This window comes from Mesorhizobium norvegicum (assembly GCF_004919685.1).
Classification (GTDB): domain Bacteria; phylum Pseudomonadota; class Alphaproteobacteria; order Rhizobiales; family Rhizobiaceae; genus Mesorhizobium; species Mesorhizobium norvegicum.
Map to the genome: position 1 here is coordinate 55,443 of NZ_SMYZ01000001.1, position 55,964 is coordinate 111,406.

Genomic DNA, 55,964 nt, shown 5'->3' on the forward strand with positions numbered 1-55,964 from the left:
GCTTCCGGCTTCCGGTCTGCCCGAATTGATTGCCAGCGTCAGCGCTTCGGTCCGCAAGCTCGCTGGTGCAGTTGTCGCGGAAACCCCAAACCTGGTTCCGGCAGTCAATCCGAAGAAGTCGGTGTTTCCCGACTACATCATCTGCCTTGACGACGGGAAGAAGTTCAAGTCGCTCAAGCGGCACCTGCGGACCGACTATGGCCTGAGCCCGGACGACTACCGGGCCAAGTGGGGCTTGCCGCCGGACTATCCGATGGTTGCGCCAAACTACTCGGCGACACGGTCGGCGCTGGCAAAGTCGACAGGACTTGGCCGCAAGCCGGCAGCAGCGCCGGCCACTGTGGCCAAGGCGACGAAGCGCAAGGCGACTGCCTGAGCGCTGCCTGCCGGTAGGCGAGCCACTGTTCGACTGCTTTGACGGCGCCCTCGCGGGCGTCGTTTCGAGACCTTGTGCGGCCAACTGGCCCACAAGGTCTTGCGAAGCGTTGATGTCCGGTGCAAAAGCGCGGCCATGCTGATCATCAACGACCTATCGCTCCGCATGGCCGGACGTTTGCTTCTCGACCATGCCTCGCTGACCTTGCCGGCCGGCACCAAGGCCGGCCTTGTCGGCCGCAACGGCACCGGCAAGACGACGCTGTTCAAGGCCATTACCGGCGATTTCCCGTCCGAGACAGGCTCGATCAGCCTGCCGAAGAGCACCCGCATCGGCCAGGTGGCGCAGGAAGCGCCAGGCACCGAGGACCCGCTGATCGAGATCGTGCTCAAGGCCGATCTCGAACGCACGGCGCTGCTCGAAGAAGAAAAGACGGCGACCGATCCGCACCGCATCGCTGACATCCATATGCGGCTGGCCGATATCGACGCGCACTCGGCCGAATCCCGCGCCGCCACCATTCTCGCCGGCCTCGGCTTCGACGACGCGGCGCAGCGCCGTCCGGCCTCGTCCTTCTCCGGCGGCTGGCGCATGCGCGTGGCGCTCGCTGCGGTGCTGTTTGCCGAGCCCGACCTGCTGCTGCTCGACGAGCCGACCAACTATCTCGATCTCGAAGGCACGCTGTGGCTGGAAAACTATGTGTCGAAATACCCGCACACAGTGCTTTTGATCTCGCACGATCGTGACCTGCTCAACCGCGCCGTCAACTCGATCGTTCATCTCGACCAGAAGAAGCTGACCTTCTGGCGCGGCGGCTACGACCAGTTCGAGCGTCAATACACCGAGCAGAAGGAATTGCAGGAGAAGGGCCGCGTCAAGCAGGAAGCCGCCCGCAAGCACATGGAATCCTTCGTCGAGCGCTTCCGCGCCAAGGCCTCCAAGGCGAGACAGGCACAGTCGCGCATCAAGGCACTGGAAAAGATGAAGCCGATCGCGGCCATCGTGAACGATTCAGTGCGGCCGTTCTCGTTCCCCGAACCGGTAAAGACGGTGGCCTCGCCGATCGTGGCGCTGAACAACGTCAATGTCGGCTACACCGACGGGCAGCCTATCCTCAAGAAGATGACGTTGCGCATCGACGCCGACGACCGCATCGCGCTGCTCGGCGCCAACGGCAACGGCAAGTCGACCTTCGCCAAATTGCTGTCCGGCCGGCTCAAGCAGGAGAGCGGCACCATGACGGTGGCGCCCGGGTTGAAGGTGGCGATCTTTGCCCAGCATCAGCTCGATGATCTCCGGCCGGAGGAGAACGCCTATGAGCATGTCCGCCGATTGATGCCGGAGGCCCCGGAATCGAAGGTGCGCGGCCGCGTCGCCCAGTTCGGCCTCACGACCGAGAAGATGAACACCGCCGCCAAGGATCTGTCGGGCGGCGAGAAGGCGCGGCTGTTGATGGGCCTGTCGGCCTTCGAAGGCCCGAACCTGTTCATCCTCGACGAACCGACCAACCATCTCGACATCGACAGCCGCGAATCGCTGATCCATGCGCTGAACGAATTTCCCGGCGCCGTCATCCTGATCTCGCACGATCGCCATTTGCTCGAGGCGACGGCCGACCGGCTGTGGCTGGTCAAGGACGGCGCGGTCAACCCGTATGATGGCGACCTCGAAGACTACAAGACGCTGGTCACCGGCGTGTCCGGCGACCGCCGCGGCAAGCGCGAGGCTGATAAGGCGTCCAAGGCCGATCGCCGTCGTGATGCGGCGGCACGCCGCACCGCCTTCGAGCCGCTGGCCAAGGAGATCCGCGCCACCGAAGCGCTGATGGACCGCATCCGCAAGCGCATCGACGGCATCGAGGATGAACTGTCCAATCCGGCGGTCTATGAGAAGGATCCGTCGACAGCGACGCGGCTGGCCAAGGAGCGCTCGCAACTGACCCAGACGCTGGCCGGCCACGAGGAAAAGTGGCTGACCATGTCGGCCGAATATGAGGAAGGCACGGCGGAGTGAGTGCGTAATCTCCCCCACGAGGGGGGAGATTAGCTAATCATCTGGCCCTACACGCGCCCTTTGAAACCCGCTAGACAAACCCCATGAACCAGCATGCCAAGCTCAGAATCGGTCATTCGGCCTGTCCTCATGATTGCCCGTCGACCTGCGCGCTTGAGGTCGAGTTGCTTGACGGCAACCGCATCGGCCGCGTCCATGGCGCCAAGAGCAATACGTACACCGCCGGTGTCGTCTGCGCCAAGGTCGCGCGTTATGCCGATCGCGTCCATCATCCCGACCGTTTGCTGAAGCCGCTGATCCGCACTGGTGCCAAGGGCGACGGCGCCTGGAAGGAAGCGAGCTGGGAAGCAGCGCTCGACCTCGTCGCCGAAAAGTTCATCGCGGCCGAGGCGAAGTACGGCTCGGAGACGGTCTGGCCCTATTATTATGCCGGCACGATGGGGCTGGTGCAGCGTGACGGCATCGACCGGCTGCGCCACGCGAAAAAGTATTCCGGCTTTTTCGGTTCGATCTGCACCAATCTCGCCTGGACCGGCTGGATGATGGGGGCCGGCGCTCTGCGCGGGCCGGACCCGCGCGAGATGGCGAAATCCGATTGCGTGGTGATCTGGGGCACCAATGCGGTGGTCACGCAGGTCAACGTCATGACCCACGCCATCAAGGCGCGCAAGGAGCGCGGTGCCAAGATCGTCGTCATCGACGTCTACGAGAACGCGACGATGAAGCAGGCCGATCTCGGCCTGGTGCTGAGGCCGGGTACCGACGGCGCGCTGGCCTGCGCGGTCATGCATGTGCTGTTCAAGGAAGGCATGGCGGACCGCGCCTATCTCGAAAAATACACCGACGACCCGAAAGGGCTTGAAGCACATCTCGTGACGCGCACGCCGGAATGGGCGGCTGGGATCACCGGCTTGACGGTCGCCGAGATCGAGGCCTTCGCCCGGCTGGTCGGCACGACGAAAAAGACCTATTTCCGCCTCGGCTATGGTTTCGCGCGCCAGCGCAATGGCGCCGTCAACATGCATGCCGCATCTTGCATCGCGGCTGTCACCGGCAGCTGGCAATATGAGGGTGGTGGCGCCTTCCATTCCAATTCCGGCATCTTCAAGCTCAACCAGGATGTGTTGGAAGGCACGAAGATGCGCGATCCTTCGATCCGTTATCTCGACCATTCGCGCATCGGCCCGGTGCTGACGGGAGCCAGCGACGCGCTCTATGGCGGCCCGCCGGTGACGGCGATGCTGATCCAGAACACAAACCCGGTGAATGTCGCGCCGGAACAGCGGCTGGTGACGCAGGGCTTCCTGCGTGACGACCTGTTCTCTTGCGTGCATGAGCAGTTCATGACCGACACGGCCAAGCTTGCCGATGTCGTGCTGCCGGCGACAATGTTCCTGGAACATGACGATGTCTACAAGGGCGGCGGCAACCAGCACATCACGCTTGGCCCCAAGCTGATCGAGCCGCCGGAAGGGCCGCGCACCAACCATTTCGTCATCGAGGAATTGGCTGAGCGCCTCGGCGTCGCCGATCGACCGGGTTTTGGCCTGACCGAGCAGCAGCATATCGACATCATCCTGGGCAAGCGCGGGCTGGGCAGCTTCGACAGCTTGAAGGAAGACAAGTGGGTCGACCTGCAACCGGATTTCGACACCGCGCATTTCATCAGAGGATTTGGCCATGCGGATGGAAAATTCCGCTTCCGCGCCGATTGGACCGGGCAGGCGGCGCCCAACCGGCCACCGAAAAGCATGGGTCTGTTCGGCCCGGTGGCGCGGCTGCCGGAATTCCCCGACCATGTCGACCTGATCGAGGTCGCCGACGAGGCGCATCCGTTCCGGCTGACGACCTCGCCGGCACGCAACTTCCTCAATTCGACCTTTTCCGAGACGCCGGTGTCGAAGGCCAGGGAAGGCCGGCCGGAACTCTTGCTGCATCCCGACGATGCCGCAGCACTTGGGCTGGCCGACGGCGATCGTGTCGAGGTCGGCAACACGCGCGGCGAAGTCGTGCTGCATGCAAAGCTGTTTGACGGGATCAAGCGCGGCGTCGTCATCGCCGAAGGCATTTGGCCAAACAGCGCGCATGAGCGCGGCGAAGGCATCAACGTGCTGACCGGCGCCGATGCGCCGGCGCCCTATGGCGGCGCTGCCTTCCACGACAACAAGGTCTGGCTGCGCGCGGCTGGGTGAGGTCGGCGAGAACTCAGATCATACCGGCAGGGTTTCGGCTGCCTTCTTTCGGTTTCGCCGGAGGCGGATGTCGTCAGCGATCTGCTCAGCCTCGATCGAGATTTCGCGCAGCAATCCGGTGACCGGATTGTGAAAGCCGATGAGATAAAGACCGAGGTCTGAAGCGCTCGCATTCACGCCGCTGCGGCCTGGCTGGACGCCGGGCTCCAGCAATCTGGCATAGCCTGGTCGGAAGCCGGTGGCGAAGATGATCGCATCGAACTCGCCCTGCTTGCCATCGGTGAAACGGGCGCCTTGTTCGGTGATCTCGGCAATATCGGGTGCGACCTTGATCGCGCCTTCGCGGATCTTGCCGACGGTGCCGATATCGATCGTCGGAATGCGCGACGCCACGGCGATCTGCTGCAGCATTCCTTGCTGCGGCCGCCTGAGCCCGTATGTCTCCAGCCTGCCCAGCGCCAGGTCGAGGATGATGGGGAACAAGGCATCGTTGATGCGTTGCGGCATCAGGCGCGCCGCCATGCCGATCATCTGGATGGGCACGCCAAGCAGCTCTCGCGGCACAATATGAACGCCGCCGCGCACCGAAATCGTCGGTCGCGCGCCGCCTTCCACCAGATCGAGCGCAATCTCGGCGCCGGTGTTGCCCATGCCGACGATCAACACCGACTGGCCGGCAAAAGGCATGGCGTTGCGATAGTCGGCGCTATGCAGTCTTTTGCCCTTGAAGGCATCGGCGCCGGGAAATCCGGGCATCAGCGGCTCCGCGTTGTTGCCCGACGCAATCACCACCTGTGAAGCGTGCAGGGGGCCTGTCGTCGTGTCCACGAGCCAGCTTCTGCCCCGCCGGTTGATCGCCCGCACCGTTTCCCCAAATCGGGGCCGCAGATCGAAACGTTGCGCATAGGCATCGAGATAGTCGGCGAAGAGATCGCGCGGCACATAGCGCGGATAATCCCTGGGAAAGGGCGCGAAGGGCAACGAGGAATAGCGTTTGGTCGTGTGCAAATGGACGCGCTCATAGTGGCGTCGCCAGGCGGGTGCGGATTGCTGCTCTTTTTCGAGGAGGACGAAGTCCTGCCCGCCCTGTCGCAGGCACGCGGCAATGGCCAGGCCCGCCGGCCCGGCACCGATGATCGCAACTGGTGTGGTGTCGTCCAAGCGCGCCTCCGCCGACAAATTCGCTTCCGGAGAATGGCAAAAGCATGGCAGCCGGAACCTGCCGTGCCAGCAACGCTCAGCCGGGCAGGGGCACCGTCAGTCCGACCTTGACCCGGTCCATGGCAACGAAAGTTCGGAACTTCCTGACATTGTTGCTGTCGAAGAACAGTTTTCGCGTCAGCGCCTCGTAGGCGCCCATGTCGGCCACGGTGATGACCAGGATGAAGTCGGCCTCGCCGGTGACATAGTAGCATTGCTGGACTTCAGGGGTCGCCGAGAATTGCCGCTTGGCGGCGTCGATCAGTTCGGCGCGTTCGCTCTCGAGTTCCACCTCGACGAAGATGGTGATGGGCTGGCCGACAGCCGCCGGCTCGATGACCGCGACATTGCCGGCAATGACGCCGGTCTGCTCCATCCGCTTGATGCGGCGCTGCACCGCCGGCGCCGAGAGGTTCACCGCTTCGCCGATCAGCCGCTGCGGCGTCGTGTTGTCGCGCTGCAGGATGGCAAGGATGGCGAGATCGAAACTGTCGAGCGAGGGTGGCGATACAGGCAATGGAGATATCCCTGGCGAAACAAACTTGCATTTGGGAGGCCATATTACAGCGCTCTTTGCGCCCATCCTGCAATATATTCTCGCTGAATGCCAAGGAGGCCGCCAGTGTTCTTGCTCAACCGCAATACTTTGCATCGCCTGCCACTCGATCCGGCCGATGCCGATACCCTTGGCGTGGCCGGCGCCGACATGGTCGAGCGTTTTCTTGCCCATCGCGACGATCACCTGATGACGCCGCTGCATGCGCTGCCGGCGCTCGCCGCCGAACTCGGACTTGGCGCCATCCATATCAAGGATGAAGGCTTTCGCCTCGGCCTCGGCAGCTTCAAGGCGCTTGGCGGCGCCTATGCCGTCTTCCGCCTTGTGCTGGAGGAAGCAGGCAGCCGGCTGGGCCGGCCCGTCGAAGTGGCCGATCTCGATCAGCCTGATGTGCGGGCCGTCGCCGCGGCGATGACATTTGCCTGTGCGACCGACGGCAATCATGGCCGCTCCGTCGCGCAAGGCGCGCAACTCGTCGGCGCGCGGGCCGCGGTCTTCGTCCACGCCGGCGTCAGCGAGGAGCGCATAGCGGCGATCGCCCGCTATGGCGCCGAGATGATCCGCGTCGACGGCAATTATGACGATTCGGTCAGGCAAGCTGCCCAGGTTTCGGCCGAGAAGGGCTGGACCGTTGTCTCCGACACCTCGTGGCCCGGCTATGAACGGATTCCTGGCCTGGTCATGCAGGGCTATACGGCGATCGTGCGCGAAGCCTTGCGTCAGCTCCCTCGGACGCCAACCCATGTCTTCGTGCAGGCCGGTGTCGGTGGCATCGCGGCCGCGCTGGCCGGCCATCTGGCCATCGTGCTCGGTGACGCCAGGCCGACCTTCACCGTGGTCGAGCCAGCGCGTGCCGCTTGTGTTTTTGCAGCCGCCCAGGTCGGGCGCCCGGTCAAGGTCGCGCACGGCCAGCCGACGGTGATGGCCATGCTCGAATGCTACGAGGCCTCGCCGGTCGCCTGGCGGGTGCTGGCTCGCGCCGCCGACGCCTTCATGACGGTGGATGAGGCCGACGCCGTCGCGGTGATGCGGCGGCTGGCGCGGCCGGCCGGCGGCGATCCTGTGATTGTTGCGGGCGAAAGCGGCGGCGTTGGCCTTGCCGGCCTGATCCGGACGGTGGCCGACAACAAGGCCGACCTTGGGCTCGACCGCAAATCGCGCGTGCTGGTGATCAACACCGAAGGCGCCACCGACCCGCATCGTTATGCCGAACTGGTTGGAATGAGCCCGGCCGATGTGCTGGCCGGCAAGATGACAGCCGAGGCAACGGCATGATCGCCATCGATGCAAAGCGCCTGCTCGGCCGTATCCGCGAACTTGGCGCTGTTGGCCGCAATAGTGAGGGCAGGCTTATCCGGCTGGCCGCCTCCGACACCGACAGGCAGGGCCGCGACCTCTTCGTCGGCTGGCTGCGGCAGGCCGGGCTCGACGTCGCCATCGACCGTGTCGGCAACATTTTCGGCATCTGGCAAAGCCCGGAAACTATGGGGCAGGCGCCGCTGCTTATCGGCTCGCACATCGACACCGTCATCGATGCCGGCATTTATGACGGCTGCTACGGTGTGCTTGCCGGGCTGGAGGTGATCAAGGCGTCAGGCCTTTCGCCGTCGCGCCCGATCGCGGTTGCCGCGTTCACCAATGAAGAGGGCGTGCGCTATACTCCGGACATGATGGGCTCGCTGGTCCATGCCGGCGGCATCGATGCCGAAACGGTGCTGGCGGCTGTCGGCACCGATGGCAGCGTGCTGGGGCGGGAACTCGCCCGCATCGGCTATGCCGGCGACCTGGAACCCGGCTTCCTCACGCCGCATGCCTATCTCGAACTGCATATCGAACAGGGGCCGGTGCTGGAGCGCGAAGGCTTGCCGATCGGTGCGGTGGAGAATCTGCAAGGCATCTCCTGGCAACGCGTCACCATCGACGGCGTCGCCAACCATGCCGGCACCACGCCGATGTCGATGCGCAGCGATGCCGGCCACGCCGCCGCCCGGGCCATCACCTTCCTGCTCGACCGGGCCAAGGCCTCGAACGCGCCCACGGTCGCCACCGTCGGCACGATCCGCTTCGAGCCGAATGCCATCAACGTCATTCCCTCGCGCGCCGTCTTCACCATCGATCTGCGCGATCCCGACGAACAGCGCCTGCAGGCGGAGGAGGCGGCACTTGCCGCCTATCTCGAGCAGCTTGCCGCCACCGAGAACGTGATCATCTCGGTCGAGCAACTGGCCCGCTTCGAGCCGGTGATCTTCGACCTCCGCATTGTCGAACGGATCGAGGCTGCCGCGAAAAGCCGTGGTCTCGGCGTCAGGCGCATGACATCAGGCGCCGGCCATGATGCGCAGATGATGGCGCGCATCGCCCCGGCAGCGATGATCTTCGTGCCGAGCGCCGGTGGCATCAGCCACAACACGCGCGAGCACACCGAAGATGCCGAGCTTGTTGCCGGCGCCAACATCCTGCTTGATGTGGCCGCGCAACTGGCAACGTAGGTCAGGAGGGGCAGAAGAATGTCTGAACTCGATCGCGACGCGCTGAAGCAGGAAATGATTTTCTGGCGGCGCGATCTGCACGCGCACCCGGAATTCGGCTTCGAAGAGAAGCGTACCGCCGCCTTCGTCGCCGCCAAATTGCGTGAGTTCGGCCTCGACGATGTCACCGAACGTGTCGGCGGCACCGGGGTTGTCGGCACGCTGAAGCGCGGCAGCGGCAACCGGGCGATTGCGCTCAGGGCCGACATGGATGCGCTGCGCATCACCGAGCAGTCAAACGCACCCTACCGTTCCGGCAATCCCGGCATCATGCATGCCTGCGGCCATGATGGCCACACCGCCATGCTGCTCGGCGCGGCAAAGCTGCTGGCAGGTGAGGGCGGTTTCGATGGCACCGTGCGCTTCGTCTTCCAGCCGGCCGAGGAGTGGGGCAGGGGCGCGCTCGCCATGCTCGACGATGGGCTGATGCAGCGCTTTCCCTTCGACGAGATCTTTGGCCTGCACAACATGCCCGGCCTGCCGATCGGGCATTTCGAGACCCGCGCTGGCCCGGTCATGTCGGCCGAGGATAACTTCGAGATCGTGCTCAGAGGTCTCGGCGGCCACGCGGCACGGCCGCATTCCGGCAATGAAACGCTGGTCGCCGCCTGCGCGCTGGTCACCAATCTGCAGACCATCGTCTCGCGCCGGCTGAGCCCGGCCGACATATCGGTGGTTTCGGTGACCGAGCTGATCACCGACGGCACCCGCAACGCTCTGCCCGGTCTTGCCCGCATCCTCGGCGATGCGCGCAGCTTCCGCCCCGAGGTCAGTGCCGAGATCGAGCGGCAGATGCGCATCATCGCAGAGGGCACCGCCGCCGCCTACAATGTCACCGCCGAGGTCAAGTACAGCCGGGAGTTCGTGCCTCTGCGCAATGATGCCGAACTGGTCGATGCCGCGTTCGCGGCCGCAAGAAACGTCTTCGAGCCCGGCAATATCGCTGTCGCCCGCGAGCCGATGACCGCCTCCGAGGATTTCGCCCGTTTCCTCGATCACGTGCCGGGCTGCTTCGTCTTCCTCGGCAATGGCGAGGGCTCGGCGCCGCTGCACAATTCCAGCTACGACTTCAACGATGACGGGCTGTTGTTCGGCACGAATTTCCATGTCGCCGTGGTCAGGCAAAGACTGGGTGGCGAGGCGGGAAGATGATCGCGTTTTGATCGCCAGACCGCGCTCGCCGCTGGCCCAAACACCATCGCTATCGACAGCCAGCTCCCGGGCCTATTGACCTCCTGTTGACGGAGATCGGATGCCGATGACCAGGATTTCACTTCTGGGAATTCCCCACGACGACAACTCGTCCTTCGCCAAGGGCGCGGCGCAAGGGCCGGGCCATATCCATCCCGAATTGCTCTGCGATGCCTACAGCATGTGGAGCGAAACCGGTTTCGACCTTACGGACAGGCTGGTCGATCATGGCGACATCCGCTTCGAAGCCGCCACCGATCCATGGGATTTGATCGAAGGCGAGGTTGGACGCGTGCTGGAACTAGGCGATCCACTGATCTGCCTCGGCGGCGACCACGCCATCTCCTGGCCGGTGCTGCGCGCGGTGCGCCGCCGGCACTCCAGCCTGACCATTCTGCACATCGACGCGCACCCCGACATGTATGATGCCTACCAGGGCAATCCGCGCTCCCACACCTCGCCCTTTGCCCGCATCATGGAAGAGCGGCTTGCCGACCGCCTCATCCAGGTCGGATTGCGCACCGTCAACGACCATCATCGCGACCAGTTCGAGCGGTTCGGTGTCGAGGTCATCGAGGCCGCGCGGTTCAGCGACGATCTGCGGCTCGACCTCACGACGCCGGTCTATATCTCGATGGATCTCGACGGGCTCGACCCAGCTTTTGCGCCAGGGGTCTCGCATCGCGAACCCGGCGGCTTGACCACCCGTCAGGTCATCAATTTGATTCAGTCAGTCAACCAGCCGATCGTGGCGGCTGATATCGTTGAGTTAAATCCCGCTCGCGACATCGCCAACCTGACCGCCGGCGTGGCGGCAAAACTCCTCAAGGAGATTGCCGGGATGATGGTCAAGACACGCGGGTGACAGGCCGGCGAGGGTACGTTTTTAACGAAGACAATCGCCCGATGACGCCAGGGAAAGACTCAGCTAACTTCCGCTGTGCGGCGGACCTAATTATCCGCTTGGCCGGCGCTTCATTCCTCCTCCCAAGCGGCGCCGGCCTTCTTCCCCAATCCCCTCCCTGTTGATGCTAAATTAGCGGAAGTTAAATTTAGAGCGTTTGGGCTTGCCTGGAATTAGGGTCTTTCCGGCATAAATCCGGCATGCCTTTCGAAAGGTGCTGGCAGGAAAACCGATGCGCGGGCGTGGATGGATCAAGGCGTTGCGTCAGGACGACGTCCGGCAGGTGCGTGCGCACATTGCCGAACTGGAGCGCGACCTGATGGCGACCTCTCCGCAGGGCCGCCATAGGCGGCATGAGGCAGGACACGAACTTCGCAATGCCAAGTTCCGCCTGGAGCGTCTCGAGGAATGCATCGCCGAAATACCGGAAAGGCTGAACGTTAGCGGCAGCGATCGCGGCTCTTGATCACCTGGCCTGGATAATCGGCGAGGGAACCAAATGCCATCTCCTCGGGTTGGTTCTGTTCCAATGGAGTATGAACCATGTTCCGTCTGCTTATCGCCGGCGCTTTGGCCTATGTCACCTACCGCATCACCCGGCAGATGATCGACGACGTGCCTGACACGGTCGACCCGCTGCTGCTGCCGCCGTCGCAACATGATCGTGAGGCCTTGCGCCGGCAGTCGGCCGCGATGGGTATCGATCCGCAACGCTAGGGGCGATCTGTCAGCCCTCGGCGCGCGCGAGTACATCTTCGCATCGACGTTGCGAACAAAGCAGAAACGATGCTTGATGGGCGATGAACCTCGCCACCGCTGATTCGACCTTTCGGGACCCGACCGTCCAGCCTGCCTATCTCGCCCGGCTGAACGACGCCCAGCGCCAGGCCGTCGAGCATGGCGACGGCAAGATTGCCGGTCCGCTGCTGGTCATTGCCGGCGCCGGTTCGGGCAAGACCAACACGCTGGCGCATCGCGTCGCCCATCTGATCGTCAAAGGGGCCGATCCGCGCCGCATCCTGCTGATGACCTTTTCGCGCCGCGCCGCGTCCGAAATGGCCAGGCGTGTCGAGCGCATCGCCGGCGAAGTGCTCGGCCGCGATGCCGCTGTCATCACCGACGCGCTGACCTGGGCCGGAACCTTTCACGGTATCGGCGCGCGGCTGCTGCGCGACTATGCGCTGGAGATCGGTCTCGACCCGGCCTTCACCATCCATGATCGCGAGGATTCCGCCGACCTGATGAATCTGGTCCGCCACGAGCTCGGCTTCTCGAAGACGGAAGCGCGTTTCCCCACCAAGGGCACCTGCCTTGCCATCTATTCACGCGCCGTCAACGCGCAGGCGCCGCTCAACGAGGTGCTGGGGTCTGCCTTTCCCTGGTGCGCCGGCTGGGCGGAGCAGCTGAAGCAATTGTTCGCCGGTTATGTCGAGGCCAAGCAGGCGCAGAACGTGCTCGATTACGACGATTTGCTGCTCTACTGGGCGCAGATGGCGGCCGAGCCTGAGATAGCGATGCATCTCGGTGGGCGCTTCGACCATGTGCTGGTCGATGAATACCAGGACACAAATCGCTTGCAGTCCTCGATCCTGCTGGCGCTGAAACCCGACGGCGCCGGGCTGACGGTGGTGGGCGACGATGCACAGTCGATCTATTCGTTCCGTGCCGCCGAGGTACGCAACATCCTCGACTTTCCAAACCAGTTCGCGCAAGCCGCCGACGTGGTGATGCTGGAGCGCAATTACCGCTCGACCGAAACCATTCTTGCCGCAGCCAATGCGGTGATCGGCGAGGCCTCGGAGCGCTTCACCAAGAACCTGTGGTCGGAGCGCAAATCCACTGACAAGCCAAGGCTGGTGACCGTGCGCGACGAGGTCGAGCAGGCCAATTTCGTCTGTGACACCATCCTCGCCGAGCGCGAGGCCGGCACGGCGCTGAAATCCCAAGCGGTGCTGTTTCGCGCCTCGCATCATAGCGGGCCGCTGGAGATCGAGCTGACGCGGCGCAACATTCCCTTCGTCAAGTTCGGCGGCCTGAAGTTTCTCGATGCCGCCCATGTCAAGGATGTGCTGGCGGTGCTGCGCTTTGCCGAAAACCCGCGCGACCGGGTCGCCGGTTTCCGCGTGCTGCAATTGATGCCGGGCATCGGCCCTTCGGCTGCTGCGCAGATCGTCGAGACCATGACGACGGCGCTGGACGAGGCGATGGGGCTGGCCGGCTGGCGCCCGCCGCAACGAGCCGCGGATGACTGGCCGGGCTTCGTTTCGCTCTATTCTGGCCTGCGGGCCGGCGCCAAATGGCCGGCCGACCTCGGACAGATCAGGCTGTGGTATGAGCCGCATCTGGAGCGCATCCACGAGGATGCGACGACGCGCCGGGCCGACCTGTTGCAGCTCGAGCAGATCGGCTCGGGCTATGCCTCGCGCGAACGGTTCCTCACCGAACTGACGCTTGACCCGCCGGACGCCACCAGCGACCAGGCCGGGCCGCCGCATCGTGACGAGGACTATCTGATCCTGTCGACCATCCATTCGGCCAAGGGCCAGGAGTGGAAGAATGTCTTCGTGCTCAACACGGTCGACGGCTGCATCCCGGCTGATCTCGGCGTTGGCACCAAGGAGGACATCGACGAGGAGCGCCGGCTGCTCTACGTGGCGATGACGCGGGCCAAGGACAATCTCAACCTGGTCATGCCGCAACGCTTCTTTCCGCACGGCCAGGCGGCGCGCGGTGACCGCCATCTCTATGCCTCGCGCACCCGCTTCATCCCGGCTTCGATCCTGGCTGCGTTCCAGCAGGTGTCATGGCCGAGCGCGCAGGCGGCACAGGGCAGGGTGGCCCGGCCGGAGGTGCGCGTCGACATCGGCGCGCGCATGCGCGGCATGTGGAAATAGTCTCAGGGGTCGGCGCGATGTCGCAACCACCGATCAGGATAGCGCTCTCGGGCGCGCTGGGCCGCATGGGCCGCCAGATGGCGGACGCCGTGCAAGGCGATGCGCGGCTGGTGCTCGCCGCCCGCTTTCATCGGCCGGGCATCGTCGGCGAAGGTCTGGTGAGCCGCGACGAGGCGCTTGCCACGGCCGACGCCGTGATCGATTTCACCACGCCGGCTGCCTCGGCCGACCTGGCCAGGGTTTGCGCCGAACGCGGCGGGCCGGCCCTGGTCATAGGCTCGACCGGCTTCGATGCCGCCGAGTTGGCTGCTATCGCCGACGCCGCGAAAACGGTTCCCATCGTGCGCTCCGGCAGTTTTTCGCTGGGGCTCAACATGCTGGTCGGATTGGTCGAGCGGGCGGCGAGAGCGCTCGACCCCGACGACTGGGATGTCGAGATTGTCGAGGCGCATCATCGCCACAAGATCGATGCGCCATCGGGGACGGCGCTGATGCTGGGGCAAGCCGTAGCCGGCGGACGCGGCATCGACCTCGAGACGGTCGCAAGGCGTGTACGCGACGGTGTCATCGGCGCGCGTCCGGCCGGCGAGATCGGCTTTGCGGTGATGCGTGGCGGCAGCATCATCGGCGAACACAGCATCAGCTTCTGCGGCGAGGGCGAGACCGTGACCTTGTCGCATGTGGCCGGCGACCGCATCATGTTCGCCCGCGGCGCCATCGCCGCAGCGCTTTGGGTGGCGGGACGCCCGCCCGGCCAATATGACATGCGCGATGTGCTGGGTCTGAACACCTGACAAGGCACACGGCAAGCATTGTCATGGCATCGTGGCGGCCACCAGCCGCGGCTTACCGATCCGTAAGGTTTGCGGTTATTTTCGGCTTTTCCTTGAAAGCTGGATGAAAGGTTGGTGCCATAACTGTTGGAAGGCGCCCCCATATTGTCGCGGAAAGCGATGGGAGAGAGAGGGGCGCGGGAAACGAACAAAGGGAAGAGGCCATGTCGCTCGCGCGAATTCTGCTTGATTCAGCCGCCACAACCGCACTTGTCGCCACCATGGCCTTGTCCGCGCCGTCCGCACGCGCCGACGAAAAGATCTCCATCATGGTGGGCGGCTACGAAAAGCAGATCTACCTGCCCGCCAAGCTGGCGGAAGCGCTCGGCTACTTCAAGGACGAAGGTCTCGACGTCGAATTGCTGAACGAGCCGGCCGGCGTCGATGCCGAAAACGAAATGCTCGCCGGTGCCGTGCAAGGGGTCGTCGGCTTCTACGACCACAGCATCGACCTGCAGGCGAAAGGCAAATTCGTCGAATCCGTCGTCCAGTTCAGCCAGGCTCCTGGTGAAGTCGAGCTTGTTTCGACCAAGCATCCCGAGATCAAGTCGCCCGCCGACTTCAAGGGCATGAGCCTGGGCGTGACCGGTCTGGGCTCCTCGACAAACTTCCTGACGGAATATCTTGCCGTCAAGAACGGGCTGAAGCTCGGCGAATTCACCTCGGTTCCGGTCGGCGCCGGCAATACCTTCATCGCAGCCATGCAGCAGGACAAGATCCAGGCCGGCATGACGACCGAACCGACGATCACTCGGTTGCTGAAGACCGGCGAAGCGTCCGTTCTTGTCGACATGCGCACGATTGAAGGCACCAAGGCCGCGCTCGGCGGCACCTATCCGGCTGCCTCCCTTTACATGCAGACGGACTGGGTCGACGCGCACAAGGAGGCGGTGCAGAAACTGGCGAATGCCTTCGTCAAGACACTGAAGTTCATCAACACCCATAGCGGTGCGGAAATCGCCGACAAGATGCCGAAGGACTACTATGTCGGCGACAAAGAAGGCTACGTGAAGGCCCTCGATGCCGGCAAGGCAATGTTCACCCCCGACGGGATCATGCCCGAAGGCGGCCCGGAGACTGTGCTGACGGTTCTTTCAGCCTTCAAGAAGGAACTGCAGGGCAAGCAGATCGACCTCTCCAAGACTTACACCTCGGAATTCGTCAAGAACGCCAAGTAGCCGACCGTGCCGGCGCGATGAAGGCATCGCGCCGGCAATCGTCTGTTCTCAACGTCCGGGCGGCTCTGCCCGACGGCGTGCGTCCGCCCGAACCCGGAGTTCCATCATGATCCATGAAAAGACCACACCAGCGATCGAATTGATCAATGTCAGTCGGCGGTTCCTCTCACCCACCGGCAAATCGCTGACAGCGCTGCGCGATTTCACCATGACCGTCGAGCGCGGCGAATTCGTCGCCGTCGTCGGCCCGACCGGTTGCGGGAAGTCCACCACCCTCAACCTCGTCACCGGGCTGGCCAGCCCAAGCGCCGGCGAGGTTCGTGTCATGGGCGCGCCCGTCACGGGAATAGACCCGCGCATCGGCTTTGTCTTTCAGAGCGATGCCTTGTTTCCCTGGCGAACAGTGATCGAGAATGTGATGGCCGGCCCGCTCTTTCGCGGCAGGGCGAAGTCGGATGCCACGGCCGCGGCGCGCGACTGGCTGGCGCGCGTCGGCCTGTCGCGTTTCGAGCAGCACTATCCACACCAGCTTTCCGGCGGCATGCGCAAGCGTGTGGCGCTCGCCCAGACCTTCATAAACGGTCCGGAGATCCTTCTGATGGACGAGCCGTTCTCGGCGCTTGACGTGCAGACACGTGTTTTGATGCACGAGGAACTGCTGCGCCTGTGGTCCGAGGCAAAGGCTTCCGTGGTCTTCGTCACGCATGATCTTGAAGAGGCGATTGCGCTCGCCGACAAGGTCTATGTCCTGACCGCCGGGCCGGCCACCGTGAAGTCGATCTACACCATCGACCTGCCGCGTCCGCGCGTGGTCGCCGATATCCGCTACGAACAAAGCTTCATCGATTACTCGCGCACGATCTGGGCCGATCTCAAGGAAGAGGTCGAGACCAGCTATGCACGTGCCGCAGCCTGAGGAGGAACGCCATGACCGATGCTGCCATGGACATCAGCGCCGGAGCTTTCAGGCCGGGCACTTCCGACGCGGAAATCGAAGCGGCCGCCGCAAAGGCGGTGACGCATCGCCGCCGTACAGTGATGTTCTGGCGGATCGCCATTCTCGTCGCTTTTCTCGCCTTGTGGGAAATCGCCGCGCGGCTGGCCTGGATCGATCCGTTCTTCTACGCAATGCCGAGCGCGATCGCGGTGCGGCTCTATGAGTGGACCACGGAAGGAACGTCCGAGGGACCCCTCTGGTATCATCTCTATGTCACCATGGAGGAGTCAGTCATCGGCTTCGTGACCGGCTCGGTTGCCGGTATCATCATCGGCGTCGCGCTCGGCCGCAACCGCATGGCAGCGGATATTTTCTCGATCTACATCAAGGTGATCAATTCCATTCCGCGCGTAGTTTTGGCGCCGATCTTCATCATGATCCTCGGCCTTGGCCTTGCTTCGAAAGTGGCGCTTGCCTTCGTGATGGTTTTCTTCGTTGTCTTCCACAATGCCTTCCAGGGCGTGCGCGAAGCCGACAGGGCAATGATCGCCAACGCCCGCATCCTGGGCGCATCCAACTGGCAATTGACCCGCTCGGTGATTGTCCCTTCGGCGATGAGCTGGATCTTCGCCAGTCTGCATGTCAGCTTCGGCTTTGCCATCATCGGCGCGATCGTTGGCGAGTTCGTCGGCTCGCGCTACGGTATCGGCCTGCTGATCAACATCGCCAAGGGATCCTTCGACGCCGCCGGCATGTACGCCGCGATCGTCATCGTGATGGTGGTGGCGCTGGGTGCTGAATATCTGATGACCATGGTCGAGGATCGCCTGGCCAAATGGCGTCCCCAGCCCCTGCATGAGACGCAGTGAGTGGCGACAGACCTTAGCTGCTTGCCAGCGGCAGCCTTACCTCGACCACCAGACCGCCGGCCGCGCCATCCCCAAGGGTGACGCGGCCGCCGGCATTGTCGACGACCTCGCGCACAATGGCCAGGCCAAGCCCGCTGCCTTCCTCGGTCGACCCGGCAATGCGGTAGAAGCGTTCGAACACATGGTCTCGCTCGTCCAACGGGATGCCGGGCCCATCGTCGGCGACCGTCAGCACGGCTTCATCGTCGATGGTCGCCAATTTCACCGTGACGCTGCCGCCGGCCCGGGAGTAGCGCAGCGCGTTGTCGACGAGGTTGACGATCATCTCGCGCAACATGGTGCCGTCGCCGATGACCGGCACGGGACCGGTCTCCTCGAGGCCGAGATCGATATTGCGGCCGATCGCTGTCGGCGCCTGCGTTTCCAGCACGTGGCGGGCGGCTTCGGTAAGGTCGATGTGGTCGGCGCGCGGCCGCCGGCTGCCCGGCTCCGCCCGTGACAGGGTCAGGAGCTGTTCGGCCAACCGCGCCAGCCGGCCGGAACTGGACTGCAGCGCCATCAGCGCTTCCTGGCGCGCGTCGGAGGCACTTTCGCGCAGCGCGTAGCTTGCCTGTGTCGACAGCAGCGCCAGCGGTGTCCGCAACTGGTGCGCCGCATTGGCGATGAAGCGGCGTTGCGCCGCCATCTGCGCCCGCACGCGCTCCATATAGGCGTTCAGCGCATCGATCAGCGGGCGGATTTCGCTTTGCGCCCCTGGCACTTCGACCGGATCCAGCTCGCTGCGGCTTGGCGAGCGCACCGCGTCGCGCAACCGGATCAAGGGCGCAAGGCCGCGATGCAAGCCCAGCAGAACGAACAGACCGGCAATCGCCACCAGCGCCAGCTGTTGGGCAAAAGCGCCAAACCAGAGACGCTGCACCATGGCGTCGTGTCCGGCAAGCGTGACGCCGACCGTAACGGTGATCGGCGAGTCATCTCCGGCACCGACCACCGTGTGGCTGTAAGTGAGCAGCCGCAGCCGGTGGTCGCGATAGGTCGCCTCTGTATTGGAGGACCTCGGCGCCTCCGGCAAGTCGGGATAGCCTGTCAGCAGCCGCCCTCCGGCAGCCTTGACATGGTAGTAGACGCTGTCGTGATCGCCCGTATCGAACATCTCGATCGCCGCTGGCGGTATCGTAGCGTCGAGCACGCCGTCAGTCACGGCAACGCGTTCGGCGATAGCCCGCGCCGAGCCCATCAGCATGCGATCGGTGACGAGGTCCGCGGTTGCCAGCGCGTTGCGGTGGCTGGTCCATAGATTGATGGTGGCGAGGCCGACGAGCGGCAACACCACCCAAGCAAGAAGCTGCAAGCGGAGACTGTTAATCCTCATGGCGCAGGAGATAACCGAGGCCGCGCAGCGTGACGATGCGGACCCGCGACCCTTCGAGCTTCTTGCGCACGCGGTGCACATAGATCTCGATCGCGCTGGGGTCGGCGTCGGTCTCGAAATCATAGATCGCGGCCGACAATGCCGCCTTGCTCACCGTGCGCCCGGCCTTGACCACAAGCTGTTCGAGCACCGCGTGCTCGCGCGGCGTCAGCGCCAGCGTCTCGCCGGCGAGCGAAAACAGCCGTGTGTTGGTGTCGAAGACGAGATCGCCGCAGGCAATGACGGGCGCGGTGCGGTCATTGACGCGGCGCAACTGCACGCGAATGCGCGCTTCGAGTTCTTCGATCTGGAAGGGCTTCGCCAGATAGTCGTCGGCGCCTTCGTTGAGGCCCTTGACCCGACCGTCGAGGCTGGCGTTTGCGGTCAGCACGATCACCGGCACCGGGTTGCCGCGCGACCGCAACATGCGCAGCACCTCCATTCCGCTCATGCGCGGCAAGGCCAGATCAAGGATGACAAGCGCGTGGTCGCCGGCTGCGAGCGCGTGTTCGACATCCTCGCCATCATGGACGATGTCGACGACATAGTTCGCCTGACGCAGGGTCTTGCCCAGCCAATCCGCCAGTTCGCGATTGTCTTCTACAAGCAGCAACCGCATTTCTATCGCTGTCCTGGGGTGCAGGTCACCCGGATTTCCGCCCGCTTCTTCGACTGGCACCGCCAAGTCGCGCCCGATTGATGATCGTGCACAAGCGATAATCTCGAACCATCCGCAAGGCAAATGCAGGAGATCCAGAAGTTCAAATGGTGGCATCGCCACAAATCGAACCGATCGGTTCGTTTTCTGTTGACGGACCGTGCAGAACGTGGTGAACACCGACGGCCCGAATGCCCTGGTGCGGAAAATCATTTTTTCTTTAAGCATCTGATATTGCTTATAAAAATTATTCCCGCCGAGCCCCTTTGCTGAATTTCAAGGGGCGGATTCACACGGCCCATGGAACATCTTCGTGATTGGAATCCGCGGCAAGGCAAACCCATCTCGGGGTGGTCCGAGCGACGCGAAATTCCTCCCAAGGGCACGCCAATAGACGGACAGAACAAACACTGGAGTAAATAAAATGACCAAGATCGCTCTTACCGCCGCGGCCATCCTCATTGCCACGGGCACTGCTTTTGCCGGCAGCGACCACTATGGCTCCAACGATGCCGACCAGCCGGTTGCCAGCCAGTCGCTTTCCAACATCGATACCTCGCACACCGGCTCGATCCTGAAGTCCGAAAAGGCACAGGGCGACGCCAATGCCAAGGTGCCGGCTCAGTCTGGCCAGGGCATCTGGGGCCGCTAATCAACACAGGCCTTGGATTACTTGATTACAAAGAGCGGTGGGCTTGGTCCGCCGCTCTTGTTTTTTGCGCATGACGATGCCGATGCCCAGTCGGCGACCGACCACCGAATTCTACCGATGATCCACAAAGTATCGCCGCTTCCGGGAATAAAACCCGACGGCATCTGGTCTTGTCGTTAGCGGAACCGTCCTCCCAAGACGCCGCCTAACGGAAAAACCAGGAGACTTGAAAATGCACAAGATCGCTCTCACCGTCGCCGCCATCCTCGTTGCCGCGGGCAGCGCCTTTGCCGGCAGCGACCACTACGGCTCCAACAATGCCAACCAGCCGGTTGTCAGCGTTGACCACGCCGTCACCGGCTCGGTGAAGACCGTGGCTGGGCACAAGGCTGCGGATACCAAGATGAAGGTCGCAACCAACTGGCCTGACCCCGGCCAGGGCATCTGGGGCAACTGATATCAAGCGGAAGGTTTGGCCTGCCGCGCCTGGATTCTAGCCCAGATCCTTCGGCCGCAGACAATGTGTCAGCCGGGCGGAGGACAGGCTGGACCAGTCGCTCTCAAAGATGAAGCGCGCAAGAGCTGATGTCGGGAACTTTTCCTCGAGCTTCTTGCGCGCCTTGGCCTCCGACCCTGGACCGACAAGCTGTCTGGCAAGATCTTCCAGGCCCGGATTGTGGGCGACCACCAGCAAGCTGTTGCTCGCCGGGTCGGTTTGATGAAGCTGGCTCAGAATATCCGCCGCTGAAGCATCGTACAGCGCCTTGGCGAACACGACCTGGGGATGCGCAGGCAGTTCCGTAGCCACCAGCCGCCAGGTGTCGCGGCTGCGCAGCGCCGGCGACACCAGCACCAGTTCCGGCAGCCAGTCGCGCGCCGCAAGCTCACGTCCCATCAATCGGGCCGCCATCAATCCACGTTCGGCCAGGGCACGGTCGAAATCATCGAGACCAGGGTCATTCCAGCTCGATTTTGCGTGGCGCAGGAGAAGCAGTTGTCTCATCGGCGTTTGTGAGAATCAGAGAAACTAGTCAGCCAAGGGCGGGCCTTTTGTTTGATCGCCTCTATGTCGAAGGGTTCGAACGGGCCGCTTTCCAGTCCTTCCAGCCAAGCTCTGCTCAGCCGGTCTGTTTCGGTCTGGCGTGAAGTCTGATTTGGCGGATCCAAGCTAAGCACCATGCTGTCATCCCCAATCCAGGCCTCTCACGGCGTGATGCGCGCCAGGTGCTCGAGGTCGGCTTCCTCACGCAGCGGGTCGGGGGCCATCACCACCGAGGTGCTGTTGTCGGCATCGTCGGCAAAGTGGGCAAGCACGGTGCGGCCGGCCTCCATGCGCGCCTTGCCTTCGGCGACCAGCCCCAGCGCCAGCGGATAGAGCCGGTGTTCGGTCTTCAGCACGCGGGCCGCCAATGTATCCGCAGTGTCGCCGACCATCACCGGCACGGCCGCCTGGGCGATGATCGGGCCATCATCCATCTCGGAGGTGACGAAATGCACGGTGCAGCCATGGATGCGCATGCCGGCGGCCAGTGCGCGCGCATGGGTGTCGAGCCCCTTGAAAGCCGGCAGCAGGGCAGGGTGGATGTTGATCATGCGGCCCTGCCATTTCTGGACGAGACCGGGGGTGAGGATGCGCATGTAGCCGGCCAGCGCCACGATCTCGGCATTGAATGCCGCGAGCGCTGCGTCGATCGCGGCGTCATGCGCCTGCTTGCTGCCATGGTCGGCACGGGAGATGACCTGTGTGGCGATGCCGCGCGCCCTGGCGATGCCTAGGCCGGCTGCGTCAGCCTTGTCGGAAATGACGCCGACGATCTCGGCCGGAAAGGCCGGGTCGCTGGCCGCCGCGATCAGCGCGGTCATGTTGGAGCCGCGCCCCGAGATCAGCACGACGGTGCGTTTCCTCTGCACGCTCATAGGCCGATCGAGCCCCGATAGATGACGCCGGCATCGCGGCGCGGCACGATGCGGCCGATCGGCGTCACCGTCTCGCCGGCCTCCTGCAGGACCGCGGCGACCTGCGCTGCCTGGCCGGACGCGACCGCCAAAATCATGCCGATGCCGCAATTGAAGGTGCGCATCATCTCTTCCGGCGCCACGCCACCGGTCTTGGCCAGCCACGAGAACACGGGAGGGACGTCGATCGCCCCGAGGTCGAGTTCGGCCGAAAAATCCTTGGGCAGCACGCGCGGAATGTTCTCCGGGAAGCCGCCGCCGGTGATGTGGGCGAGCGCCTTGATGCCATGCGTGTTGCGGATCGCCTTGAGGATCGACTTGACGTAGATGCGGGTCGGCTCGAGCAGCGCTTCGGCGAGCGTCGCCTCGTCGTTGAACGGCGCCGGGTCGCTCCAGGCCAGGCCGCTGACGGCGACGATGCGGCGCACCAGCGAATATCCGTTCGAATGCAGGCCCGAAGAAGCCAAGCCCAGCAGCACGTCACCTTCGACGATATCGTCGGTGGGCAAGAGCTGGCCGCGTTCGGCAGCACCCACGGCAAAGCCGGCAAGGTCGTAGTCGTTGCCGTGATACATGCCGGGCATCTCGGCCGTCTCGCCGCCGATCAGCGCGCAGCCGGCCTGGCGGCAGCCCTCGGCAATGCCGCCGACGATCGCGGCACCCTGGTCGGGATCGAGCTTGCCGGTGGCGAAATAGTCGAGGAAGAACAGCGGTTCGGCGCCCTGCACGACGATGTCGTTGACGCACATGGCGACGAGATCGATGCCGATCGTGTCGTGCTTGCCGGCATCGATGGCGATCTTCAGCTTGGTGCCGACGCCGTCATTGGCCGCCACCAGCACCGGATCGGTGAAGCCGGCGGCCTTGAGGTCGAACAGGCCGCCGAAGCCGCCGATTTCGCCGTCGGCGCCCGGCCGGCGCGTCGCGCGCACCAGCGGCTTGATCTTCTCGACCATGAGATTGCCCGCATCGATATCGACGCCGGCCTCGGCATAGGTGAGCCCGTTCTTGCGCTTGCCGGTTTTGGGCTGGCCCGTTTTGGGCTGGCTTGTGTCGCGCTTGCTCATCGCAATTTTCCTGCTCGTTTGCGGGCTCTTCGCATGAACGGCTGCGCCTCGCAAGGATGACGACAGAATGGTTGGCTTTTGCCCCAGATAAAAGCCAGGCGATGGCGCCCCTTGTGTAAAACCTCCTCTGCCCTCGTTTCTTATAGGAGGCAAACCTCGCGTCTCCATTTTCGCCTCATCCCTTTGCATCCTTGTATGTAGTTGCTGTTGGTGCTCTGTTTGCCATGCATCAGGCATCGGGGGACAAGCCATGCTCAATCCTTCGCAACAGATCATGAGGCTGGGATTCGGATTCGCCGTGTCACAAGCGCTGCGCGTCATTATCGAACTCGGCATCCCCGATCTCCTGGCTGCCAGCGAGCGGTCGGTAGATGACCTGGCGGCTGCCACTCAATCGGATGCTGACTCGCTTTATCGTGTAATGCGACTTCTCGCGCCTGAAGGGGTGTTTAGGGAAGTGCTGCCCCGTCATTTCGAGTTGACGGAGGTTGGTGCGGTGCTGCGCTCCGATCGGCCGGGTCCCCGTGACTTCGTCCGTATGATCAACAGCGAGGCCTATCTTGCCTTCGAGCAGCTCTTGCATTCTGTCCGCACCGGAAAGCCGGCCTTCGACAAGGTGTTCGGGAGCCCAAGGTTTGACTGGCTGTCGGAACATCCGGAGCAGGCTGCCTTGTTTCAGCGTGCCATGGTCGCCTTGAGCCAAGGCAGTAACGAGGCCGTTGCCGAAGCTTATGATTTCAAGCCGTTCACGCGGGTCGTCGACGTCGGCGGCGGACATGGCCAGCTTCTCTCGGCGATCCTGGCTCGCAACCCTCACTTGGACGGCGTGCTTTTCGATCTGCCTTCGGGCGTCGCGGCAGCACGCCAGGGTGCCGGAGGCGACCTGCCGCGCACCGAATTTGTCGCCGGTAATTTCTTTGAAAGTGTTCCCGCCGGTGACGTCTACGTCATCAAGAAGGTCGTTCACGATTGGGATGATGGGCGTGCCGCGGAGATTCTGCGAAATTGCCGCAAGGCAATGCTGCCGAACGGGAAGGTGCTTGTGGCCGAGACGCTCGTGCCGCCAGGTGACGAACCGAACCAGATCAAGGGGATCGACGTGGTCATGCTCGCCGTCACCGGCGGCCTGGAAAGAACGCGGGTCCAATATGCAAGCTTGTTCGACGTCGCCGGGCTACGCCTTGAACGCGTGATTCAGACCCAAGGACCCATTTCCATCCTTGAGGCGTCTGCGGTCTGACCAAAGAAGTTGTCGCCGCGAGCCCAGGTCGCGATACCTCGCTGTCCAGCGACCGCACCTTTTTCGTGAAGGTTAGGGACATCGCATACGCGAGAATGGAAGACTGTCGAGATGGCCGGCAGGCATAGGGGTGGTTCACACAGACCTTTGCCATGTCTGGCGCTTCTCCCTTGCGATCCTCCTCCGTCTCCATCATCTATCGGCAAGCAAACCCGACAGGCACGCGTTGACCATCCCCAACCTGATCACCATCCCTGCGCCTTGTCCTGGTTCCGGCAGTGGTGCTGGCGATGCTGCAGGCGCGCTGGGACTGGGCCTTTGCCGGCTTCCTCATCGCCGGTATCTCGGATGGCGTCGACGGGTTCGTCGCCCGCCGCTTCAACCTGCAGTCCAGGCTCGGCGCCTATCTCGACCCGATGGCCGACAAGCTGCTGCTGGTTTCGGTGTTCGTGGTCATGGGCTTCATCGGGCAATTGCCGCTGTGGCTGGTCGTCACCATGGTGTCGCGCGATGCGCTGATCGTCTGCGCTGTTGTGTTGTCCACCGTCATGGCCCATCCGGTCGAGATGAAACCGCTGTTCGTGTCGAAGGCCAACACCGCCATCCAGATCGTGCTGGCCGCGGTTGTGCTGGGCGAACTCGCCCTTGTCGTTCACCTCGACCCGCTGAGGCCAGCCCTCATATTGCTGTCCGGGGTCTTGACCGTGGCTTCGGCCGCGGCCTATCTCGTGGCTTGGCTGAGGCACATGAGCGGCTATGGCGAAGGCTCCACTCCGGACACCTGACAACGAGGCGGCGGTCATAGAAACTGCGGCCGCTGACATCGTCGCGTCCGCAACCTTTCGCCGGCAGATATTCTTCTGGCTGGCCGGCGCTGCCTTGCTTGCGCTTTTCCTCTATGTTTTCAGTGACATCCTGCTGCCCTTCGTTGCCGGCATGGTGCTTGCCTATTTCCTCGATCCGGTCGCCGACCGGCTGGAGCGGCTCGGCCTGTCGCGCATCATGGCGACGGTGGTCATCCTCATCACCTTTCTCGTCGTGCTGGTGCTGGCCTTCGTCATCCTCATTCCGGTGCTGGCCACGCAGATGGCGGATTTCGCAGCCAAGTTGCCGGAATATCTGACCAAGCTGCAAGGCCTGCTCACCTCCTTCGATCCGAAATGGCTGGAGCAGAAATTCGGCGTCAACGCCAATGGGCTGCGCGACGGCTTGAGCTCGGTGTTGTCGTCCGGCTTCGGCCTCATCACGACCGTCTTCACCTCGCTGTGGAGCTCCGGCGTGGCGCTGGTCTCGGTGGTCAGCCTGTTCGTGGTGACGCCGGTGGTCGCCTTCTACATGCTGCTCGACTGGGACCGCATGGTGGCGGTCATCGACAGCTGGGTGCCGCGCGACAACGTCGCGACGGTGCGCGGCATCGCCAAGGACATCAACACCGCCACCGCCGGCTTCGTGCGCGGCCAGGGCACGCTGTGCCTGGTGCTGGGCGCAATTTATGCCACCGGGCTGACGCTGACCGGGCTGAATTTCGGCATCCTCATCGGCCTGTTCGCAGGGCTGATCTCCTTCATTCCCTATGTCGGCTCGCTGACCGGGCTGGTGCTGGCCGTCGGCGTCGCCTTCGTCCAGTTCTGGCCGGACTGGACCATGATCGTCGCCGTCGCGGTCGTGTTCTTCATCGGCCAGTTCATCGAGGGCAACATCCTGCAACCGCGGCTGGTCGGCAAAAGCGTCGGCCTGCACCCGGTATGGCTGATGTTTTCGCTGTTTGCCTTCGGCGCCCTGTTCGGCTTCGTCGGCTTGTTGATCGCGGTGCCGGCTTCGGCTGCCGTTGCCGTGCTGGTGCGGTTTGCAATCGCCCGCTATCTCGAATCGCCGCTCTACAAGGGCCGTGGCGCGGCACCTGTGCCGCAGCTTCCGGCCGATCGCGGCGGCGGCCACCGCACGCAACCGCGTCGCTGAAGTGACTGCCCAGCCAACCGACCCGCCGCGCCAGTTGCCGCTCGATCTCGGCCATGGCACCGGCTATTCGCGCGACGACCTCGTCGTCTCCAGCACAAACAGCCAGGCGGTGGCCCTGGTCGACCGCTGGCCTGACTGGCCTTCGCCGGTGGTGGTGCTGGCCGGTCCCGCCGGCTCCGGCAAGACACATTTGGCCTCCATATGGCGCGCGCGCGCCAGCGCGGTGGCGGTCGACGCCAGGCGCATTGGCGACAGCATCGCCAATCTCGGCGACCGGCCGGCACTGATCGACGATATCGATGCCGGGGCGGTTGATGAACACGGCCTGTTCCATCTGATCAATGCGGTGCGGGGTGCAGGCTCGACACTGCTCCTGACGGCGCGCCGCTTCCCATCGGCCTGGGGCGTCAGGCTGCCTGATCTCGCTTCACGGCTGAAAGCGGCGGCGACAGTCGAGATCCATGAGCCCGACGATCTCCTGCTCGCCGGCGTCATCACCAAGCTGTTCGCCGACCGACAGGTCGAGGTCGAGCCGCATGTCGTGCAGTATCTCGTGCGCCGCATCGAGCGCTCACTGGCCACGGCGATGCGCGTGGTGGAGAGGCTGGATCGCACCGCGCTCGAGCGCAAGACGCCGATCACGCGCACGCTTGCCGCCGAAACTGTCAATGCCATGGATGAAGGGCAGGGCGAGTTCGAGATTTAGGCTGGTCCTGAGAGGCTAATGTCACAGCCACATTCTGGCAAAATGGCGGACCACCAGGTAGACGGCTGAGTGGGCGGCGATATAGCCGGCGGCGACCAGCACAAACATCCCGATACTGGCAGGCCAGGAGCGGGAGACGATGGCGCCTGGGCCCTGCCTGACCTGTCTGCGGCTTTCCCGGTTGTTCCACATCGCCAGCGCGGCGCAGGCAATCGCCCACGTCACCATGAAGGGAACCGCTATGCCGGCATAGGCAAAGTAGGCCGGTCCGAACAGCGACACCCAAGCATCGATCCCAAGCATCTGAAATCCCCAGTTTGCCGAAGTTTAAGCCGGCAATGGCGACGGAAGCGAGCTTGAAATGGTGACGGCGGGCTGGAGCGGAAGCGGCGCAAGATGACCACGCGACCGTGCCAATGGCTGTCGATACCGTGTTTCCGGGAGAGGATGGTCGGAGTGGAGAGATTCGAACTCCCGACCCTCTGGTCCCAAACCAGATGCGCTACCAGGCTGCGCTACACTCCGAACGGTCTGTTGCCTATTCATTTCGGTGCTGCATGGCAAGTGCAAAAACCTTGCCGCCGTGCGCATTGCGCAGTAATGACGGGCGAAGGGTGGCGATGCTGCCTTGCACAATAACGAGGTGGCCATGTCCGCGCGCATTTTCAGCCCAGCCAAAACCGCGATGCAGTCCGGCAAGGCCAAGACCGGCCACTGGGTGCTGGAATTCGACCCCGAGACGCGCAAGAAGATCGACCCGCTGATGGGCTACACCACGTCGGGCGACATGAGAAGCCAGATCAGGCTCACCTTCGATACGCGCGAAGAGGCGGTGGCCTATGCCGAAAAGGAAGGGCTCGCCTTTCGCGTCGAAGAGCCGAAAGAGACCAAGCGTCGCCAGATTTCCTATGCGGAGAATTTCCGCTATGACCGCAGGACGCCCTGGACGCATTGAACGGCGGCCAGCGCCAAAATATCCAGCCGGCCCAACGGCCGGCCAGCGGTCCCGTAGCTCAGCTGGATAGAGCACCGGCCTTCTAAGCCGATGGTCACAGGTTCGAATCCTGTCGGGATCGCCAACAATTCCAGGGTCCATTCTGGACACATGGGTTTGAGAAAAAATCGGCGCTTTGGCTTTGCCATTCGTTGAATGGGCGCGCGACCCATGGCGGTGCCTTGGTGGTTGGCCGCGACCACGTTCCTCGTATTATTTCGTGACTCGGCCTTTCGGAACCTTTCCCGCGCACGGCGCGTTTCGGCGCCTGTATTCGCAAAGCCTCATACAAAAATGCGGATCGGTGGGAGGCAAACACGGGTGGGGAGGAGTGTTGCAATGTCGAACCGAGAAATAGGAATATCCTCGGCCCTGGATCGGCGCATCGCCGATCTCAAGGTCAGGATGCAGGACGCCCGGATCACGGAATACGAAATGAAGACCTTTCAGAAAGTGGCTTCCATCATGGGAGGCAGCGAAGGCTCCCTGCGCCTTGATGCCGACGACCTGATCGCGGCCTCCTTTGTCGTCGATGCGCTGGGTGAACCAACGCTCAACTGACCGCGTGCAGTCTGGCTTCGAGCACCGCTTGCTCTGCCAGCAGCTTGGGTCCAAGCCTTCAAGCCGGGAATCAGGATGGCCGCTTTTTTCGGCGGCCGTCCTGCGGCGTCCGCGCGCGCAAACACAAGCATCTGTCGCGGGCGACCAACGGCGGTTGCCGGTGAAGCGACCGTGCCGCAAAGCCACTGACCTCCGGTGCCTGCACTCCGCGCTATCTCGTTGTTTTGACGCAATTGCCCAGGGAAAGCGCATAACGCTTTCCCTGGGAAAACCGGTTCACACCTTCCTGGAATTGCTCTCTGCCGCCCGGTATCGAATTGGAGGGAAAGTCTTATCAATTTGTTTGCGTTGGTACGTCACAGTAGCGACGGCTAACGGAGTTGAACGCGATGAAGCTCGATCTGTCGCCGACGAGCTGGGGCAGGGTGATCGCTGTCACCATAGTCGGTACGGCATTCTTCATTGCCGTGGCGTTCTTCGTCGATTCCTTCAACTTCCCCTATCTTTCGCCCGAGGCGGTGTGGCGGGCGCAGATGACCGACCTGATGCTGCCTTTGGTGCTGGGCGGCACGTTTCTGTTTTTCCTCATGTGGAAGATTCGCCAGCTGGCCATCGCGCAGCGCGACCTCAGCGTCATTGCCGCGACCGACAGCCTGACCGCGGTGCTGAACCGTGGTGCCTTCTCGATGCTGGTCGAGGCCTATCTCGAGCAGACCCGCAAGCAGGAGCAGACCCGTTCGGGGGCGCTGCTGATCATCGACGCCGACCATTTCAAGTCGATCAACGACCGCCTGGGCCATGACTGCGGCGATCAGGCGCTCAAGCTGATAGCGCAGGCGATCAAAGGGCAACTGCGTGGCGGCGATCTTGTCGGCCGCATCGGCGGCGAAGAATTCGGCGTGTTTCTTCCCGGTGTGGATCCTTCGCAATCCTGGGTGGTTGCCGAAAGCATCCGCCGGCGTATCAGGGAGATGGACTTTTCGCCCGGCGGCAGACCTTGCCCGCTTTCCGTCAGCATCGGCGGCACGAGCTTCACCGGCCCGACCACCTACGAGGAAATCTTCTCCGCCGCCGACAGACGGCTTTACACGGCCAAGTCGAACGGACGCGATCAAGTCAGCTTCGATCCGGCGGCTCTGTCCGGCGTAGCCACCATGCATTGACGGCAAAGACGGCCGTCGCAAGTCCAGATCGCCTTCGAAAACAGGCTCATTCGTTCGATCTGGCTTCGCCGTGCTCGGCTTATCCTGCGAACAGATCGACGCGTTCTCCCCAGCGGCGCTCGGCTTTAATTCGGCTTGCAAGGCGCTTTGAGGTTGTCGGAAATGGCAATTGGTTGTTCGGACATGGAATATCTGGCATCCTATACTTTTGGGAAAATTCCATGAGACGCGCCGATATGAGGAAGCGCCCTTCATCGCGGCGCTGATAGGTTTTTGAAATGTCTAGATTGACTGGATGGCTGCGAGGAACGACGGCCTTTCGCCATCGGCATAGACTCCCTCCCGGCGTCACTATTGGGCGCCATACCTACGGGGTGACCAAGAAGAGCGTTTCTTCCGCGTCTGAGGTTGCGCCCGTGAGGGTCGGCGCATTTTGCTCGATCGCTGGCGAGGTCTGCTTTATGCCCACAGGGCACCACCCTACCAGTTCAGCTACGAGCTTCCCAATCCATTGGATCTTGATAAAAACTGCCAATCCTGAAGAAAATGGTGGCAAGCCACTTGGCGTCGATATTGGGAACGATGTCTGGATCGGGCGCGGGGCAACCATCATGCCGGGCGTGAGTGTTGGCCACGGCGCAATCATTGGTACCGGGGCCGTTGTCACGCGGGATGTCCAACCCTATGCGGTGGTCGGCGGCGTCCCAGCCAGGCTTATCCGGTATCGCTTCCCGGCGGAGACCATCGCAAAATTGCTGGCAATCCGTTGGTGGGATTGGGATGATGAAAAGATCAAGAGAGAGGCTGGCTCGCTAACCGGACCAATCGAACCGTTTATCGATAAGCACTTTGCCGAGCTATGAGCAAAGGCACGTCATGCGTCGATGCGGGTTAGGACTATGATCCATCTTTTCAATGGCTTTCAGACCCCCTTTGGCGGCAGTGACCTCGAAGCCCTGGAACTATACCGGCTGTTGAGCGCAGACGCGGAGGTACGTCTCTGGGCAACCTCCTCCAGGGTGTCCGGCGAGCTGATGCGACACTCTCCAATTCGCCGCATCTCGCCGCTGAAGAGGAACGTGCCGGACGGCGGCACCTACGTCTTCCTTGGCGCGCATTGGCGCAACAAGGTGTGGCCCTATCTGACCCCACGACCGCGCCGGCTGATCTATGTCTTCAACACGTTTCATCCGAAAGTCGTCGCGCTGACGACGCGCATGCCACGTATGCTGGGCTGGCCCGCCGCCGAACTGGTGCTGATTTCCGACTTTCAACGGCGCATGCTGCAAATCGACGGTGTAGTGCATCCGTCGCCGATCGAGATCGGACGTTTTTCACCACGGCTGACCAGGCCGGATGGTCCGTTCACGGTGGGCCGGCTGAGCGGCGACAGGCCGGACAAGCATCATGCCGACGATGCGCCGCTCTATGAGGCATTGCTGGCGGATGGCACCGCGGTGCGGATTCAGGGCGGGATGCCGCTCAAGGACAGGCTCAGGCCGCATTCGCAGCTCGAACTCATTCCGCAAGGCCGGTTTGCGGCTGAAGAGTTCCTGCGAATGCTCGACGTGTTCTATTATCGCACCGGTTCGCATGTGGTGGAGACGTTCGGCCGCGTGGTGTTCGAAGCGATGGCCTGTGGTTTGCCTGTTGTCTGTCATTCGCATGGAGGCTATGCCGACCATATCCGGCATGGCGAAAACGGTTTTCTGTTCGAGACGACACAACAAGCGGCGCGGATCCTGGCCGATCTCAAAGCCGATCCGGAGTTGCGGGCAACAGTGGGTCGCGAGGCGCGTCGGACCGTTGAGCAGCTGTTCTCCTCGCAGGCACTGCGACAACGGCTGGATTTCTATCTGAGTTAGCGGCACGTCATCCGCTGGCCTTCGCGGATGCCCTCGGTGCAACAACGTGCCCGCTGTGTTTGTCATCGATCTCGACATCGCGCTAAAGCCGGCATGCAAACGAACCATCGGGGCGGACAGGCAGCGGCGCGCCACAGATTGAGCAGGACTTCTTCGCATGACATTGATGGGCGCGGCGGCACTGCTGATCCTGGTCCTGACCTACGCCGGTGTCGCCATCGGCCGCATCCCCGGCCTGCGCCTCGACCGGGCAGGGATCGCACTGCTAGGCGGCGCCGCGATGATCGCCATCGGCGCGCTCAGCATGGAGGACGCCTACCGGGCGATCAATTTCGACACCATCACGCTTCTGCTCGGCATGATGATCGTGGTGGCGCATCTGAAAGTGTCAGGCGCCTTTCGCGGCCTTGGCGCCATCGCCATCGAGCACGCGCACGCGCCCTTCATGCTTCTGGTGATGGTGACGCTGCTGACCGGCGTGCTGTCGGCCTTCCTGGTCAACGACGCCATCTGCCTTGTCATGGCGCCGATCGTCGTCCACGTCACCCGCATCATCAAGCGCAACCCGATCCCCTACCTGATCGCCACCGCCACCGCGTCGAATTGCGGCAGCGTCGCCACCATCACCGGCAATCCGCAAAACATGGTCATCGGCGCGCTGTCGGGCATTTCCTATCCGGCCTTTTCGGCAGCGCTCGCTCCGGTCGCTCTGTTCGGCCTCGTCGCGGTCGTTGTCATCATCCGCGTCGTCTACCGGGCTGAATTCGCCCGCACGGTCCAACTGACGCCCGAGGTCTCGCGTGGCCGCATGCACAAGGGGCAGGTGCTGAAGGCGGTGGTGGTTTGCATCGGACTGGCAATCGCCTTCTTCGCCGGCGTGCCCGTCGCCAAGGCCGCGCTCATCGGCGGCGCCATCCTCTTGCTCACCCGCGCCATCAAGCCGGAACGCATCTACCGCGAGATCGACGGTCCGCTGCTGTTCATGTTCGCCGGTCTGTTCGTGGTCGTCGCCGGCGCCGAAAAGACGCTTCTCACGCCCGACATGATCGCCTCGGCAAAGAACCTCGGGCTGGACGATGTCTGGCGGCTGTCCGGCTTCACCGCGGTGCTCTCCAACATCATGAGCAATGTCCCGGCCGTACTGGCGCTGCGGCCCTTCATACCCGGCCTTGAAAACCCCGAGCGCGCCTGGCTGGCCGTCGCCATGAGCTCGACGCTGGCCGGCAATTTCACGCTGCTGGGTTCGGTCGCCAACCTGATCGTTGCCGAACAGGCACGGGCCGCCGGCACGCCACTGTCATTCGGCGCCTTCTTCAAGGTCGGCTTGCCGCTGACGCTGATAACGCTGGCGGCCGGCACGGCATGGCTGGCGTTTGGGTTCTAACGCATGTCACCCAAAAGTGGCCCCGGTTTTGGGGCAACGACATGCATAAAAACCAAAGACCTTTAGACCTGATGGCTTGAGGTCCGCGCCCGCACAAGCGTCGCGGCGGCGTGCCCTGCCGCCCCGATATAATCGGGGTTGTGGTGGATCAGCATGCTCGAGAAGGCGCCGTCCATGAGCAGAACGATCTCGCGCGCCAGCATATGCGGCGCGGTGACGCCGCGGGCCGACAGTTCGGCGGCGAGCCATTTTTCGAAATTTGTCTTGTGCCGCGATCCGGCCTTGACTGCCGGGTGTCCAGGCATCGAGGCAAGCTCCGCGGCCGTGCGCAGAAACCCGCATCCTTTCCATTTGGGATGGCGCGCGACACGCGCCAGATTGGTGAAAATCGCTTCGACCTTGCGGTCGGCACCACCTTCAGCGGCATCGAACCAGCCGGCCATCTGCTTCAGATTGGGCTGATCGCGGGCATCGAGATAGGCAGCGATCAGATCGTCCTTGCTCTTGAAGTGATAGTACAGCGTCCGCTTGGTCAGCCCGGCTTTTTCGGCGATGGCATCGACGCTGACGCGGCCAATCCCTTCGGCATAGAAGAGCTTCGTCGCGGCGTCGACGATGCGTTTGCGGGTGGGGCTGGATGCTTCAGGCATGGCGCCAAGTATACCGCCTAGTGAATATACAAGCAATCGAAAACCTGATCCTTTCCGGTCAACGCATGCTGGAAAGGAAGCCAAATGACCGATCTTGTCCTAGGCGAGACACGTGACGGGGTAACCATCCTCACCCTCAACCGGCCGGAGAAACTCAACGCGCTGAACTATGCCCTGATCGATCGCCTGCTTGCGATCCTCGATGATATCGAAGTCGATGACGGCGTTCGGGCGGTCATTCTTACCGGAGCAGGGGAGCGGGCATTTTCGGCCGGTGGCGACATCCCCGAGTTCGCGGCCAGTGTGGCGCTTGGCGTCGATGTCGCGATGCGGGACTTCGTCATGCGCGGGCAGCGGCTGACGGCAAGGCTGGAGGCCTTCCGCAAACCCATCATCGCCGCCGTCAACGGCATTGCCTTTGGTGGCGGCTGCGAAATCACCGAGGCCGTGCCGCTGGCCATTGCCAGCGAACGCGCACTGTTCGCCAAGCCGGAAATCAACCTTGCGATGCCGCCGACCTTTGGCGGAACGCAGCGTTTTCCCAGGCTGGCAGGGCGCAAGCGGGCGCTCGAACTGCTCTTGACCGGCGACTGGTTTCCGCCGCAGCGCGCCCTTGAACTTGGCCTCGTCAACCAGGTGGTGCCGCATGGCGATTTGATGCCGGCCGCAATCGGCCTGGCCAGGCGTATCCTGCGGCACTCCGATCTGGCGGTCGCCAGCATCCTCACGGCGGTGGCGCGCGGCCTCAACCAGAGCATCGCCGAAGGCCTGCTGGTCGAGGCCGAGCAGTTCGCCCGTATGGCCTCGACAGCCGACCTGCGCGAAGGACTCGATGCCTGGCTGGCGCGCCGTGAGCCCCGCTATGACGGCTCGTGGACGCACATCACCCGGCCGGATGAAGCCAGGCGAGCGTCGCTGGAGCAGGACCGGCTTGCGGAACAGGATCAAGGCGCTGCCGTCGTCGGTACATGGCGTTCGATGTCTGGATGGAAGCGACCCTCAAAATAGGGGCGAGATGAGTAGACCTAGTTTTTCTAAGCCTAGGCGCTAGAACTACTCGTTTGCGCCTCGGCGACCTTCGGCTCCACCTTAGGCTCCATTCACAGCCGTATTGTCCGCCGGTTGGCAAAGGAGGCATCGATGGTCGCTCTCGCTCGCAGGCCCTGGGTTCCATCGCATTGCGACGAGTTCGCCCAGCAGCTGGCGCAGAAGACGAGCGCTCAGAAGACCGATGCCGTCATGGCTGCGGTCAACAGGGGCATCGAGCTGAACCGTTCGATCCACGAGGCCGACTGCATCAACCTCAACCCGGCGACCAATGTGATGAACCCGAAGGCCGAAGCCGCACTCGCTTCCGGCCTGGGCTCGCGCCCGTCGCTTGGCTACCCCGGCGACAAATATGAGATGGGATTGGAGGGTGTCGAGCAGATCGAGGTGATCGCGGCCGAGCTGGCGGCCGACGTTTTCGGCGCCAGCTATGCCGAGATCCGGGTACCTTCCGGCGCGATCGCCAATCTCTATGCGTTCATGGTTGCAGCCAGGCCGGGCGACAGCATCATTGTCCCATCGCCGGCGATCGGAGGCCATGTAACCCATCATATGGCCGGCTGCGCCGGGCTCTACGGGCTCGATATCCATACCGCTCCGGTCGATGCCGACGGCTACACCGTTGACGTCGGCAAATTGCGCGACCTGGCCAGATCAATAAGGCCGAAGATGATAACGATCGGTAGCAGCCTCAACCTGCTGCCCCATCCCATTCGTGAGATACGGGAGATCGCCGACGAGGTCGGTGCGCTGGTTCTCTTCGATGCGGCCCATTTGTGCGGCATGATTGCCGGGCACGCTTGGCAACAGCCTTTGCAGGATGGTGCCCATCTGATGACGATGAGTACCTACAAAAGTCTCGGCGGTCCGGCGTCCGGGCTGATCGTCACCAACGACGCCGGCATCGCCGAGAAACTCGACAGGATCGCATTTCCCGGCATGACCGCCAACTTCGATGCCGCCAAGTCGGCTGCCTTGGCGATCACGCTTCTGGACTGGAAAGACCACGGCAAGGCCTACGCCGCGACGATGGCGCGGACCGCAAAGGCGTTGGCCGAAAGCCTTGCCGATCGCGGCCTGCCGGTTTTTTCGACCGGCAAGGGCTACACGACATCGCATCAGTTCGCCATCAAGGCAGCCGAGTTTGGCGGCGGCCAGGCGGCGGCAAGGAAATTGCGGCTGGCCAACATCCTGACCTGCGGCATCGGCTTGCCCGTAGACGCTATCGACGGCGACATGAACGGGTTGCGCCTGGGTACGCCTGAGATCGTCCGCTGGGGCATGACCGAAGACGACATGCCGGAACTCGCGGCTCTCATCGCCAGAGGACTGCGCGGCAATGACGCCAGCGAACAAGTCGCGGCAGATGTCACGGCATTCCGGCGCCGGTTCAACAAGCTTCACTTTGTGAACTGACGCCTGAAGCGGCGGGAAAAGCCCGCCTTTCTCTAAAAAACAGGGGAATGAAAATGCGCATGATCGTGCAGATGATGACTGCTGCCCTTATGACTGCGGCTGTTGGTGCGGCCAGGGCTGATATGGTGTTCGGCGTCGCCGGCCCGATGTCGGGGCCGAACGCCGCCTATGGAGAACAGTACCGCGTCGGTGTCGAGACCGCGGTTGAACGCATCAACGCCAATGGCGGCGTTCTCGGACAAAGGCTTGCCGTGTCGATCGGTGACGATGTCTCCGACCCGAAGCAGGGCGTTTCGGTCGCCAACAAATTCGTCGCCGATGGCGTTCACTACGTTGTCGGGCACTATAATTCCGGCGTCACCATTCCCGCTTCCGAGGTCTATGCCGAGAATGGCGTTCTGTTCGTCACGCCGACTGCCACCAACCCGATGGTGACGGAGCGCGGCTTGTGGAACGCCTTCAGGGCGTGCGGGCGCGACGATCAGCAAGGCTCCATCGCCGCCAAATTCATTCTCGACCGTTTCAAGGATAAGAAGATAGCGATCGTCGACGACAAGTCGACGGCGGGCAAAGGCCTCGCCGACGAAATGGCCAAGGCCTACAACGCCGGCGGCGGCAAGGAGGTTCTCCATGAGGAGGTCAACCCGGGCGAGAAGGACTACAGCCCTCTCGTCACAAGGATCAAGCAATCGGGCGCCGACCTCGTCTACTATGGCGGTCAGCACACGGAGGCTGGCCTGATTGTGCGTCAGATGCACGATCAGGGCGTCACCACGATCCTGATGGGCGGTGACGGCATCTCCAACAGCGAATTCGGCGCCATCGGCGGCGATGGTGCTGTTGGAACCCTGATGACGTCGTTCCCCGACCCGGCAACGTTTGCGGAAGCCAAGGATGCCGTCGCCGATCTGAGGGCCAAAAACGTTCCCACCGAAGCGGTGACCCTTTACGCTTACGCGGCAACGCAGATTCTTGCCGAGGCAATTGCCAAAGCCAAGGCCGACGATCCAAAGGCCGTTTCCGATTATCTTCATTCCGGCGCCGGTATTTCGACGGTGCTCGGTTCGATCTCCTATGACGACAAGGGGGATATCAAGCAGCCCGGCTTCGTCGTATTTGAGTGGCAGAAGGTCGACGGCAAGCTGACCCCGGTCGCCCTCAAGTAGAAACACCGCGTCGGCGGCCGGTCACCAACCGCCGACGCCCTCCGGAAACGTCGGACGATGGCCGTAAATCCGCCGCGACCTCGAATGCCGCCTCTCAACACCTTGCGCGCCTTTGAAGCTGCCGCTCGCCAGGAGAGCTTTGCCAAGGCCGCCGATGAACTTGGCGTTACCCCGGCGGCCGTATCGCATCAGGTCAAGGCGCTGGAGGCGTGGCTGGGCTCGTCGCTGTTCGTACGCCATGCCCAGGGGCTGCATCTGACCGAGGCTGGGCGCGCGGCGCTGCCGGCCTTCTCCACAGCGTTCGACGCCATGGGCCTTGCCGTCCAGGAACTGCGCATCTGGGCGCCAAGGCCGCAGGTGAGCATTGCCGCGCTGCCGTCGATTGCCCAACTGTGGCTGGCTCCGTGTCTGCCGGCGCTTCGCGCTGCGCTTCCCGCCCTTCGCCCGTCCATCCATGCGCTGGAGGAGCCGCCGGATTTCAGGCGTGAACCTTTTGACCTCGCCATCTTCCTGACCAGGCACGCACCAGGGGGCAGCCGCGCGTTCAAGCTCTGCGACGACGTGATCTTTCCGGTCTGCGCGCCGGCGCTCGCCAGGCAGCTGAAAACGCCGGCGGATCTGTCATCGCAGCTTCTGCTTTGGGACACGACCTGGACCGGCGACTGGAGCCTGTGGTTCGAGGCCGCCGGGCTGAAAGGTCCGTCGATCGAGTCCGGTTCCGAATTCTCGCTCTACAGCATGGCGCTGCAGGCGGCCGTCGACGGCGCCGGCGTTCTGATGGGGCATGAGGCTCTGGTCGCGCGCGCTCTCGCCGCCGGTTCGCTCGTGGCGCCGTTCCCGCAGCGTGTTCCGACCGGCCTCAGCCTCTCAATCCTGGCGCCGGACCGACCGCCCGCCCAGGCCGCGCAGATGATCGAGTGGCTGCTTGCACAGGGCGGAGCGAGCCGGGACTGACGCTTGGAACAACCGGCGGCAAAGCGATCGCTTCGCCGCCGGTTTCAAACCATCACGGCGTCACGTCGAGACGGCCTTTCATGTTGGGGTGGAAGCGGCAGAAATAGTCGACCGGTCCCGCGGCCTTCAATGTCAGGCTGGCGGATTTCTTCGGCGGAATCATCACCTCCCAGCCACCTTTCACGGTGGCCGTGTGGGCGAACACATCCTTGTTCACCCACTCGATCGTGTCGCCGACCTTCGCCTCGACGGTGGCTGGCGAGAACACCAGCCTGTCGATGGTGACCTGGATGATCTCGGCTTGCGCCGGAACGAGACCGGCGGCCAGCGTCAAGGCAATCCAAAGATGGCGTTTCGGCATGCTCCCGGTCCTTACTTCAGTATGCCGGCGACATGTTCGGCGTGCTGCTCATGGCCCTGGAATATCTTCAGGCCGGTTTCCAGCAGGCTCTTCAACTCGGCATTCTGCGCCGACGGAATGAGCAGCGTTTCGAGCGCGCCGTTGACCTGCTTGTGGTAGGCGACCTCGTTGTCGACATAGGCCTTGTCGAAGGCGGCACCGTCGAGCTTGGCGAGCTTGGCCCTCTCCTCGGCGGCCGCCTTGCTCAGCGCCTGGCTGGTGGCGTTGTCTTCCGGCGTGACCTTGAGTTTCTTCACCAGGTCGAGCGCTTGCACATTCACGGCTTCATGGTCGCGCACCATGTCTTTGGCGAAATCCAGGACCTCCTTGGTCTTCGATTTCTCGATCGCCAGCTTCGCCGCTTCAACATCGATGACCCCGGCCGTGTAGGCGATGTGGGCGATCTGCGGATCGGTCGGCTTGTCGGCGGCTTGTGCGAACGGGGCAGCGCCAAGCAGCAGCAGGGCGGCGAGCGCGGCAGTGTGTCGGATAGACATGGCATCTCCTTCGCCGGACGCAGGAATCGCGCCGGACAGTGTTTTTCGGTTGACGATCATTGGATGCGGGGCAGCGGCAAACGTTCCCGCCAAAATCAACTGAATCCGGTGAGGTCAGTTTTCCAGGCCGAGCCGCCGCATCACGGCGCTGGTCAGCCTTTCGCAACGTCGGCCGGCGAAGGGGAAGGCATCGAGCAGCACCGGCCCTATCTGGTCGTCCAGCGCCTTGCGCACCAAAGCGCGGGCGCGGTGCAGCCTTGTTTTGACGGTTTGCGGCCGCACGCCGAGAAGATCGGCGGTCTCTTCGATGCTCAGCCCCTCGATCACCCGCGCCACGAACACCGTCCGGTAGACATCGGGAAGGCTATCGGTGGCCCGTTCGACCAGCTGGAGGATCTGCCGTTGCGCCATCGCCCGCTCCGGATCGTCGCTGGGGTTGAGAGGGAACCGGATGATCTCGGCTTGCGGATTTTCCGGCAGTGCCACCGTTCTGCGCCTTTTGCGCAGCCGGCCGAGCGCCTCGTTGATGACGATGCGCGACAGCCATGTGGCGAGCGAGGAGTCGCCGCGAAACGCCTCGAGATGGGCGAAGGCCTTGACATAAGCCTCCTGGACGATGTCCTCGGCCTCGCTGTCATTGCGCACGACGCCGCGCGCGATCCGGTAGAGCCGCTGATTGTAAGTCTTGATGATGGTGCGGAACGCATCGCCGTCACGCGCCAGCGCCCGCCGCACGAGTTGCATGTCGTCTGACGCAGCAGAAGGCACGGCCGTCAACACAGCAGGCATGGCCAGTTTCCTCAACCCAATCTCCGGACCGGAACCCCGATTGAAAGATTGGACGCTGTTGCCGGCAAAAGGTTCCCGAAGATTTTTCGCCGGGTCCGGCGGCAGCTACCCTATCGCGCCCGGTGAGGGCCTGTCAGCAGCCTGCAGGCGCGCCGTGGCCGCCAGCAGATCGGTCTGGGTGATCAGCCCGAGAATCCGCTTGTCGTCGTCGACGATGATCACCGCATGGCTGCGGCCGTCGGTGAGCACGGGCAGCAGGCCCATGGCGGTGAAACCGGCGGCGGCTGTCGCCGCGGGCGATATCACGGATCCAACCGTGCCGGAGGCCCGGGTCAGTTCCCGCAATCCCACGGTGCCTGCCAGCCTTGCCTCCGCGTTGACGACCGGCAAGGTGCGGATGTTGTGGTCAAGCAGCAATTGGCGCGCCGCATCAGTGGAGGTGTGCGCGTCGACCGAGATCACGTCGCGCGACATGATGTCCTCGCACAGAAGGGTCTTGTGCGCGCGCACCATCGCCTGCAATTCGACTTGCCGCAGCAGTCGGTCGAGATCGTTGCGATCGATATCGAACGTCTCGTCGAGTGCGCCAAGCGCGGCATCGATGTCTTCGGACCGAAAGCCGACGCGCGATTGTGCCGGCGGATCGACGGTGCCGTGGCTGTTCGCCGGTGCTGTAACCGGCACATGCGGATAATTGCGCCGTGCCAGTCTGTGGAAGCCGTAGCCGAGCGCCACCAGCAGCATCGAGTTCAGCGCCACCGGCACGAATGGAAACAGAAAGCCGGCGCTGATGACGGCAGGTCCTCCCAGCACCGCGGTCAGGGCGGCGGCCCCGCCCGGCGGATGCAGGCAGCGGGTGAACGACATGGCGGCGATGGCCAGTGCCACCGCGATGCCGGTGGCAAGGGCGGTTTCGTGGATGAAATGCGCCACGATCACCCCGACCAGCGCCGATATCGTGTTGCCGCCGATGATCGACCATGGCTGCGCCAGCGGGCTGGCCGGCACCGCGAACAAGAGCACCGCCGACGCCCCCATCGGCGCCACCAGCAGCGGCACGTGCGGGCCGTTGCCGAGCACCAGGCCGCCGATCGCGCCGGTCAATGCAATGCCGATCGTCGCGCCGATGCAAGCGATGATGCGCTCGCGCAACGTCGCGCCGGCAAGAATGGGAACAAAAAGGCGGAAAGCCATGCTGTGCTAAGACCTGAAACTGGATCCGGAATGCGCGGCTGTCGAAATGCGCGCCGCGGGCTGCAATGACGCTGGATAGTTGAATTGGGAAGCCAAACTGATCCGAAAAAGCATCGTTTCGAGGAATAACATTGCTCGCCGTCACCCGAAAGTCCGGCGGAGTTGACCCAAAAAGGTTTTCACAAGCCTTTCGTCTCGTCCTTTCAACGCTTTACGACAACTTGCATTCCCATTCGCACGCGGGCATGCAAGGTAGGGCCAGTCGTCAAGGATAAGGGATATGGCTGTAGTGGCACAGTCCTGGTGACGATCCGCGAAGGGCAATAAGCCATGTTGACAAGCGAGGCTACTTGGACCCATCCACTATGTTCAAATCCCGAAGAGGGGAGTAGCCGGTTTGGGAACACTCGCTTGAGACCGATCGTGTTGTTTGGAGTCGGCTCGGGCATCGTCGTCGAAGTCATCGAAAGCTGTCGCCGGGCAGGCCAGCCGATCGCCGCCTATATCCACAATCGCGACGTACCGCATTTTCTGCCGACAGGCCTGGCCGCGAGAGGCTTGTCCAGCGTGGATTCCGGTCTTCGTTCCTGCGCTTGCATTTGTCCCTTGTTCACCCCGGCCAATCGCCTTGCGGCAGCCACCGAAGCGGAGCAACTGGGGTTTGCGTTCGACACATATCTAATTGATCCGACGGCAATAACGGCGTCGGATTTGCGTGTCGGGGGCGGCAGTTTCGTCAACGCGGGAGCCATCATCGGTGCCGCGACCAAGCTGGGGCGCAATGTGTTCGTCAATCGCGGTGCCTCACTCGGGCACCACAACGAAATCGGCGACTTTGTCTCGATCGGCCCCGGCGCCATTCTGGCTGGCCAGGTCGTCGTCGGGCCGGGCTCGATGATTGGAACGGGCGCGGTCGTCGGCCCGGGCGTAAGGATCGGCGCCGATGTTGTCATTGGCGCGGGTGCGCTGGTCCTTCGAGATGTGCCGGCTCACCACACAGCGCTTGGACCCTCAGCACGCATATTGGCCTCGACACGAACCGGATCTGACGATGCTAAATCGCGCTAGGGCCGTCATCCGGGGGCAATGGCGGCGGCATCCACCGGTTTCCGTCATCATAAAATCATACAACCACGAGAAATACGTCGCCAAGACCATCGGCAGCGTGCTGGAACAGACGTTTCAGGATTTTCAGCTTGTCATCACCGACGACGGCTCGACCGATGCGACTGTAAAGGTCATCAAGGGGTTTTCGGACCCACGCATCGACTTCGTGGCGCTGCCGTTGAACCAGGGTCTTTCGAATGCAATGAATGTGTCCCTGCAGCGGGCGACCGGGGAATTCGTCGCCATTCTGAATTCCGACGACTACGCGGATCCGACGCGGCTGGAGCGCCAGTTCGCCTACCTCACATTGAATCCTGCCACGGCCGCGGTCTTCAGCGAGCCCCGGATTATCGATGAGGACGGCAACGAGCGTCCGCCCTTGCCGATTTTCGCTTTGCCGCTGTCATTCCGGGATTTTTCGGTTGGCACCTGGCTGCGACAGTTCTTCCTGGGCGGAAACTGCCTCTGTGCGCCCTCGGCGATGATCCGCGCAAGCGCCTACAGGGCGGCCGGGGCCTACGATCGCCACATCACCAATCTGCAGGATCTCGACATGTGGATACGCATGCTCGGTTGCGGTGAGCTGCATGTGCTGCCGGACCGGCTGACGAGCTTCCGGATTCGTGCGAACAATGAAAATCTCAGTGCTCCGCGGCGAGATACCCAACTGCGCTGGCCATTCGAGTACGCGCAAATCCTGCGCAGGTTCCTGAACCTCGATGAACGCCTTTTACGCGGCGCCTTCGCGGATGCGTTTGCGAGCAACGCCTTGTCTCCCGACCTGTCCGTCGCCCAGTGCCTTGCCGAACTCGCGCTCGTCGCAAACACCCCATCCCATGTGGCCTTCGCCCTGGAAACGCTCTTCGCAACCGCCCGCACCGACGCCGACTTCGCGCGATTGCGCGAGGTCTCGGGGACGGTCAACGTTTTCAGTCTTCACGTCGAGACGAATCGAACACTATAGCGTGGCTTCGGGTGGCCTTTGCGGGCTGCCGACCTAGTCTAGTCAGCCGCCGCGGCGGCCAGACCGCGCGAAATATCGGCCTTCAGGTCGTCGACATCCTCGAGACCGATCTGCAGGCGGATCAACGGACCCTCATAGGGCGCTTTTGCAACAACGCGGTCGCCAAGCCAGACCGGTACGGCAAGGCTCTCATAGCCGCCCCAGGAATAGCCGAGGCCGAAGATCTGCAGCGCGTCGAGGAAGGCGTGCTGCTGCTTCTGGCCGCCACCGGCAAGCACGATGGAAAAGATGCCGCTCGAGCCGGAGAAGTCGCGTTTCCACAGATCGTGGTCCGGATGGCTGGGAAGGGCAGGGTGGAGCACACGCGCCACGCCTTTCTGACCCTCGAGCCAGGTGGCGATGGCAAGCGTGCTGCGCTGATGGTGTTCGAGGCGCACGCCCATGGTGCGCAGGCCGCGCAGCACCTGGTAGACGTCGTCGGGCCCGGCGCAGCAGCCAAGCGTGCAGAAGCTTTCGTAAAGATGCTTCCAGCAGCTCTCATTGGCCGACACCGTGCCGAGCAGCACGTCGGAATGGCCGGCCGGGTACTTTGTCGCCGCATGGATCGAGATGTCGACACCGTGGTCGAGCGGACGGAAATACAGCGGCGTCGCCCAGGTGTTGTCCATCATGACGATGGCGCTCGCGGCGTGCGCCGCCTTGACGATGGCCGGGATGTCCTGCACCTCGAATGTGTTGGACGCTGGCGATTCCGTGAACACCACCTTGGTGTTGGGCTTGATCAACGCCGCGATGCCGGCGCCGACATCGGGGGCGTAGTACTCGACCTCGACACCCAGCCGTTTCAGCATCGTGTCGGCGAAGTTGCGGGTCGGGTGATAGACGGTATCGACGATCAGCAGATGGTCGCCGGCCGACACGAAGGCGAGCAGCGGCACGGTCACCGCCGCAAGACCCGACGGCACCACGATCGTGCCGGCAGAGCCTTCCAGCGCGTCTATGGCGTGGGCAAGCGCATCGGTCGTCGGTGTGCCGCGCGTGCCGTAAGTGTATTTCTGGCTGCGTGCCGCCATCGAAGCCGCGTCACGATAAAGCACGGTCGAGGCATGCACCACCGGCGGATTGACGAAGCCGAAGTAGTCGTGCGGATTGTTGCCCGAATGGGCGAGCCGCGTGTTGATGCCCATCCTGCCGCTAAAGTGCTCGCCGCCGTCTTTCGCCATTCTGCATCGCCTTGTTTGACAAGCCGCTAGCCATAGTGCGGCGTCATGGACCGTGCAACAGCCACCGTCCGCCAGGAGATGGACTTCGAATATGCCAATTCGTCGCGGCAAAAGGCGACAATGCGGGGTGCGGCATGACCCCGGCGGTGCATTGTCGGCGCAGCGCCAGTCTCCGCCGATCGGCCTATTGTGGGCGGTGGGGAAAGATATATAATTGATAGCTAATATTAATCGCCGGATTGCTTTGATCAGATGCCGCCGGATGGTTGTTGCCGGTTGACCTTCTCTTCTGGTCCTCCATGATCCGGATCGCGCTCACAGAGCGTGAGCGCGGCGAGGGGAGGAATGCCATGCCCGACGTCAAGTGGATGATCAAAGCGCGCGAGTTCGTCAACTGCAACTGCGCCTATGGCTGCCCGTGCCAGTTCAACGCCTTGCCGACGCATGGATCCTGCCGCGCAGTGGTCGGCGTGGAGATCGAAAGTGGCTATCACGGCGACACCAGGCTGGATGGCTTGCGCTTTGCTGGTGTTTTCCGCTGGCCTGGCGCAATCCACCAGGGTAAGGGCGAGGCGGCAGTTGTCATCGACGAGCGGGCGACCGAGGCGCAGCGCGGAGCGCTGCTTCGCATTCTCAGCGGTGAGGACACCGAACCTGGCGCGACCATATTCCAGGTCTTTTCGACCACACTGGAGACGATCCACGATCCGATCTTCGCGGCAATAGACTTCGAAGTCGACGTCGATGCCCGAGCGGCCCGTCTGGACGTGCCGGGCGTAACCTCGGGCCACGGCGAGCCGATCAAGAATCCCGTCACCGGCGCCGAGCATCGGGCGCGCATCGACCTCACGCATGGTTTCGAATATACGCTTGCCGAAGTCGGGCGCGGCTGGACCAAGGCAACCGGCCCGATCAAGTTCGACCTGGCGGACTCACACAGCCATTTCGCCAATCTGCATCTCACGCAGAGCGGCATCGTGCATTGACCTGATCCAATGGGCGACACGGCCCTCGAGGCGGTGCTGCGGCGCGATCGCGCGGTCGTGACGGCCGCGCTCGTCGTGATTGCCTTGCTCGCCTGGGCCTATGTGCTGTGGCTCACCGCCGACATGGTCATGCCCGGTTCCCCCATGCCGGGCAGCGCAGGCGGCGACATGGCCGGAATGGACATGTCGACCATGGACATGTCGAAGATGGACACGTCGAACATGGACATGGGCGGCATGGATATGAGCGCCACCGTGGCGCCCGGTTTCCGGAGCTGGGCATCGGCCGATTTCGCTTTCATCTTCACAATGTGGGCGGTGATGATGGTCGGCATGATGACGCCTTCGGTCGCACCGATGTTGCTGCTCTATGCCGGTGTCGGCCGCAAGGCGCGGGCGGATGGCCGGCCCATCGCTTCGACGGGATGGTTTTTTGCCGGCTATCTCGCCGTCTGGGTCGTCTTCAGCGTCCTGGCGACCGGTGCGCAATGGCTGCTCGCCCGTCTCGCCTTGCTCGATCCCTCGATGGCGACCGACAGCGCGATCCTCGGTGGCCTCGTCCTGATCGCCGCCGGTCTCTATCAATGGACGCCGATGAAGGGCGTCTGCCTGCGCCAATGTCAGGCGCCGATCGCGTTCCTGGCCAGCCATGGCGGGTTCCGCTCCGCTCCGCTCGGCGCGCTTCGGCTCGGCATCGATCACGGCGCCTATTGTCTGGGTTGCTGCTGGGCGCTGATGGCGCTGCTGTTCGTCGGCGGCGTCATGAACGTGCTGTGGATCGCCGGCATCGCCATCCTTGTTCTCCTGGAGAAGACGGTCCCGACCGGGCAGTTGATCCCGCGCGTTTCGGGCGCGCTGATGGCTGCGATCGGCGCCTGGCTCGTCTTTCGAGCCCTTTGAGAACAGTCCTTGTCTCTGGGCGGTATTGGCCCTGCAACCACCCGGCAACCAACAGATGACAGTCTTTGGACATAGCAATTCATGGCGCACTGAGGTCAACAACCCCGTGGTATTACCTGGGATGGATTTCGCTGCCGCGGCCCGCATTGGCCCCGCATTGGCATTGAATGAGTTTTGCCGCCTTTATTCGCGCTAGTGACCAAATCGCGGGCGCGTTTGTCTGTAATTCAGGTATTTGCGGCAATCGGTTTTCAAACTCTTTCGGTTTCGGTCATTTCCCTTGACCTCACGGGAATTATCGCCTTCGATGACATTTGTGAATGGGAGGCGGCGCGTCGGTTACGATGCGGGGTTCCGGGAATGGGCCGGAATGGGAGCTGCGTTCACACGGGAGAAAAAGATCAGGGTTTGCCCTGAAAAACAGAGAAAAGGGTCTGTGGGTCATGAAACAAATTGCTATCGGCATTCTTGGCGCCGCCACGCTTGGGTTGATGGCGTCGGCCGCGTCGGCAGGCACGCTCGACACCGTCAAGGCGAAAGGCTTCATCCAGTGCGGTGTCTCGACCGGCCTGGCTGGCTTCTCGGCGCCGGACGACAAGGGTGACTGGCAAGGCATCGATGCGGATTTCTGCCGCGCTGTCGCGGCCGCCGTCTTTGGTGACGGCACCAAGGTCAAGTTCACGCCGCTCAGCGCCAAGGAGCGTTTCACCGCGCTGCAGTCCGGCGAGATCGACATCCTGTCGCGCAACACCACCTGGACGATCAACCGCGATACGGCGCTTGGCCTGAACTTCGTCGGCGTCACCTACTATGACGGCCAGGGCTTCATGATCAACGCCAAGAAATTGCCGGGCGTCAATTCGGCGCTGCAGCTTTCCGGCGCCGCCGTCTGCGTGCAGAGCGGAACGACCACCGAGCTCAACCTCGCCGACTACTTCAAGGCGAACAAGATGGAGTACAATCCGGTCGTCTTCGAAAAGCTGGAAGAGGTCAACGCCGCCTATGACGCCGGCCGCTGCGACGTCTACACCACCGATCAGTCGGGCCTCTATGGCATCCGCCTGACGCTGGGATCGCCGGCCGATCACGTCGTGCTGCCCGAGATCATCTCGAAGGAGCCGCTCGGACCGGCCGTTCGCCAGGGCGACGACCAGTGGTACCACATTGTCAAGTGGACCTATTTCGCGCTGCTGCAGGCTGAAGAGCTCGGCATCACCAAGGCCAATGTCGATGAAATGAAGAACTCGGCCAGCCCGGAGATCAAGCGCGTGCTCGGCCAGGAAGCCGATACCAAGATCGGCACCGATCTCGGCGTCTCCAATGACTGGGTCGTCAACATCGTCAAGGCCACCGGCAATTATGGCGAAATGTTCGAACGCAATGTCGGTTCGGGCAGCCCGCTGAAGATCGCGCGCGGCATCAACGCGCTGTGGACCAAGGGTGGCCTGCAGTACGCTCCGCCGATCCGCTGATCGAAATGTGATCCGGGAGGCAGGTCACCTGCCTTCCGGTTTCTCTTTCCAGAGGGACGGTCGAATGGCATCGCAGGAAGTTCTTCGCGAGGAGCCCAGCCGCGGTTCCTTCATCAACGATCCGAAAGTCCGGGGCATATTCTTCCAGGCGGTGGTCGTCGTTGTGCTGGTTGCGGGCGTCTGGTGGATTGCCCACAACGTCATTGCCAACCTGACGCGCCTGCACATCGCTTCAGGCTTCGGCTTCCTCAAGGGCCGCGCCGGCTTCGACATCAGCGAGAGCGCCATCGCTTATTCGTCGGATTCGACCTATGGCCGCGCCATCTTGGTCGGCTTCCTCAACACTGTCATCGTCGCCATCGTCGGCATCATCACCGCGACAATCATCGGCTTCATTGTCGGCATCGGTCGGCTTTCGCAGAACTGGCTAATCCGGAAGATCTGCACGGTCTATGTCGAGGTGTTCCGCAACATCCCGCCGCTGCTGGTCATCTTCTTCTGGTATTCCGGCGTGCTGGCCGTGCTGCCGGCACCGCGCGACAGCATCAACCTGCCGTTCGGCTCCTTCCTCAACCAGCGCGGCTTCTATTTTCCACGCGCCGTGTGGGGCGACGGCTCCTGGCTGATCTTCGTCGCTCTGCTTGTCGGCATCGCCATGGCGTGGTTCGTCGCGCGCAAGGCGCGGCAACGGCAGATGGCGACCGGACAGCAATTCCCTGTGTTGTGGACAGCCCTGGCGCTGATCGTCGGGCTGCCGCTGCTCGCCTATGCGCTGAGCGGCTTTCCCCTGACTTTCGACTACCCGAAGCAATCGACTTTCAACCTGACCGGCGGCTTCCAGGTCAGGCCGGAGTTCCTGTCGCTTTATCTGGCGCTGTCTTGCTATACCGCCGCCTTCATTGCCGAGATCGTACGCGCCGGCATCAGGGGCGTCAGCAAGGGCCAGACGGAAGCTGCCGGTGCGTTGGGGTTGCGGCCCGGATCGATCCTGAGGCTGGTCGTCGTGCCGCAGGCCATGCGCATCGTCATTCCACCGCTGACCAGCCAGTATCTCAACCTGACCAAGAACTCGTCGCTCGCTATCGCCATCGGCTATCCGGACCTGACGGCGACCGCCGGTACGGTGCTGAACCAGACCGGCCAGGCTGTCGAGGGTGTGGTGATCATGATGGTGATCTATCTGGCCATCAGCCTTCTGACCTCGCTTGTGATGAACTGGTTCAACGCCAAGATGGCGCTGGTGGAGAGGTAAGGACATGCAAGAACATGATATGTCCTGGGTGCGCACCGAAATGGCGCTGGCGCAGCCGGCGCCAGCCGGCGTCACGGGTTTCAGTGCGTGGGTGCGCAAGAACCTGATCGCTTCTGCCGGCGACACCATTCTGACCATCGCCGGCATCGCGCTGGTGGCGCTGATCCTGCCGCAGATCATCAACTGGGCGTTCATCAACGCTGTGTGGACGGGACCGGACCGGACCGTATGCGCCACCGTGGCGCAAGGCGGCGTCCAGCCGGATGGCTGGACCGGCGCCTGCTGGGCTTTCGTCAATGCCAAATTCGGCCAGTTCATGCTCGGGCGCTATCCGATCGAGGAGCGCTGGCGGCCGATCCTGGTCGCTATCCTGTTCGTGGCGCTGCTGGTGCCGATGCTCATACCGAAAGTGCCGCGCAAAGGGCTGAATGCCATTCTGTTGTTCTTTGTGCTGCCGATCGTCGCCTTCATCCTGCTGGTCGGCGGCATGTTCGGCCTGCCGCATGTCGAGACCTCGCTGTGGGGCGGCCTGCTGGTTACGCTCAGCCTATCCTTTGTCGGTATTGCCGTGTCGCTGCCGCTTGGCATCGTGCTGGCACTCGGCCGTCGCTCCAGGATGCCGATCATCAAGACGCTGTGCGTCGTCTTCATCGAGACGGTGCGCGGCATCCCGCTGATCACCGTGTTGTTCTTTGCCAGCGTCATGCTGCCATTGTTCCTGCCGGAGGGCGTCAGCTTCGACAAGTTCCTGCGCGCGCTGATCGGCGTGTCGCTGTTTTCCGCCGCCTACATGGCTGAAGTGGTGCGCGGCGGCCTGCAGGCGATCCCCAAGGGCCAGTATGAAGGTGCCGATTCGCTCGGTCTCGGCTATTGGCAGAAGATGTATTTCATCGTCATGCCGCAGGCACTGAAATTGGTCATTCCGGGCATCGTCAACACCTTTATCGGCATGTTCAAGGACACCAGCCTGGTCATCATCATCTCGATGTTCGACCTGCTCGGCATCGTGAAGCAGAACTTCTCCGACCCGAACTGGGCAACGGCGCAGACGGCCAGGTCCGGCCTGATCTTCGCGGCCTTCGTCTTCTGGCTGTTCTGCTTCGGCATGTCGCGCTATTCAATGTTCACCGAACGCCGACTCGACACCGGCCACAAACGCTAAACAAAAGAACAAGGGGATCCTGTCATGGCCACCGAAAATGCCGTCAGCGCGGAAGAGATCAAGGTCAACGCCGCCAAGATGCACATCTCCGACACCGATGTCGCCATCGACATCGTCGCCATGCACAAATGGTATGGTGAATTCCATGTGCTGAAGGACATCAACCTGAGAGTGATGCGCGGCGAGCGCATCGTCATCTGCGGCCCGTCGGGCTCCGGCAAATCGACGATGATCCGCTGCATCAACCGCCTGGAAGAGCACCAGAAGGGCAAGATCATCGTTGACGGCAAGGAACTGACCAACGATCTCAAGAAGATCGACGAGGTGCGCCGCGAGGTCGGCATGGTGTTCCAGCACTTCAACCTGTTCCCGCATCTGACCATCCTGGAGAACTGCACGCTGGCGCCGATCTGGGTGCGCAAGACGCCGAAGAAGCAGGCCGAGGAAATCGCCATGCATTTCCTCAAGCGCGTCAAGATCCCGGAACAGGCCCACAAATATCCCGGCCAGTTGTCCGGCGGCCAGCAGCAGCGCGTGGCGATCGCCCGTTCGCTGTGCATGAACCCGCGCATCATGCTGTTCGACGAGCCGACCTCGGCGCTCGATCCGGAAATGATCAAGGAAGTGCTGGAGACGATGGTCGGGCTGGCCGAAGAAGGCATGACCATGCTGTGCGTCACCCACGAGATGGGCTTTGCCCGCAAGGTGGCCAACCGCGTCATCTTCATGGATCAAGGCCAGATCGTCGAGCAGAACACGCCGGCCGAGTTCTTCGACCACCCGCGCCACGAGCGCACGAAGCTGTTCCTGTCGCAGATCCTGCACTAGGCCTTTCGATGTTTGCGAGGAGCCCGGCTGAAACAGTGCCGGGCTCTTTTGCGTATGGATGAGGAGGCGGGCGGCTCGTGTCGCGCCGGGGCGCGTTTGCAGGGCCGTCATTCATGAAAAGACTGGGACGTTTTCTAGGCTTTCTATTGATTGTGGTCGCGCTCGCCGTCGTGCTGGGTACTTTCGTGCCGCGACCGCTCTGGCAAGCAACGGCCGACAGGCCCGCCGCGACGCGCCACATCCTGGTGCTGAAGAACGCCATCCACACCGACATCGCCATCCCGGTCGACGATGCCGTGCGCCGGCGCTTCCACTTCCTGGTCGACGCCGGCATACCGGCCGACAGGCCGGAGGTCCGCTACATCGTCTTCGGCTGGGGCGGCCGCGCTTTCTACCTGGAGACGCCGACATGGTCTCAGTTGAAGGCGGTGCCGGTGATGAAGGCGCTGACCATCGATGCTTCGGTCATGCATGTCGATGTCGCCGGTGACATCGTCGAATCGCGCCCGGACGTCGCGGGGTTCGACCTCGGTGAGGATCGGTTTGCGGCGCTGCTCGATTTCATCGATGCGAGTTTCCAGCGGGGGCCGAAGGGTCCGATCCTTGTTCCGGACGCGGCCTATTCCAGGTTCGACGGCTTCTACGAAGCCAATGGCCATTTCAACGCACTGGTCGGCTGCAACACCTGGACGGCGGCCGCCTTGCGCACCGCCGGCCTGCGCACCGGCTGGTGGAACCCGCTGCCGGTTTCGCTTGGCCTGTCGATGCGGCTGTATAATTAGCGTGGGCATTCCGCGAATTGGCAAGCGTCGCGTTCCTTCACACCCCCATCTGTCCTGCCAACCGATTGTGCTTTTAGCTAGCGGTCCCGGCACGTTCAGCGTCGGATGATTTTCTGCTGCCGCCAGCCATAGAGCCAATCCAGATCCGCCGCGAGTTTTCCCGAAGGGCGCATTTTCAGGAACAGATTGCGGGTGATAGCTACAGGGCCAGCAGCATGCCAGGCCAGCCGGTTGATGGCGCCGCGACGAGCGACTTGCGCGACGCGAGGCCGCCGCGACTGTTCCCAAACTGCCAGCGCAGCCAGGGGATCGGCAGGGGAGGCGCAGACGACGTCGGCAAGAGTCGCTGCATCCTCGATTGCCATCGCCGCACCTTGGGCTGCAAAAGGCGTCATCGCATGAGCTGCATCGCCGATCAGCGCTATGCCGTCCGGTGTCGTCCATGGCCTTTCCGGATAGGCAGTGTGGATTGGCCAGGCCGTCCATGGGCCGGCTTCCTTGACTAACCATACCAGTCCCGGTGCCGTGCCGCGCATTGCGTTGGCGAGGATGCCGGGATCGGCATGGCCGGACCAGCCCTCGGCGATGCGCTCGCCTTTGGTGAAGGCGACGAGGTTGAAGGCGTCGCCCTTGCTGACGGGATAGGCCACCATGTGGAAGCCGGGATGCAGGAAGGTGGTGACGCAGTCCGGAGCGCCGATCGCCGCGAAAGCCTGCCCTGCGGCACTTTGCGCGGGAATGGTCGCGCGCCAAGCCAGTTCGCCGGAAAACCGGCTTCTTGGCGAGGTCGCCCTTTTGGCCGAATCGACAAGCCCGCGCACCGACGACCAAACGCCATCGGCGCCGACCAGTAGGAAGCCCTCGGCCTCGACAGTCTTGCCGTCAACATAGGCCGTCGCGGTGATGCCGTGCGTGCCGGCGGCAACGCCGCCGATAGGGGCGCCGGTGGCGAGACGGATATCCGGCATCTCGGCAACGCGCGCGGTCAGCGCGCTCTGCAGATCGGCCCTGTGAGCGACGAGATAGGGCGCTTGCCAGCGCGTTTCCGCGGCTTGTCCCAGCGGCACCCGTGCCAGTTCGCGCAGCGTTGCGGCGTCCTTCAACACCACCGCCTCCGGCCGCACCGCCGCCGGCAGCAGCCGGTCGAGCACGCCGAGTTGGCGAAGGATGCGTGTCGCATTGGGAGAAAGCTGGAGGCCGGCGCCGGCCGCTTCCAGGCGCTGTGCCTGTTCGAACACTTGCACCCGGTAGCCGCGTTCGGCGAAGGCAAGGGCTGCGGTCAGCCCGGCGACACCCGCCCCGGCGATGACGACTTGCCGGGATCGCGTGTCATTCATCGGGCTTGTCGCGAAAGACTCAGGCGGCCTGGTCGATATAGATGCAGCCGGCCGGCAGCGTTTCCGTCGCCTTCAGCTTTGGCGAATAGCGGTAGAGCGTCGAGCAATAGGGGCAGACTTTTTCATCGTCGCCGCCCATGTCGAGAAACACATGCGGGTGGTCGAAAGGCGGATTGGCGCCCGTGCACATGAATTCCTTGACGCCGATGTCGATTGCCGGGTGGCCCGCATCGTTCTGAAAATGGGGAATGGAACCGCCTGCCATCGTCGTCTCCTTAACGCAGTCTCTTCTGCATCTGGATCATAACAGGCCTCTTTGCAAGATCGATGAAATGAAACTGTCGCAAAAGCCTGTCAGAGGATAAGTTAAGCCGGTTAACCGGCTTGAGCGGGTGGGAAGAGCAGGAACCATGAACGAACTGAAGCCGGTCCAGAGCGAATTCGTGAACGTCGAGGTGGCTCGTCCGGAGGGCGGCAACCCCGATCGCTTCGTCAACCGGGAGTTTTCCTGGCTGCAGTTCAACCGGCGCGTTCTCGAGGAATCGCTGAACCTCAATCATCCGCTGCTGGAGCGCGTTCGCTTTCTGTCGATCTCGGCCGCCAATCTCGACGAATTCTTCATGGTCCGCGTCGCCGGCCTCGCCGGCCAGGTGCGCGAGGGCATCACGCTGAAAAGCCCTGACGGGCGCACCCCCGAACAGCAGCTCGAACAGCTGCTGCGTGAGGTCGAGCGGCTGCAGGAAGACCAGCAGAAGAGCCTTTCAGCGCTCACCGTGCTGCTCAACAAGGAAGGCATCGAGAGCATCACCCGCGATGCGCTGACCAAGGACGAGAAAATCTGGCTGGAAGACCATTTCCAGGAGCAGGTGTTCCCGGTGCTGACCCCGCTGTCGATCGACCCGGCGCATCCGTTCCCGTTCATCCCCAATCTCGGCTTCTCGATGGCGCTGCAATTGCGCCACCGCAAGAACGGCGAAGAGATGAGCGCGCTTTTGCGTCTGCCGGTGGCGCTGAAGCGCTTCATCCGCCTGCCGGACCGCAAGCATCATGTCCGCTTCATCCCGCTGGAAGAGGCGGTCGGCCTGTACATCGGCAAGCTGTTCCCCGGCTACGAGGTCAAGGGCTCCGGCACGTTCCGGATCATTCGTGACAGCGATATCGAGGTCGAGGAGGAGTCCGAGGATCTGGTGCGCCTGTTCGAAACGGCGCTGAAGCGGCGTCGCCGCGGTTCGGTGATCCGCATCGAATTCGACAAGTTGATGCCTTCCGAATTGCGCGACTTCGTCGCCGGCGAGCTTGGCGTGTCGTCGAGCCGCATCAGTGTCCTGACCGGACCGCTGGCGCTCAGCCAGATCTCCGAAATCGTCGCCGTCCCCCGCGACGATCTGAAATTCACGCCCTACAATCCGCGCTTTCCCGAGCGCATCCGCGAGCATGGCGGCGACTGTTTTGCTGCCATCCGCGAGAAGGACATCGTCGTCCACCACCCCTACGAATCCTTCGATGTGGTGGTGCAGTTCCTGCGCCAGGCGATGGCCGACCCGGAAGTGGTGGCAATCAAGCAGACGCTTTACCGCACCTCCAATGACAGCCCGATCGTGCGTGCGCTGGTCGACGCGGCCGAGGCCGGCAAGTCGGTCACGGCGCTGGTCGAGCTCAAGGCACGCTTCGACGAGGAAGCCAACATCCGCTGGGCGCGCGACCTCGAGCGCGCCGGCGTGCAGGTGGTGTTCGGCTTCCTCGAGCTGAAAACCCATGCGAAAATGTCGCTGGTGGTGCGGCGTGAGGACGGCAAGCTGCGCAACTACGTGCATCTCGGCACCGGCAACTACCATCCGGTGACCGCGCGCATCTACACCGACCTGTCCTTCTTCACCACCGATCCGACGATTGCCCGCGACGTCGCCCAGCTCTTCAATTTCATCACCGGCTATGCCGAACCGACGGACGAAATGCGGTTGGCGATCTCGCCGTTCACGCTGAGAAGCCGCATCCTGAAGCACATTGCCGACGAGATTGCCCATGCGGTGGAAGGGAAACCGGCGCGCATCTGGATGAAAATGAATGCGCTCGTCGATCCGATCATCATCGACGCGCTCTATGACGCCAGCCGAGCCGGCGTCGAGATCGACCTTGTCGTGCGCGGCATCTGCTGCCTGCGGCCGCAGGTTCCGGGCCTGTCGGAAAACATCCGTGTAAAATCCATCGTCGGCCGCTTTCTCGAGCACAGCCGCATCTATTGCTTCGGCAATGGTCACGGCCTGCCGTCGGACGAGGCCATCGTCTACATCTCTTCGGCCGATCTCATGCCGCGCAATCTCGACCGCCGCGTCGAGACCATGGTGCCGATCACCAATCCAACTGTGCATGAACAGATCCTTGGCCAGATCATGCTGGGCAACATCATGGACAATCAGCAAAGTTTCGACGTATTGGCTGATGGAACCTCCCGGCGCGTGGTGCTGGAGGAGGGTGAGGAACCGTTCAACGCGCAGGAATATTTCATGACCAATCCGAGCCTGTCGGGACGGGGTGACGCGCTGAAGTCGCA

General features: G+C 63.0%; 54 protein-coding genes, 2 tRNA genes and 2 pseudogenes (2 of these 58 cut by a window edge). 41 read left to right on the forward strand and 17 right to left on the reverse strand.

Annotated elements, in window-relative coordinates; genetic code table 11:
- From FCU66_RS00300 to FCU66_RS00310, 3 genes are all read left to right on the forward strand, one after another.
- Positions 1–376, forward strand: partial view of a Ros/MucR family transcriptional regulator gene (locus tag FCU66_RS00300; RefSeq protein WP_136619997.1) — the 3' portion only. 74 nt of this gene lie to the left of the window's left edge; the window shows 376 of its 450 coding nt (coding positions 75–450); its start codon lies beyond the left edge, outside the window; its stop codon occupies positions 374–376.
- 135 nt (positions 377–511) lie between these two features.
- Entirely contained in the window at positions 512–2,389 is a 1,878-nt protein-coding gene (locus FCU66_RS00305) for an ABC-F family ATP-binding cassette domain-containing protein (protein ID WP_136619996.1), read from the forward strand.
- A gap of 83 nt (positions 2,390–2,472) precedes the next feature.
- Positions 2,473–4,581 (forward strand): molybdopterin-containing oxidoreductase family protein, encoded by a 2,109-nt coding sequence (locus FCU66_RS00310; protein ID WP_136619995.1) that lies wholly within the window; start codon positions 2,473–2,475, stop codon positions 4,579–4,581.
- A gap of 18 nt (positions 4,582–4,599) precedes the next feature.
- On the opposite strand, the gene FCU66_RS00315 is transcribed toward FCU66_RS00310, so the two are convergent.
- Both FCU66_RS00315 and FCU66_RS00320 read right to left on the reverse strand, forming a co-directional pair.
- Complete coding sequence (locus FCU66_RS00315) at positions 4,600–5,742, reverse strand: flavin-containing monooxygenase (RefSeq protein WP_136619994.1); 1,143 nt, start codon at positions 5,740–5,742, stop codon at positions 4,600–4,602.
- 76 nt (positions 5,743–5,818) lie between these two features.
- Complete coding sequence (locus tag FCU66_RS00320; RefSeq protein ID WP_126068622.1) at positions 5,819–6,298, reverse strand: Lrp/AsnC family transcriptional regulator; 480 nt, start codon at positions 6,296–6,298, stop codon at positions 5,819–5,821.
- Between the two features lie 105 nt (positions 6,299–6,403).
- On the opposite strand from FCU66_RS00320, the gene FCU66_RS00325 reads away from it, so the two are divergent.
- The 11 genes from FCU66_RS00325 (at position 6,404) to FCU66_RS00375 (ending at position 17,671) form a co-directional block, all read left to right on the forward strand.
- Entirely contained in the window at positions 6,404–7,612 is a 1,209-nt protein-coding gene (locus FCU66_RS00325; protein ID WP_136619993.1) for a diaminopropionate ammonia-lyase, read from the forward strand.
- Positions 7,609–8,826 carry a Zn-dependent hydrolase gene (locus tag FCU66_RS00330; RefSeq protein WP_136619992.1) on the forward strand — a complete coding sequence of 406 codons (1,218 nt, stop codon included), beginning with the start codon at positions 7,609–7,611 and terminating at the stop codon, positions 8,824–8,826. The genes FCU66_RS00325 and FCU66_RS00330 overlap by 4 nt, the downstream gene beginning before the upstream one ends.
- Before the next feature lie 18 nt (positions 8,827–8,844).
- Entirely contained in the window at positions 8,845–10,017 is a 1,173-nt protein-coding gene (locus tag FCU66_RS00335; protein ID WP_136619991.1) for a M20 aminoacylase family protein, read from the forward strand.
- Between the two features lie 106 nt (positions 10,018–10,123).
- A complete protein-coding gene (locus tag FCU66_RS00340) occupies positions 10,124–10,921 on the forward strand; it encodes an arginase family protein (protein ID WP_136619990.1) in 798 nt (265 codons plus the stop codon).
- A gap of 271 nt (positions 10,922–11,192) precedes the next feature.
- Positions 11,193–11,426 carry a hypothetical protein gene (locus FCU66_RS00345; protein WP_136619989.1) on the forward strand — a complete coding sequence of 78 codons (234 nt, stop codon included), beginning with the start codon at positions 11,193–11,195 and terminating at the stop codon, positions 11,424–11,426.
- A gap of 77 nt (positions 11,427–11,503) precedes the next feature.
- Complete coding sequence (locus FCU66_RS00350) at positions 11,504–11,677, forward strand: hypothetical protein (protein WP_136619988.1); 174 nt, start codon at positions 11,504–11,506, stop codon at positions 11,675–11,677.
- A gap of 83 nt (positions 11,678–11,760) precedes the next feature.
- Positions 11,761–13,854, forward strand: coding sequence for an ATP-dependent helicase (locus FCU66_RS00355; protein ID WP_136619987.1), 2,094 nt, complete (start codon positions 11,761–11,763; stop codon positions 13,852–13,854).
- Positions 13,855–13,871: 17 nt separating this feature from the next.
- Positions 13,872–14,648, forward strand: coding sequence for a 4-hydroxy-tetrahydrodipicolinate reductase (gene dapB, locus FCU66_RS00360; RefSeq protein WP_136619986.1), 777 nt, complete (start codon positions 13,872–13,874; stop codon positions 14,646–14,648).
- Between the two features lie 260 nt (positions 14,649–14,908).
- A complete protein-coding gene (locus FCU66_RS00365) occupies positions 14,909–15,865 on the forward strand; it encodes an ABC transporter substrate-binding protein (RefSeq protein WP_425462833.1) in 957 nt (318 codons plus the stop codon).
- Positions 15,866–15,971: 106 nt separating this feature from the next.
- Entirely contained in the window at positions 15,972–16,781 is an 810-nt protein-coding gene (locus tag FCU66_RS00370; protein WP_136619984.1) for an ABC transporter ATP-binding protein, read from the forward strand.
- Between the two features lie 11 nt (positions 16,782–16,792).
- Positions 16,793–17,671: an ABC transporter permease gene (locus FCU66_RS00375; protein ID WP_136619983.1), complete on the forward strand. Its 879-nt coding sequence runs from the start codon at positions 16,793–16,795 to the stop codon at positions 17,669–17,671.
- 13 nt (positions 17,672–17,684) lie between these two features.
- Here FCU66_RS00375 and FCU66_RS00380 read toward each other — a convergent pair whose 3' ends face one another.
- Together FCU66_RS00380 and FCU66_RS00385 are read right to left on the reverse strand one after the other, a co-directional pair.
- The gene (locus tag FCU66_RS00380) at positions 17,685–19,043 is read right to left on the reverse strand and encodes a sensor histidine kinase (RefSeq protein WP_136619982.1); all 1,359 of its coding nucleotides are present in this window, start codon (positions 19,041–19,043) and stop codon (positions 17,685–17,687) included.
- Positions 19,033–19,701 carry a response regulator gene (locus FCU66_RS00385; protein ID WP_136619981.1) on the reverse strand — a complete coding sequence of 223 codons (669 nt, stop codon included), beginning with the start codon at positions 19,699–19,701 and terminating at the stop codon, positions 19,033–19,035. The genes FCU66_RS00380 and FCU66_RS00385 overlap by 11 nt, the downstream gene beginning before the upstream one ends.
- Before the next feature lie 463 nt (positions 19,702–20,164).
- Between FCU66_RS00385 and FCU66_RS00390 the strand changes: the two genes are divergently transcribed.
- On the forward strand, positions 20,165–20,392 hold the full coding sequence (locus FCU66_RS00390; protein ID WP_136619980.1) for a DUF680 domain-containing protein: 228 nt from the start codon (positions 20,165–20,167) through the stop codon (positions 20,390–20,392).
- A gap of 232 nt (positions 20,393–20,624) precedes the next feature.
- A complete protein-coding gene (locus FCU66_RS00395) occupies positions 20,625–20,849 on the forward strand; it encodes a DUF680 domain-containing protein (RefSeq protein ID WP_136619979.1) in 225 nt (74 codons plus the stop codon).
- Positions 20,850–20,885: 36 nt separating this feature from the next.
- Here the strand turns inward: FCU66_RS00395 and FCU66_RS00400 are convergent, their stop codons facing one another.
- The 3 genes from FCU66_RS00400 to purM form a co-directional block, all read right to left on the reverse strand.
- Positions 20,886–21,395, reverse strand: a complete 510-nt coding sequence (locus FCU66_RS00400; protein WP_136619978.1) for a SixA phosphatase family protein — start codon at positions 21,393–21,395, stop codon at positions 20,886–20,888.
- 200 nt (positions 21,396–21,595) lie between these two features.
- The gene (purN, locus tag FCU66_RS00410) at positions 21,596–22,309 is read right to left on the reverse strand and encodes a phosphoribosylglycinamide formyltransferase (RefSeq protein WP_136619976.1); all 714 of its coding nucleotides are present in this window, start codon (positions 22,307–22,309) and stop codon (positions 21,596–21,598) included.
- Complete coding sequence (gene purM, locus FCU66_RS00415) at positions 22,306–23,415, reverse strand: phosphoribosylformylglycinamidine cyclo-ligase (protein WP_136619975.1); 1,110 nt, start codon at positions 23,413–23,415, stop codon at positions 22,306–22,308. Before purM ends, purN begins: the two co-directional genes overlap by 4 nt.
- Positions 23,416–23,665: 250 nt before the next feature.
- On the opposite strand from purM, the gene FCU66_RS00420 reads away from it, so the two are divergent.
- The 4 genes and pseudogenes from FCU66_RS00420 to hdaA all read left to right on the forward strand — a co-directional run bounded on the left by FCU66_RS00420 (position 23,666) and on the right by hdaA (position 27,320).
- The gene (locus FCU66_RS00420; RefSeq protein WP_136619974.1) at positions 23,666–24,655 is read left to right on the forward strand and encodes a methyltransferase; all 990 of its coding nucleotides are present in this window, start codon (positions 23,666–23,668) and stop codon (positions 24,653–24,655) included.
- A 226-nt stretch (positions 24,656–24,881) separates the two neighbouring features.
- Positions 24,882–25,440, forward strand: a pseudogene (locus tag FCU66_RS00425) (CDP-alcohol phosphatidyltransferase family protein).
- Positions 25,412–26,614 (forward strand): AI-2E family transporter, encoded by a 1,203-nt coding sequence (locus tag FCU66_RS00430; RefSeq protein WP_136619973.1) that lies wholly within the window; start codon positions 25,412–25,414, stop codon positions 26,612–26,614. Before FCU66_RS00425 ends, FCU66_RS00430 begins: the two are co-directional and overlap by 29 nt.
- Before the next feature lies 1 nt (position 26,615).
- Entirely contained in the window at positions 26,616–27,320 is a 705-nt protein-coding gene (hdaA, locus tag FCU66_RS00435) for a DnaA regulatory inactivator HdaA (protein WP_136619972.1), read from the forward strand.
- Between the two features lie 21 nt (positions 27,321–27,341).
- Here the strand turns inward: hdaA and FCU66_RS00440 are convergent, their stop codons facing one another.
- Together FCU66_RS00440 and FCU66_RS00445 are read right to left on the reverse strand one after the other, a co-directional pair.
- Positions 27,342–27,623 carry a hypothetical protein gene (locus FCU66_RS00440; RefSeq protein ID WP_136619971.1) on the reverse strand — a complete coding sequence of 94 codons (282 nt, stop codon included), beginning with the start codon at positions 27,621–27,623 and terminating at the stop codon, positions 27,342–27,344.
- A 145-nt stretch (positions 27,624–27,768) separates the two neighbouring features.
- Positions 27,769–27,845: transfer RNA gene (locus tag FCU66_RS00445), tRNA-Pro, on the reverse strand.
- 124 nt (positions 27,846–27,969) lie between these two features.
- Between FCU66_RS00445 and FCU66_RS00450 the strand changes: the two genes are divergently transcribed.
- The 7 genes and pseudogenes from FCU66_RS00450 (at position 27,970) to FCU66_RS00480 (ending at position 33,287) form a co-directional block, all read left to right on the forward strand.
- Positions 27,970–28,275 (forward strand): ETC complex I subunit, encoded by a 306-nt coding sequence (locus tag FCU66_RS00450; RefSeq protein ID WP_136619970.1) that lies wholly within the window; start codon positions 27,970–27,972, stop codon positions 28,273–28,275.
- A 47-nt stretch (positions 28,276–28,322) separates the two neighbouring features.
- Positions 28,323–28,399 (forward strand) — tRNA-Arg (locus tag FCU66_RS00455).
- Positions 28,400–28,653: 254 nt separating this feature from the next.
- Positions 28,654–28,875, forward strand: coding sequence for a hypothetical protein (locus FCU66_RS00460; RefSeq protein WP_136619969.1), 222 nt, complete (start codon positions 28,654–28,656; stop codon positions 28,873–28,875).
- Positions 28,876–29,264: 389 nt separating this feature from the next.
- On the forward strand, positions 29,265–30,038 hold the full coding sequence (locus FCU66_RS00465) for a GGDEF domain-containing protein (protein WP_136619968.1): 774 nt from the start codon (positions 29,265–29,267) through the stop codon (positions 30,036–30,038).
- Between the two features lie 569 nt (positions 30,039–30,607).
- Positions 30,608–30,901: pseudogene (locus FCU66_RS41775) on the forward strand (CatB-related O-acetyltransferase); the annotation flags it as partial.
- 36 nt (positions 30,902–30,937) lie between these two features.
- Entirely contained in the window at positions 30,938–31,903 is a 966-nt protein-coding gene (locus tag FCU66_RS00475) for a glycosyltransferase family 4 protein (protein WP_136619966.1), read from the forward strand.
- A 157-nt stretch (positions 31,904–32,060) separates the two neighbouring features.
- A complete protein-coding gene (locus FCU66_RS00480; protein WP_136619965.1) occupies positions 32,061–33,287 on the forward strand; it encodes an anion transporter in 1,227 nt (408 codons plus the stop codon).
- 62 nt (positions 33,288–33,349) lie between these two features.
- On the opposite strand, the gene FCU66_RS00485 is transcribed toward FCU66_RS00480, so the two are convergent.
- On the reverse strand, positions 33,350–33,937 hold the full coding sequence (locus tag FCU66_RS00485; protein WP_136619964.1) for a TetR/AcrR family transcriptional regulator: 588 nt from the start codon (positions 33,935–33,937) through the stop codon (positions 33,350–33,352).
- An 84-nt stretch (positions 33,938–34,021) separates the two neighbouring features.
- On the opposite strand from FCU66_RS00485, the gene FCU66_RS00490 reads away from it, so the two are divergent.
- The 4 genes from FCU66_RS00490 to FCU66_RS00505 all read left to right on the forward strand — a co-directional run bounded on the left by FCU66_RS00490 (position 34,022) and on the right by FCU66_RS00505 (position 38,520).
- A complete protein-coding gene (locus FCU66_RS00490) occupies positions 34,022–34,945 on the forward strand; it encodes a crotonase/enoyl-CoA hydratase family protein (RefSeq protein WP_136619963.1) in 924 nt (307 codons plus the stop codon).
- A 132-nt stretch (positions 34,946–35,077) separates the two neighbouring features.
- A complete protein-coding gene (locus tag FCU66_RS00495; RefSeq protein ID WP_136619962.1) occupies positions 35,078–36,400 on the forward strand; it encodes a serine hydroxymethyltransferase in 1,323 nt (440 codons plus the stop codon).
- A gap of 47 nt (positions 36,401–36,447) precedes the next feature.
- Entirely contained in the window at positions 36,448–37,566 is a 1,119-nt protein-coding gene (locus FCU66_RS00500) for a branched-chain amino acid ABC transporter substrate-binding protein (RefSeq protein ID WP_136619961.1), read from the forward strand.
- Between the two features lie 84 nt (positions 37,567–37,650).
- Entirely contained in the window at positions 37,651–38,520 is an 870-nt protein-coding gene (locus tag FCU66_RS00505) for a LysR substrate-binding domain-containing protein (RefSeq protein ID WP_181956517.1), read from the forward strand.
- A gap of 52 nt (positions 38,521–38,572) precedes the next feature.
- Here FCU66_RS00505 and FCU66_RS00510 read toward each other — a convergent pair whose 3' ends face one another.
- The 4 genes from FCU66_RS00510 to FCU66_RS00525 all read right to left on the reverse strand — a co-directional run bounded on the left by FCU66_RS00510 (position 38,573) and on the right by FCU66_RS00525 (position 41,400).
- Positions 38,573–38,881 carry a cupredoxin domain-containing protein gene (locus FCU66_RS00510; protein ID WP_136622721.1) on the reverse strand — a complete coding sequence of 103 codons (309 nt, stop codon included), beginning with the start codon at positions 38,879–38,881 and terminating at the stop codon, positions 38,573–38,575.
- 11 nt (positions 38,882–38,892) lie between these two features.
- Positions 38,893–39,417, reverse strand: coding sequence for a DUF4142 domain-containing protein (locus FCU66_RS00515; RefSeq protein ID WP_136622720.1), 525 nt, complete (start codon positions 39,415–39,417; stop codon positions 38,893–38,895).
- Between the two features lie 114 nt (positions 39,418–39,531).
- Positions 39,532–40,206: an RNA polymerase sigma factor gene (locus FCU66_RS00520; RefSeq protein ID WP_136622719.1), complete on the reverse strand. Its 675-nt coding sequence runs from the start codon at positions 40,204–40,206 to the stop codon at positions 39,532–39,534.
- Positions 40,207–40,311: 105 nt separating this feature from the next.
- Positions 40,312–41,400: an HPP family protein gene (locus FCU66_RS00525; RefSeq protein ID WP_136622718.1), complete on the reverse strand. Its 1,089-nt coding sequence runs from the start codon at positions 41,398–41,400 to the stop codon at positions 40,312–40,314.
- 330 nt (positions 41,401–41,730) lie between these two features.
- Here FCU66_RS00525 and FCU66_RS00530 point away from each other — a divergent pair, with 330 nt between their 5' ends.
- Entirely contained in the window at positions 41,731–42,468 is a 738-nt protein-coding gene (locus tag FCU66_RS00530) for an acetyltransferase (RefSeq protein WP_136622717.1), read from the forward strand.
- A complete protein-coding gene (locus FCU66_RS00535; RefSeq protein WP_168992227.1) occupies positions 42,452–43,471 on the forward strand; it encodes a glycosyltransferase in 1,020 nt (339 codons plus the stop codon). The genes FCU66_RS00530 and FCU66_RS00535 overlap by 17 nt, the downstream gene beginning before the upstream one ends.
- A gap of 38 nt (positions 43,472–43,509) precedes the next feature.
- Here FCU66_RS00535 and FCU66_RS00540 read toward each other — a convergent pair whose 3' ends face one another.
- Positions 43,510–44,694 (reverse strand): cystathionine beta-lyase, encoded by a 1,185-nt coding sequence (locus FCU66_RS00540; protein WP_136622715.1) that lies wholly within the window; start codon positions 44,692–44,694, stop codon positions 43,510–43,512.
- A gap of 350 nt (positions 44,695–45,044) precedes the next feature.
- Between FCU66_RS00540 and FCU66_RS00545 the strand changes: the two genes are divergently transcribed.
- From FCU66_RS00545 to FCU66_RS00575, 7 genes are all read left to right on the forward strand, one after another.
- Positions 45,045–45,680 carry a DUF1326 domain-containing protein gene (locus FCU66_RS00545; protein ID WP_136622714.1) on the forward strand — a complete coding sequence of 212 codons (636 nt, stop codon included), beginning with the start codon at positions 45,045–45,047 and terminating at the stop codon, positions 45,678–45,680.
- Positions 45,681–45,689: 9 nt separating this feature from the next.
- On the forward strand, positions 45,690–46,580 hold the full coding sequence (locus FCU66_RS00550) for a DUF2182 domain-containing protein (RefSeq protein WP_136622713.1): 891 nt from the start codon (positions 45,690–45,692) through the stop codon (positions 46,578–46,580).
- 443 nt (positions 46,581–47,023) lie between these two features.
- Positions 47,024–48,052 (forward strand): amino acid ABC transporter substrate-binding protein, encoded by a 1,029-nt coding sequence (locus FCU66_RS00555; RefSeq protein ID WP_136622712.1) that lies wholly within the window; start codon positions 47,024–47,026, stop codon positions 48,050–48,052.
- A gap of 64 nt (positions 48,053–48,116) precedes the next feature.
- On the forward strand, positions 48,117–49,304 hold the full coding sequence (locus FCU66_RS00560; protein WP_136622711.1) for an amino acid ABC transporter permease: 1,188 nt from the start codon (positions 48,117–48,119) through the stop codon (positions 49,302–49,304).
- Between the two features lie 4 nt (positions 49,305–49,308).
- On the forward strand, positions 49,309–50,466 hold the full coding sequence (locus FCU66_RS00565) for an amino acid ABC transporter permease (RefSeq protein ID WP_136622710.1): 1,158 nt from the start codon (positions 49,309–49,311) through the stop codon (positions 50,464–50,466).
- A 24-nt stretch (positions 50,467–50,490) separates the two neighbouring features.
- A complete protein-coding gene (locus FCU66_RS00570; RefSeq protein WP_136622709.1) occupies positions 50,491–51,294 on the forward strand; it encodes an amino acid ABC transporter ATP-binding protein in 804 nt (267 codons plus the stop codon).
- 113 nt (positions 51,295–51,407) lie between these two features.
- Positions 51,408–52,076, forward strand: coding sequence for a TIGR02117 family protein (locus tag FCU66_RS00575; RefSeq protein WP_136622708.1), 669 nt, complete (start codon positions 51,408–51,410; stop codon positions 52,074–52,076).
- Between the two features lie 95 nt (positions 52,077–52,171).
- On the opposite strand, the gene FCU66_RS00580 is transcribed toward FCU66_RS00575, so the two are convergent.
- Positions 52,172–53,413, reverse strand: coding sequence for an FAD-dependent monooxygenase (locus FCU66_RS00580; RefSeq protein ID WP_136622707.1), 1,242 nt, complete (start codon positions 53,411–53,413; stop codon positions 52,172–52,174).
- Between the two features lie 19 nt (positions 53,414–53,432).
- The gene (locus FCU66_RS00585; RefSeq protein ID WP_136622706.1) at positions 53,433–53,678 is read right to left on the reverse strand and encodes a zinc-finger domain-containing protein; all 246 of its coding nucleotides are present in this window, start codon (positions 53,676–53,678) and stop codon (positions 53,433–53,435) included.
- Positions 53,679–53,823: 145 nt separating this feature from the next.
- Here FCU66_RS00585 and FCU66_RS00590 point away from each other — a divergent pair, with 145 nt between their 5' ends.
- Positions 53,824–55,964 carry the 5' portion of an RNA degradosome polyphosphate kinase gene (locus FCU66_RS00590; RefSeq protein ID WP_136622705.1) on the forward strand. Its footprint extends 61 nt past the window's final position, so 2,141 of the gene's 2,202 nt are visible here — the first part of the coding sequence; its start codon is at positions 53,824–53,826; the stop codon falls past the right edge of the window.

Excerpts from the sequence above, each read along its gene's own strand:
- FCU66_RS00450 (WP_136619970.1), top strand. The coding sequence starts at position 27,970 with ATGTCCGCGCGCATTTTCAGCCCAGCCAAAACCGCGATGCAGTCCGGC.
- FCU66_RS00340 (WP_136619990.1), top strand. The coding sequence starts at position 10,124 with ATGACCAGGATTTCACTTCTGGGAATTCCCCACGACGACAACTCGTCC.
- FCU66_RS00560 (WP_136622711.1), top strand. The coding sequence starts at position 48,117 with ATGGCATCGCAGGAAGTTCTTCGCGAGGAGCCCAGCCGCGGTTCCTTC.
- FCU66_RS00585 (WP_136622706.1), bottom strand. The coding sequence starts at position 53,678 with ATGGCAGGCGGTTCCATTCCCCATTTTCAGAACGATGCGGGCCACCCG.
- FCU66_RS00430 (WP_136619973.1), top strand. The coding sequence starts at position 25,412 with ATGGCGAAGGCTCCACTCCGGACACCTGACAACGAGGCGGCGGTCATA.
- FCU66_RS00530 (WP_136622717.1), top strand. The coding sequence starts at position 41,731 with ATGTTGACAAGCGAGGCTACTTGGACCCATCCACTATGTTCAAATCCC.
- FCU66_RS00400 (WP_136619978.1), bottom strand. The coding sequence starts at position 21,395 with ATGAGACAACTGCTTCTCCTGCGCCACGCAAAATCGAGCTGGAATGAC.
- FCU66_RS00350 (WP_136619988.1), top strand. The coding sequence starts at position 11,504 with ATGTTCCGTCTGCTTATCGCCGGCGCTTTGGCCTATGTCACCTACCGC.
- FCU66_RS00520 (WP_136622719.1), bottom strand. The coding sequence starts at position 40,206 with ATGCCTGCTGTGTTGACGGCCGTGCCTTCTGCTGCGTCAGACGACATG.
- FCU66_RS00550 (WP_136622713.1), top strand. The coding sequence starts at position 45,690 with ATGGGCGACACGGCCCTCGAGGCGGTGCTGCGGCGCGATCGCGCGGTC.
- FCU66_RS00505 (WP_181956517.1), top strand. The coding sequence starts at position 37,651 with ATGCCGCCTCTCAACACCTTGCGCGCCTTTGAAGCTGCCGCTCGCCAG.
- FCU66_RS00500 (WP_136619961.1), top strand. The coding sequence starts at position 36,448 with ATGAAAATGCGCATGATCGTGCAGATGATGACTGCTGCCCTTATGACT.
- FCU66_RS00370 (WP_136619984.1), top strand. The coding sequence starts at position 15,972 with ATGATCCATGAAAAGACCACACCAGCGATCGAATTGATCAATGTCAGT.
- FCU66_RS00460 (WP_136619969.1), top strand. The coding sequence starts at position 28,654 with ATGTCGAACCGAGAAATAGGAATATCCTCGGCCCTGGATCGGCGCATC.
- FCU66_RS00570 (WP_136622709.1), top strand. The coding sequence starts at position 50,491 with ATGGCCACCGAAAATGCCGTCAGCGCGGAAGAGATCAAGGTCAACGCC.
- dapB (WP_136619986.1), top strand. The coding sequence starts at position 13,872 with ATGTCGCAACCACCGATCAGGATAGCGCTCTCGGGCGCGCTGGGCCGC.
- FCU66_RS00580 (WP_136622707.1), bottom strand. The coding sequence starts at position 53,413 with ATGAATGACACGCGATCCCGGCAAGTCGTCATCGCCGGGGCGGGTGTC.
- FCU66_RS00490 (WP_136619963.1), top strand. The coding sequence starts at position 34,022 with ATGACCGATCTTGTCCTAGGCGAGACACGTGACGGGGTAACCATCCTC.
- FCU66_RS00440 (WP_136619971.1), bottom strand. The coding sequence starts at position 27,623 with ATGCTTGGGATCGATGCTTGGGTGTCGCTGTTCGGACCGGCCTACTTT.
- FCU66_RS00385 (WP_136619981.1), bottom strand. The coding sequence starts at position 19,701 with ATGCGGTTGCTGCTTGTAGAAGACAATCGCGAACTGGCGGATTGGCTG.
- purN (WP_136619976.1), bottom strand. The coding sequence starts at position 22,309 with ATGAGCGTGCAGAGGAAACGCACCGTCGTGCTGATCTCGGGGCGCGGC.
- FCU66_RS00540 (WP_136622715.1), bottom strand. The coding sequence starts at position 44,694 with ATGGCGAAAGACGGCGGCGAGCACTTTAGCGGCAGGATGGGCATCAAC.
- FCU66_RS00390 (WP_136619980.1), top strand. The coding sequence starts at position 20,165 with ATGACCAAGATCGCTCTTACCGCCGCGGCCATCCTCATTGCCACGGGC.
- FCU66_RS00330 (WP_136619992.1), top strand. The coding sequence starts at position 7,609 with ATGATCGCCATCGATGCAAAGCGCCTGCTCGGCCGTATCCGCGAACTT.
- FCU66_RS00375 (WP_136619983.1), top strand. The coding sequence starts at position 16,793 with ATGACCGATGCTGCCATGGACATCAGCGCCGGAGCTTTCAGGCCGGGC.
- FCU66_RS00480 (WP_136619965.1), top strand. The coding sequence starts at position 32,061 with ATGACATTGATGGGCGCGGCGGCACTGCTGATCCTGGTCCTGACCTAC.
- FCU66_RS00310 (WP_136619995.1), top strand. The coding sequence starts at position 2,473 with ATGAACCAGCATGCCAAGCTCAGAATCGGTCATTCGGCCTGTCCTCAT.
- FCU66_RS00565 (WP_136622710.1), top strand. The coding sequence starts at position 49,309 with ATGCAAGAACATGATATGTCCTGGGTGCGCACCGAAATGGCGCTGGCG.
- FCU66_RS00420 (WP_136619974.1), top strand. The coding sequence starts at position 23,666 with ATGCTCAATCCTTCGCAACAGATCATGAGGCTGGGATTCGGATTCGCC.
- FCU66_RS00475 (WP_136619966.1), top strand. The coding sequence starts at position 30,938 with ATGATCCATCTTTTCAATGGCTTTCAGACCCCCTTTGGCGGCAGTGAC.
- FCU66_RS00535 (WP_168992227.1), top strand. The coding sequence starts at position 42,452 with ATGCTAAATCGCGCTAGGGCCGTCATCCGGGGGCAATGGCGGCGGCAT.
- FCU66_RS00465 (WP_136619968.1), top strand. The coding sequence starts at position 29,265 with ATGAAGCTCGATCTGTCGCCGACGAGCTGGGGCAGGGTGATCGCTGTC.
- FCU66_RS00355 (WP_136619987.1), top strand. The coding sequence starts at position 11,761 with ATGAACCTCGCCACCGCTGATTCGACCTTTCGGGACCCGACCGTCCAG.
- FCU66_RS00365 (WP_425462833.1), top strand. The coding sequence starts at position 14,909 with ATGGCCTTGTCCGCGCCGTCCGCACGCGCCGACGAAAAGATCTCCATC.
- FCU66_RS00555 (WP_136622712.1), top strand. The coding sequence starts at position 47,024 with ATGAAACAAATTGCTATCGGCATTCTTGGCGCCGCCACGCTTGGGTTG.
- FCU66_RS00380 (WP_136619982.1), bottom strand. The coding sequence starts at position 19,043 with ATGAGGATTAACAGTCTCCGCTTGCAGCTTCTTGCTTGGGTGGTGTTG.
- purM (WP_136619975.1), bottom strand. The coding sequence starts at position 23,415 with ATGAGCAAGCGCGACACAAGCCAGCCCAAAACGGGCCAGCCCAAAACC.
- FCU66_RS00515 (WP_136622720.1), bottom strand. The coding sequence starts at position 39,417 with ATGTCTATCCGACACACTGCCGCGCTCGCCGCCCTGCTGCTGCTTGGC.
- FCU66_RS00395 (WP_136619979.1), top strand. The coding sequence starts at position 20,625 with ATGCACAAGATCGCTCTCACCGTCGCCGCCATCCTCGTTGCCGCGGGC.
- FCU66_RS00575 (WP_136622708.1), top strand. The coding sequence starts at position 51,408 with ATGAAAAGACTGGGACGTTTTCTAGGCTTTCTATTGATTGTGGTCGCG.
- FCU66_RS00485 (WP_136619964.1), bottom strand. The coding sequence starts at position 33,937 with ATGCCTGAAGCATCCAGCCCCACCCGCAAACGCATCGTCGACGCCGCG.
- FCU66_RS00525 (WP_136622718.1), bottom strand. The coding sequence starts at position 41,400 with ATGGCTTTCCGCCTTTTTGTTCCCATTCTTGCCGGCGCGACGTTGCGC.
- FCU66_RS00495 (WP_136619962.1), top strand. The coding sequence starts at position 35,078 with ATGGTCGCTCTCGCTCGCAGGCCCTGGGTTCCATCGCATTGCGACGAG.
- FCU66_RS00335 (WP_136619991.1), top strand. The coding sequence starts at position 8,845 with ATGTCTGAACTCGATCGCGACGCGCTGAAGCAGGAAATGATTTTCTGG.
- FCU66_RS00345 (WP_136619989.1), top strand. The coding sequence starts at position 11,193 with ATGCGCGGGCGTGGATGGATCAAGGCGTTGCGTCAGGACGACGTCCGG.
- FCU66_RS00510 (WP_136622721.1), bottom strand. The coding sequence starts at position 38,881 with ATGCCGAAACGCCATCTTTGGATTGCCTTGACGCTGGCCGCCGGTCTC.
- FCU66_RS00545 (WP_136622714.1), top strand. The coding sequence starts at position 45,045 with ATGCCCGACGTCAAGTGGATGATCAAAGCGCGCGAGTTCGTCAACTGC.
- FCU66_RS00305 (WP_136619996.1), top strand. The coding sequence starts at position 512 with ATGCTGATCATCAACGACCTATCGCTCCGCATGGCCGGACGTTTGCTT.